At 72.3% G+C, this 55,735-nt stretch carries 55 protein-coding genes and 1 pseudogene (1 of these 56 cut by a window edge); 22 read left to right on the forward strand and 34 right to left on the reverse strand.

Annotation, left to right across the window (positions count from 1 at the left end):
* The first annotated feature begins 169 nt into the window (after positions 1–169).
* The 4 genes from FXF60_RS12320 to FXF60_RS12335 are packed head-to-tail and all read left to right on the forward strand — an operon-like array spanning position 170 to position 5,539.
* Entirely contained in the window at positions 170–649 is a 480-nt protein-coding gene (locus tag FXF60_RS12320) for an NADH-quinone oxidoreductase subunit NuoE family protein (RefSeq protein WP_151526276.1), read from the forward strand.
* Complete coding sequence (locus FXF60_RS12325; protein ID WP_151526277.1) at positions 646–2,184, forward strand: formate dehydrogenase beta subunit; 1,539 nt, start codon at positions 646–648, stop codon at positions 2,182–2,184. Before FXF60_RS12320 ends, FXF60_RS12325 begins: the two co-directional genes overlap by 4 nt.
* Entirely contained in the window at positions 2,181–5,198 is a 3,018-nt protein-coding gene (gene fdhF / locus FXF60_RS12330) for a formate dehydrogenase subunit alpha (RefSeq protein ID WP_151526278.1), read from the forward strand. The genes FXF60_RS12325 and fdhF overlap by 4 nt, the downstream gene beginning before the upstream one ends.
* Positions 5,195–5,539 (forward strand): formate dehydrogenase subunit delta, encoded by a 345-nt coding sequence (locus FXF60_RS12335; RefSeq protein ID WP_151526279.1) that lies wholly within the window; start codon positions 5,195–5,197, stop codon positions 5,537–5,539. Before fdhF ends, FXF60_RS12335 begins: the two co-directional genes overlap by 4 nt.
* A gap of 117 nt (positions 5,540–5,656) precedes the next feature.
* On the opposite strand, the gene FXF60_RS12340 is transcribed toward FXF60_RS12335, so the two are convergent.
* Complete coding sequence (locus FXF60_RS12340; RefSeq protein ID WP_151526280.1) at positions 5,657–6,898, reverse strand: multidrug effflux MFS transporter; 1,242 nt, start codon at positions 6,896–6,898, stop codon at positions 5,657–5,659.
* Between the two features lie 99 nt (positions 6,899–6,997).
* On the opposite strand from FXF60_RS12340, the gene FXF60_RS12345 reads away from it, so the two are divergent.
* Positions 6,998–7,786 (forward strand): VOC family protein, encoded by a 789-nt coding sequence (locus FXF60_RS12345; protein WP_151526281.1) that lies wholly within the window; start codon positions 6,998–7,000, stop codon positions 7,784–7,786.
* Positions 7,787–7,885: 99 nt separating this feature from the next.
* A complete protein-coding gene (locus FXF60_RS12350) occupies positions 7,886–9,625 on the forward strand; it encodes an alpha-amylase family glycosyl hydrolase (protein ID WP_238335844.1) in 1,740 nt (579 codons plus the stop codon).
* Between the two features lie 13 nt (positions 9,626–9,638).
* Here FXF60_RS12350 and FXF60_RS12355 read toward each other — a convergent pair whose 3' ends face one another.
* Positions 9,639–10,304, reverse strand: coding sequence for a response regulator transcription factor (locus FXF60_RS12355; RefSeq protein ID WP_151526282.1), 666 nt, complete (start codon positions 10,302–10,304; stop codon positions 9,639–9,641).
* A gap of 133 nt (positions 10,305–10,437) precedes the next feature.
* On the opposite strand from FXF60_RS12355, the gene FXF60_RS12360 reads away from it, so the two are divergent.
* The 7 genes from FXF60_RS12360 to FXF60_RS12390 all read left to right on the forward strand — a co-directional run bounded on the left by FXF60_RS12360 (position 10,438) and on the right by FXF60_RS12390 (position 17,468).
* The gene (locus FXF60_RS12360; RefSeq protein WP_151526283.1) at positions 10,438–11,304 is read left to right on the forward strand and encodes a glycosyltransferase family 2 protein; all 867 of its coding nucleotides are present in this window, start codon (positions 10,438–10,440) and stop codon (positions 11,302–11,304) included.
* A 50-nt stretch (positions 11,305–11,354) separates the two neighbouring features.
* Positions 11,355–12,554 carry a ThiF family adenylyltransferase gene (locus tag FXF60_RS12365; RefSeq protein ID WP_151526284.1) on the forward strand — a complete coding sequence of 400 codons (1,200 nt, stop codon included), beginning with the start codon at positions 11,355–11,357 and terminating at the stop codon, positions 12,552–12,554.
* Positions 12,554–13,186, forward strand: coding sequence for a molybdenum cofactor guanylyltransferase (mobA, locus tag FXF60_RS12370; protein WP_151526285.1), 633 nt, complete (start codon positions 12,554–12,556; stop codon positions 13,184–13,186). Before FXF60_RS12365 ends, mobA begins: the two co-directional genes overlap by 1 nt.
* A 105-nt stretch (positions 13,187–13,291) precedes the next feature.
* On the forward strand, positions 13,292–13,816 hold the full coding sequence (locus FXF60_RS12375) for a GNAT family N-acetyltransferase (protein ID WP_151526286.1): 525 nt from the start codon (positions 13,292–13,294) through the stop codon (positions 13,814–13,816).
* Positions 13,817–13,820: 4 nt separating this feature from the next.
* Positions 13,821–14,060, forward strand: a complete 240-nt coding sequence (locus tag FXF60_RS12380) for a MoaD/ThiS family protein (RefSeq protein WP_151526287.1) — start codon at positions 13,821–13,823, stop codon at positions 14,058–14,060.
* A 194-nt stretch (positions 14,061–14,254) separates the two neighbouring features.
* Positions 14,255–15,649, forward strand: coding sequence for an ABC transporter substrate-binding protein (locus FXF60_RS12385; protein WP_151526288.1), 1,395 nt, complete (start codon positions 14,255–14,257; stop codon positions 15,647–15,649).
* A 13-nt stretch (positions 15,650–15,662) separates the two neighbouring features.
* Positions 15,663–17,468: a purine-cytosine permease family protein gene (locus tag FXF60_RS12390; RefSeq protein ID WP_202879629.1), complete on the forward strand. Its 1,806-nt coding sequence runs from the start codon at positions 15,663–15,665 to the stop codon at positions 17,466–17,468.
* 151 nt (positions 17,469–17,619) lie between these two features.
* Here FXF60_RS12390 and moaA read toward each other — a convergent pair whose 3' ends face one another.
* From moaA to FXF60_RS12405, 3 genes are read right to left on the reverse strand one after another with little or no spacing between them, the layout of a single operon-like run.
* On the reverse strand, positions 17,620–18,627 hold the full coding sequence (gene moaA / locus FXF60_RS12395) for a GTP 3',8-cyclase MoaA (protein WP_151526289.1): 1,008 nt from the start codon (positions 18,625–18,627) through the stop codon (positions 17,620–17,622).
* On the reverse strand, positions 18,624–19,148 hold the full coding sequence (locus FXF60_RS12400; protein ID WP_151526290.1) for a MogA/MoaB family molybdenum cofactor biosynthesis protein: 525 nt from the start codon (positions 19,146–19,148) through the stop codon (positions 18,624–18,626). The genes moaA and FXF60_RS12400 overlap by 4 nt, the downstream gene beginning before the upstream one ends.
* Positions 19,149–19,168: 20 nt before the next feature.
* Entirely contained in the window at positions 19,169–19,657 is a 489-nt protein-coding gene (locus FXF60_RS12405; RefSeq protein WP_238335845.1) for a MarR family winged helix-turn-helix transcriptional regulator, read from the reverse strand.
* Between the two features lie 59 nt (positions 19,658–19,716).
* Here FXF60_RS12405 and FXF60_RS12410 point away from each other — a divergent pair, with 59 nt between their 5' ends.
* A complete protein-coding gene (locus FXF60_RS12410; RefSeq protein WP_151526291.1) occupies positions 19,717–21,801 on the forward strand; it encodes an MMPL family transporter in 2,085 nt (694 codons plus the stop codon).
* On the opposite strand, the gene FXF60_RS12415 is transcribed toward FXF60_RS12410, so the two are convergent.
* The 6 genes from FXF60_RS12415 to FXF60_RS12440 all read right to left on the reverse strand — a co-directional run bounded on the left by FXF60_RS12415 (position 21,798) and on the right by FXF60_RS12440 (position 27,860).
* Positions 21,798–23,345 carry a fused MFS/spermidine synthase gene (locus FXF60_RS12415; protein ID WP_202879630.1) on the reverse strand — a complete coding sequence of 516 codons (1,548 nt, stop codon included), beginning with the start codon at positions 23,343–23,345 and terminating at the stop codon, positions 21,798–21,800. The two genes, FXF60_RS12410 and FXF60_RS12415, sit on opposite strands and share 4 nt — an antisense overlap.
* 42 nt (positions 23,346–23,387) lie before the next feature.
* Positions 23,388–23,780, reverse strand: coding sequence for a PH domain-containing protein (locus FXF60_RS12420; RefSeq protein WP_192796730.1), 393 nt, complete (start codon positions 23,778–23,780; stop codon positions 23,388–23,390).
* Between the two features lie 126 nt (positions 23,781–23,906).
* Positions 23,907–24,725 carry an ABC transporter ATP-binding protein gene (locus FXF60_RS12425; protein ID WP_151526293.1) on the reverse strand — a complete coding sequence of 273 codons (819 nt, stop codon included), beginning with the start codon at positions 24,723–24,725 and terminating at the stop codon, positions 23,907–23,909.
* Positions 24,722–25,771, reverse strand: a complete 1,050-nt coding sequence (locus tag FXF60_RS12430) for a FecCD family ABC transporter permease (RefSeq protein WP_151526294.1) — start codon at positions 25,769–25,771, stop codon at positions 24,722–24,724. Before FXF60_RS12430 ends, FXF60_RS12425 begins: the two co-directional genes overlap by 4 nt.
* The gene (locus tag FXF60_RS12435) at positions 25,768–26,757 is read right to left on the reverse strand and encodes a FecCD family ABC transporter permease (protein WP_437440868.1); all 990 of its coding nucleotides are present in this window, start codon (positions 26,755–26,757) and stop codon (positions 25,768–25,770) included. The genes FXF60_RS12430 and FXF60_RS12435 overlap by 4 nt, the downstream gene beginning before the upstream one ends.
* 65 nt (positions 26,758–26,822) lie before the next feature.
* On the reverse strand, positions 26,823–27,860 hold the full coding sequence (locus FXF60_RS12440) for an iron-siderophore ABC transporter substrate-binding protein (protein WP_151526295.1): 1,038 nt from the start codon (positions 27,858–27,860) through the stop codon (positions 26,823–26,825).
* Positions 27,861–27,983: 123 nt separating this feature from the next.
* On the opposite strand from FXF60_RS12440, the gene FXF60_RS12445 reads away from it, so the two are divergent.
* Positions 27,984–28,814, forward strand: a complete 831-nt coding sequence (locus FXF60_RS12445; RefSeq protein ID WP_151526296.1) for a siderophore-interacting protein — start codon at positions 27,984–27,986, stop codon at positions 28,812–28,814.
* Positions 28,815–28,865: 51 nt separating this feature from the next.
* Here FXF60_RS12445 and ilvA read toward each other — a convergent pair whose 3' ends face one another.
* Positions 28,866–30,143 (reverse strand): threonine ammonia-lyase IlvA, encoded by a 1,278-nt coding sequence (ilvA, locus tag FXF60_RS12450; RefSeq protein ID WP_151526297.1) that lies wholly within the window; start codon positions 30,141–30,143, stop codon positions 28,866–28,868.
* A gap of 56 nt (positions 30,144–30,199) precedes the next feature.
* Positions 30,200–31,219, reverse strand: a complete 1,020-nt coding sequence (locus tag FXF60_RS12455; protein ID WP_151526298.1) for a 6-phosphofructokinase — start codon at positions 31,217–31,219, stop codon at positions 30,200–30,202.
* A gap of 176 nt (positions 31,220–31,395) precedes the next feature.
* Here FXF60_RS12455 and FXF60_RS12460 point away from each other — a divergent pair, with 176 nt between their 5' ends.
* Positions 31,396–32,004: a biotin transporter BioY gene (locus FXF60_RS12460; RefSeq protein WP_151526299.1), complete on the forward strand. Its 609-nt coding sequence runs from the start codon at positions 31,396–31,398 to the stop codon at positions 32,002–32,004.
* Between the two features lie 14 nt (positions 32,005–32,018).
* On the opposite strand, the gene FXF60_RS12465 is transcribed toward FXF60_RS12460, so the two are convergent.
* Positions 32,019–32,942 (reverse strand): hypothetical protein, encoded by a 924-nt coding sequence (locus tag FXF60_RS12465; protein ID WP_151526300.1) that lies wholly within the window; start codon positions 32,940–32,942, stop codon positions 32,019–32,021.
* Between the two features lie 115 nt (positions 32,943–33,057).
* A complete protein-coding gene (locus FXF60_RS12470) occupies positions 33,058–33,471 on the reverse strand; it encodes an SAM-dependent methyltransferase (RefSeq protein WP_151526301.1) in 414 nt (137 codons plus the stop codon).
* A gap of 79 nt (positions 33,472–33,550) precedes the next feature.
* Between FXF60_RS12470 and FXF60_RS12475 the strand changes: the two genes are divergently transcribed.
* The 6 genes and pseudogenes from FXF60_RS12475 to FXF60_RS17015 all read left to right on the forward strand — a co-directional run.
* Positions 33,551–35,467, forward strand: a complete 1,917-nt coding sequence (locus FXF60_RS12475; RefSeq protein ID WP_151526302.1) for a cation:proton antiporter — start codon at positions 33,551–33,553, stop codon at positions 35,465–35,467.
* 165 nt (positions 35,468–35,632) lie between these two features.
* Positions 35,633–36,229, forward strand: coding sequence for a hypothetical protein (locus FXF60_RS12480; RefSeq protein WP_151526303.1), 597 nt, complete (start codon positions 35,633–35,635; stop codon positions 36,227–36,229).
* 10 nt (positions 36,230–36,239) lie between these two features.
* On the forward strand, positions 36,240–36,821 hold the full coding sequence (locus FXF60_RS12485; protein WP_192796731.1) for a class F sortase: 582 nt from the start codon (positions 36,240–36,242) through the stop codon (positions 36,819–36,821).
* 68 nt (positions 36,822–36,889) lie between these two features.
* Positions 36,890–38,140: an MFS transporter gene (locus FXF60_RS12490; RefSeq protein WP_238335846.1), complete on the forward strand. Its 1,251-nt coding sequence runs from the start codon at positions 36,890–36,892 to the stop codon at positions 38,138–38,140.
* 52 nt (positions 38,141–38,192) lie between these two features.
* Entirely contained in the window at positions 38,193–39,560 is a 1,368-nt protein-coding gene (locus tag FXF60_RS12495) for a glucose-6-phosphate dehydrogenase (protein ID WP_151526306.1), read from the forward strand.
* 147 nt (positions 39,561–39,707) lie between these two features.
* Positions 39,708–39,986, forward strand: a pseudogene (locus tag FXF60_RS17015) (ferritin); the annotation flags it as partial.
* 143 nt (positions 39,987–40,129) lie between these two features.
* Here FXF60_RS17015 and FXF60_RS12505 read toward each other — a convergent pair.
* The 19 genes from FXF60_RS12505 to FXF60_RS12595 form a co-directional block, all read right to left on the reverse strand.
* On the reverse strand, positions 40,130–40,771 hold the full coding sequence (locus tag FXF60_RS12505) for a prepilin peptidase (protein WP_151526307.1): 642 nt from the start codon (positions 40,769–40,771) through the stop codon (positions 40,130–40,132).
* A gap of 1 nt (position 40,772) precedes the next feature.
* Positions 40,773–41,240, reverse strand: coding sequence for a hypothetical protein (locus FXF60_RS12510; protein ID WP_192796732.1), 468 nt, complete (start codon positions 41,238–41,240; stop codon positions 40,773–40,775).
* Positions 41,224–41,946: a hypothetical protein gene (locus FXF60_RS12515; protein WP_151526309.1), complete on the reverse strand. Its 723-nt coding sequence runs from the start codon at positions 41,944–41,946 to the stop codon at positions 41,224–41,226. The genes FXF60_RS12510 and FXF60_RS12515 overlap by 17 nt, the downstream gene beginning before the upstream one ends.
* Before the next feature lie 13 nt (positions 41,947–41,959).
* The gene (locus FXF60_RS12520; RefSeq protein WP_151526310.1) at positions 41,960–43,522 is read right to left on the reverse strand and encodes a hypothetical protein; all 1,563 of its coding nucleotides are present in this window, start codon (positions 43,520–43,522) and stop codon (positions 41,960–41,962) included.
* Between the two features lie 108 nt (positions 43,523–43,630).
* On the reverse strand, positions 43,631–44,083 hold the full coding sequence (locus FXF60_RS12525; protein ID WP_151526311.1) for a DUF3592 domain-containing protein: 453 nt from the start codon (positions 44,081–44,083) through the stop codon (positions 43,631–43,633).
* A gap of 19 nt (positions 44,084–44,102) precedes the next feature.
* Positions 44,103–45,551, reverse strand: a complete 1,449-nt coding sequence (locus tag FXF60_RS12530; protein WP_151526312.1) for an OmpA family protein — start codon at positions 45,549–45,551, stop codon at positions 44,103–44,105.
* Positions 45,552–45,659: 108 nt separating this feature from the next.
* Positions 45,660–46,358 (reverse strand): pilus assembly protein TadG-related protein, encoded by a 699-nt coding sequence (locus FXF60_RS12535; protein WP_151526313.1) that lies wholly within the window; start codon positions 46,356–46,358, stop codon positions 45,660–45,662.
* Between the two features lie 101 nt (positions 46,359–46,459).
* A complete protein-coding gene (locus FXF60_RS12540) occupies positions 46,460–46,693 on the reverse strand; it encodes a hypothetical protein (protein ID WP_151526314.1) in 234 nt (77 codons plus the stop codon).
* 160 nt (positions 46,694–46,853) lie between these two features.
* Positions 46,854–47,468, reverse strand: coding sequence for a response regulator (locus FXF60_RS12545; protein WP_151526315.1), 615 nt, complete (start codon positions 47,466–47,468; stop codon positions 46,854–46,856).
* Positions 47,465–48,655, reverse strand: coding sequence for a sensor histidine kinase (locus tag FXF60_RS12550; RefSeq protein WP_151526316.1), 1,191 nt, complete (start codon positions 48,653–48,655; stop codon positions 47,465–47,467). Before FXF60_RS12550 ends, FXF60_RS12545 begins: the two co-directional genes overlap by 4 nt.
* Before the next feature lie 4 nt (positions 48,656–48,659).
* Complete coding sequence (locus tag FXF60_RS12555; RefSeq protein WP_151526317.1) at positions 48,660–49,568, reverse strand: type II secretion system F family protein; 909 nt, start codon at positions 49,566–49,568, stop codon at positions 48,660–48,662.
* Positions 49,568–50,494 (reverse strand): type II secretion system F family protein, encoded by a 927-nt coding sequence (locus tag FXF60_RS12560; protein WP_151526318.1) that lies wholly within the window; start codon positions 50,492–50,494, stop codon positions 49,568–49,570. The genes FXF60_RS12555 and FXF60_RS12560 overlap by 1 nt, the downstream gene beginning before the upstream one ends.
* A complete protein-coding gene (locus tag FXF60_RS12565; RefSeq protein ID WP_151526319.1) occupies positions 50,491–51,801 on the reverse strand; it encodes a TadA family conjugal transfer-associated ATPase in 1,311 nt (436 codons plus the stop codon). The genes FXF60_RS12560 and FXF60_RS12565 overlap by 4 nt, the downstream gene beginning before the upstream one ends.
* Positions 51,801–52,178, reverse strand: coding sequence for a TadE/TadG family type IV pilus assembly protein (locus tag FXF60_RS12570; RefSeq protein ID WP_151526320.1), 378 nt, complete (start codon positions 52,176–52,178; stop codon positions 51,801–51,803). The genes FXF60_RS12565 and FXF60_RS12570 overlap by 1 nt, the downstream gene beginning before the upstream one ends.
* Positions 52,175–53,677 (reverse strand): CpaE/TadZ family protein, encoded by a 1,503-nt coding sequence (locus FXF60_RS12575; protein ID WP_151526321.1) that lies wholly within the window; start codon positions 53,675–53,677, stop codon positions 52,175–52,177. Before FXF60_RS12575 ends, FXF60_RS12570 begins: the two co-directional genes overlap by 4 nt.
* A 2-nt stretch (positions 53,678–53,679) precedes the next feature.
* Positions 53,680–54,396, reverse strand: coding sequence for a Flp pilus assembly protein CpaB (gene cpaB, locus FXF60_RS12580; RefSeq protein WP_151526322.1), 717 nt, complete (start codon positions 54,394–54,396; stop codon positions 53,680–53,682).
* The gene (locus tag FXF60_RS12585) at positions 54,393–55,163 is read right to left on the reverse strand and encodes a hypothetical protein (protein WP_151526323.1); all 771 of its coding nucleotides are present in this window, start codon (positions 55,161–55,163) and stop codon (positions 54,393–54,395) included. Before FXF60_RS12585 ends, cpaB begins: the two co-directional genes overlap by 4 nt.
* A 122-nt stretch (positions 55,164–55,285) precedes the next feature.
* Complete coding sequence (locus FXF60_RS12590) at positions 55,286–55,645, reverse strand: DUF192 domain-containing protein (RefSeq protein WP_151526324.1); 360 nt, start codon at positions 55,643–55,645, stop codon at positions 55,286–55,288.
* A protein-coding gene (locus FXF60_RS12595; RefSeq protein WP_151526325.1) for a hypothetical protein crosses the window boundary here: on the reverse strand, positions 55,642–55,735 show its 3' end. It continues 467 nt past the right edge of the window; 94 of the gene's 561 nt are visible here — the last part of the coding sequence; its start codon lies beyond the right edge, outside the window; the stop codon is at positions 55,642–55,644. The genes FXF60_RS12590 and FXF60_RS12595 overlap by 4 nt, the downstream gene beginning before the upstream one ends.

Consider the following 55,735-nt stretch of genomic DNA (forward strand, 5'->3'; position numbering starts at 1 on the left):
CTACGACGAACACACCGCCTGGGCCCACCGCCAAGCACCCGCCGCTTGACTTCTTAGCCGCCAGGGGTATCTAGAGGCATCGGGCGCGGTGCGGGGTCGCTGGCACGTCTCCATGCTCAGGCCGGGCCGCCGACGTAGAGTGGTGTCACCCAAGGACGGGAGGCGCGAGGTGGCACGTGCTGGTCGGCAGACGGAGGAGCTGACCCCCAGGTCGGCGCGGGCGGAGTCGGTCCGGGAGATCGCGGGTCGGTATGCCGGAGAGCGAGGGCCGCTGCTGGTGATCCTGCACGCGGTCCAGGCGGAGCACGGCTTCCTCTCCGACGAGGACGTGGTCGAGATCGCCGACGTGCTGAACCTCTCGGTGGCCGAGGTGCACGGGACGGTGAGCTTCTACCACGACTTCCGCCGCACCCCACCTCCCGAGCACACCGTCCAGGTATGCCGTGCCGAGGCCTGCCAGGCGGTCGGCGCCGCGGGCGTCTTCGCGGCGGCGGAGGAGCAGTTCGCGGACCGCGCGGACATCGAGGTCCGCGAGGTGTTCTGCTTCGGCAACTGCGCGCTGGGCCCCAGCGTCTCCTTCGACGGCCGCCTCCAGGGTCGGGTCACCGTCGACGACATCGCCGCGGCGGAGGCAGGGTGGTCCCGATGAGCACGTGCATCGCGTGGGTGCCGATGGACTCCTCGGCCCGCGCCGTCGGGGCCGACGAGGTCGCTGCCGCCCTGGCCGAGGTCGAGGGGGTGACGGTCCGCCGCAACGGCACGCGCGGGATGCTCTGGCGCGAGCCGCTGGTCGAGATCGAGACCGAGCGCGGACGGGTCGGCTACGCCAACGTGACGGCAGCGGGCATACCGGACCTGGTCGAGGCGGGCATGCTGGCCGGCGCCGACCACGAGACCTGCATCGGTGTCGTCGACGACGACCCGTGGCTGACCGGGCAGGACCGGGTGAGCCTGGCCCGCATCGGGCTGGCCGAGCCGACCGACATCACCGCCTACGAGTCGCAGGGCGGCTGGGCCGGGCTGCGCCGCGCCCTCGACCTCGACCCGGCCGACGTGGTCGAGGAGGTGGTCACCTCGGGCCTGCGCGGGCGGGGCGGTGCGGGCTTCCCGACCGGCATCAAGTGGCGCACCGTGCTCGAGGCGGAGAGCGACCTGAAGTTCGTCGCCTGCAACCTCGACGAGGGCGACTCCGGCACCTTCGCCGACCGGATCCTGGCCGAGGCCGACCCCTTCACCCTCATCGAGGGCATGACCATCGCGGCGGTCACGGTCGGCGCCACCGAGGGCTACATCTACTGCCGCAGCGAGTATCCCGACGCCATCGCCCGGCTCCGCGACGCGATCGCCGTCGCCGGCGAGCACGGCTACCTCGGCGACGACGTCGCCGGCAGCGGCAAGGCCTTCCGCCTCCAGGTGCGCGTGGGCGCCGGCGCCTACATCTGCGGCGAGGAGACCTCCATGCTGGAGTCCCTCGAGGGCCGCCGCGGCGAGGTCCGCGCCAAGCCGCCGATCCCCGCGCTGCACGGTCTGTGGGCCAGCCCCACGATCGTCAACAACCTGCTCTCCTTCGCCGCGGTCCCGATGATCCTGGCGGACGGCGGCGAGGCGTATGCCGCCCGCGGGGTGGGCAGGTCCCGCGGCACCCAGATCTTCCAGCTGGCCGGCAACATCGCCCACGGCGGCGTCTACGAGGCGCCGCTGGGCATCACCCTGCGCGAGCTCGTCGACGACGTCGGCGGCGGCACCCGCACCGGCCGGGCCGTGCGCGCGGTGCAGGTCGGCGGGCCGCTCGGCGCCTACCTCCCGGCCGACCGGCTGGACGTGCCGATGGGCTACGAGGAGCTCGCCGAGGCCGGCGGCATGCTCGGGCACGGCGGCGTCGTCGTCTTCGACACCGAGGTGGACATGGCCCGGATGGCGCGCTTCGCGATGGAGTTCTGCTCCGTCGAGTCGTGCGGCAAGTGCACCCCGTGCCGGATCGGCTCCACCCGCGGCGTGGAGACCATCGACAAGCTCGTCGGCGCCACCGACCCGGGGGAGCGGACGCAGCTGCGCGTGCTGCTCGACGATCTCTGCGAGACGATGACCACAGGCTCGCTCTGCGCCATGGGCGGGCTCACCCCGGTGCCGGTGCGCAGCGCGCTCACCCACTTCCCGGAGGACTTCGAACGGAGCACATCATGACGCTCACCCCAGAGGCGCTCACCCCCGAGCAGGTCGCGAGCCGGCTCGGGTCCGTCAGTCGCGACGGACAGGATGTGGGTCGTCCGCCCGACCCGCGCGGCGCGGCATACCAGCCCGAGCCCGACTTCGGCACACCGCAGGTGAGCAGCGACCAGACCGTCACCCTGACCATCGACGGCCGTGAGGTCACCGTGCCCGAGGGGACGTCGGTGATGCGCGCCGCCCGTGAGGCGGGGGTGGAGATCCCCAGCCTCTGCGCGACCGACTCGCTCAAGGCCTTCGGGTCCTGCCGGCTGTGCCTCGTCGACATCGAGGACGGCAAGGGCAAGCCGGCGTCGTGCACTACTCCTTGTGCAGACGGTGCCGTCGTCCGCACCGACACCGACGAGGTGCGCTCGCTCCGGCAGGGGGTGATGGAGCTCTACCTCTCCGACCACCCCGCGGACTGCCCCGGCTGCGCTCGCGGGTCCTGCGAGATCGCCGCCCTCGCCCGCCAGACCGGTGTCGCCGAGGTGCGCTACGGCCTGCCCGCCCCCTCCCGACCCGAGAAGGGCCCGGGGGCGGCGCCGTCCCCCGGCGGCCTGCTCGACCGGGGGGAGCGCGACGCCTCCAACCCCTACTTCGACTACGAGCCGGACGCCTGCATCGCGTGCTCTCGCTGCGTGCGGGCGTGCTCCGACATCCAGGGCACCTTCGCCCTCACCGTCGAGGGCCGCGGACCGGACTCGCGGATCGTCCCCGGACCGACCGACTTCTTCGGCTCCGAGTGCGTCTCCTGCGGCGCCTGCGTCCAGGCCTGCCCGACCGACGCCCTGACCGAGAAGTCGGTGGTCTCCCTCGGTATGCCCAAGCGCACCGTGGAGACCACCTGCGCCTACTGCGGGGTCGGCTGCTCCTTCCGCGCGGAGGTCACCGACACCACGGACCAGCAGACCGGGCAGACCCGCACCGAGGTCGTCCGGATGATGCCGCTCAAGGCGGGCAAGGCCAACGAGGGGCACTCGTGCGTCAAGGGCCGCTTCGCCTACGGCTACACCAACCACGAGGACCGGCAGATGTCGCCGATGGTCCGCGACTCCATCGACGACGAGTGGCGGCAGGTCTCGTGGTCAGAGGCGATCCAGCGCGTCGCCGACGGGTTCCGTGGCATCCAGGACCGGCACGGCGTCGGCTCCATCGGCGGGATCTCCTCCTCCCGCTGCACCAACGAGGAGGTCTACGTCGTCCAGAAGATGGTGCGCGCCGCCTTCGGCAACAACAACGTCGACACCTGCGCCCGGGTCTGCCACAGCCCCACCGGCTACGGCCTCAACCAGACCTTCGGGACCTCCGCCGGCACCCAGGACTTCGCCTCGGTCGAGGACACCGACGTCATCCTGCTCATCGGTGCCAACCCCACCGACGCGCACCCCGTCTTCGCCTCCCGGATGAAGCAGCGGCTGCGCCAGGGCGCCCGGATCATCGTCGCCGACCCGCGCCAGATCGACCTGGTGCGCACCCCGCACGTCGAGGCCTCCGCGCACCTGCCGCTGCGCCCCGGCTCCAACGTCGCCTTCGTCAACGCGATGGCGCACACCATCGTCACCGAGGGGCTGCACGACAAGGGCTTCCTGGAGGAGCGCTGCGAGGACGTCGAGGCATACCTCGACTTCATCCGGGCGCCGGAGAACTCCCCGGAGGCGACCGCCGACGCGACCGGGCTGGAGCCCGAGCAGGTCCGCGAGGCGGCCCGGCTCTACGCCGACGCGGGCAACGGCTCGATCTACTACGGCCTCGGCGTCACCGAGCACAGCCAGGGCTCGACGATGGTCATGGGCATGGCCAACCTCGCGATGGTCACCGGCAACATCGGCCGGCCCGGCGTCGGGGTCAACCCGCTGCGCGGGCAGAACAACGTCCAGGGGTCCTGCGACATGGGTTCCTTCCCGCACGAGCTGCCCGGCTACAGGCACATCTCGCTGCCCGACGTGCGCTCGATCTACGAGGACCTGTGGGGCGTCACCCTCGACCCCGAGCCGGGGCTGCGGATCCCCAACATGTTCGACGCCGCGATCGGCGGCAGCTTCAGGGGGCTCTTCGTCCACGGCGAGGACATCGCCCAGTCCGACCCCAACCTGCAGCACGTCCGCGCCGCGCTGACCTCGATGGAGATGGTGGTCGTCCAGGACCTCTTCCTCAACGAGACGGCGCGCTACGCCCACGTCTTCCTGCCCGGCAGTAGCTTCCTCGAGAAGGACGGCACCTTCACCAACGCCGAGCGACGGCTCGGCCGGGTGCGTCCGGTCATGTCGAGCCGGGTCGGCAAGGACGAGTGGCAGGTCGTGTGCGAGATCGCGACGGCGATGGGCTACCCAATGGAGTATGCCTCTGCCGCCGAGATCATGGACGAGATCGCGGCGACGACGCCCACCTTCGCCGGGGTCAGCTTCGCCCGCCTCGACGCCGAGGGGTCGATGCAGTGGCCGGTCAACGACAAGGCGCCGCAGGGGACCCCGACGATGCACGTCGATGCCTTCGTGCGGGGCAAGGGCAAGCTCGTCCCCACGGTCTTCGTGCCCACCACCGAGACCACCAACCGGCGCTTCCCGCTGATCCTCACGACGGGGCGGATCCTGACGCAGTACAACGTCGGGGCGCAGACCCGCCGCACCGCCAACTCCTCCTGGCACCCGGAGGACGTGCTCGAGGTGCACCCGGCGGACGCCGAGATGCGGGGCATCCGGACCGGTGACCGGGTGGAGCTGGCCAGCCGGGTCGGGGTCACCACGCTGACGGCACTCGTGTCGGAGCGGATGCAGCCGGGCGTGGTCTACACGACCTTCCACCACCCGGTCACGGGCGCCAACGTCGTCACGACGGAGAACTCCGACTGGGCCACCAACTGCCCGGAGTACAAGGTGACCGCCGTCCAGGTCGGCGTCGCCAACGCGCGCCGGGAGCAGGAGGAGGCCGAGGTCAGCGACGGGCACGAGCCGGTCGACCCGGCGATCGACGTCGTGGGCGCGCGCCGATGAGCGACGGGCCGGACCTGAACGCACCCACCGACGCCGACCCGAGTCCCGACCAGGGTCCGCCCACCGGAGCGGGCGTCGACGCCCAGACCCGTCAGCGCCTGCCCGCCGAGGTGCGGATGGGCGAGGACATCGCCCGGGCGATGGCGCACCACCCTCCGGAGCGTGCCGCCGAGGAGATCGCCACCCACATCCGCAAGTTCTGGGACCCCCGCATGCGGGCCTCGATCATCGGGCGGATGGAGCGGGGTGAGTCGATGGACGAGCTGCTGCGCGCGGGCGTCGAGCTCTACCGCCAGGGCGAGATCGATCGGGGCGAGGTCGCCGAGCCCTCGGGCGGCTGACAGCCACCTCGTCAACTGACAGCCTCGATGTCACTCGACAGCCTGCTCGAGGGGGCTGTCAGATGACGAACCGGCTCGAAGACGGTACGGGAGGGCCTCGCCAACGGTCGGCGCCCCTCAGCCGGGTGGCGCGTCTCCCGCCGTGGCGCGGCGGTGCCAGGCCCAGAGTCCGGCACCGGCCAGGGCGAGGCAGGCGCTGCTCCCGGCCGCGGTGAGCAGGCTGCCGGTGACCAGCGGCGCGATCGCTCCGGCCAGCAGCGCGTTGAAGACCAGCGCGGCGAACGACGCCATCGACGCGGCCGCCCCCCGCTGCTCCGGGAAGAGGTCGAGCATCGCCAGCTGCTGCACGGGGAAGGCCACGCCGATCGCGATGCCCATGGCGGCGGGGCCGAGCACCGCCCACGGCAGCACGGGTGCCACGGCGCAGAGCAGGACGTTGAGCCCGACCGCGGTCAGCAGACCGGCCATGGTGGCGTCGACCATCCGCCCGCTGTCTACCCGGCCGGCGAGCCGGTTGGTCAGCATCGACCCGGTGACCATGCCCCCGATCATCGGCACGAAGAGCATCCAGAAGTCCTGCTCACCCCGGCCGAGCAGGTCCACCACCACGATCGGGGCGGCGACGACATACAGGAAGTAGGACGCGAAGACGAAGGCGGAGGAGAAGGCCACCCGCTGGAACCGGCCGGACCGAGCGACCTGCCACAGCGACCCGAGGACCGACCCCACCCGCAGCGGGCTGCGCCGCTCCCTCGGGTGCGTCTCGGGCAGCACCACCGCGGTGAGCACGGCCGCGGCGATGCCGTAGGCCGCGACGAACCAGAAGATCCAGTGCCACGGCCCGAAGCGGAGGATCTCGCCGCCGATCACCGGGGCGATCGCCGGCGCGATCGCGAAGATCATCATCACCCGCGCCATCAGCCGCTGCGCCTCGGCACCGGAGAAGAGGTCCCGGATCACGGCCCGGCTGACGATGGTCGCGGCGCCGGCGAAGAGACCCTGGAAGACGCGCGCCACGAGCAGCACCCCCAGGGTCGGGGCCAGCGCGCAGACGACGGAGGCCAGGACATACCCCAGCAGCCCGCCGACCATCACCGGCTTGCGGCCGAGCGCGTCCGAGATGGGGCCGTGGAAGATGCTCATGACGGCGAAGCTGAGCAGGTAGATGCTGGTGATCTGCTGCAGCGCCGCGGCGTCCGCGTCGAAGTCCCTGCCGATCGCCTCGAAGCCGGGGAAGATCGTGTCGATGGTGAACGGCCCGATCATCGCCAGCGCCGCGAGGGTGGTCGTGACCAGCAGCGTCGCCCGCCGAGGGTATGCCGCCGCGCCGGTCTGCGGCTGCGGCGGGCTGGACGTCACGCCCCCACGGTATCCGGGCATCCGTAGACGTGCGTCGGTGCCCAGCCCTAGGTTGACCAGTGTCCGCCCCGGACGCCGACACGCTGCGAAGGAGCACCCATGTCCACCCGTGAGTCCTATGAGGCCGGCACCCCCTGCTGGGTCGACCTGATGACGCCCGACGTCGATGCCGCCACGACGTTCTACACCTCGCTCTTCGGCTGGACCGCTGAGGACAGCCACGACGAGTCCGGCACCCGGATCTACACCAACTTCCTGCTCGAGGGGCAGCTGGTCGCCGGCATGGGTGCCCAGCCGGACGACATGACGGGCATGCCGCCCTTCTGGAGCTCCTACGTGGCCACCGACGACGTCGATGCGACCACCGCCACGGTCGAGCAGGCGGGTGGGACGGTGATGATGCCGCCGATGGACGTCATGGACCAGGGCCGGATGGCGATCTACGGCGACCCGGCGGGGGCGGCGATCAGCGTCTGGCAGGCGGGCGCGCACCACGGTGCCGCCGTGTGCAACGAACCCGGCACCTGGGCGTGGAACGAGCTGATGTCGCGCGACATCGAGGCGTCCACCGCCTTCTACACCGCGGTGTTCGGGTGGGAGTACGACGGCATGGAGATGCCGTTCGGCACCTACCACGTCATCCGGGGCGGCGACGAGGGCGGGCTCGGTGGGCTGATGGCCATGCCGCCGGACGTCCCGGCCGAGGTGCCGAGCTACTGGACCGTCTACTTCCTCGTCGAGGACGCGGACGCCGCGATCGACCGCGCCCGGGAGCTCGGTGGGCGGCTCGTGCACGGCCCGGACGACATGCCCGTCGGCCGCCTCGCCACGATCGAGGACCCGCAGGGCGGCGTCTTCATGGTGATGCAGCCGGCGTCGCAGGAGTAGTCGCGAGCCGCTGGTCCGGCGGTTAGCATCAGTGCGCGAGGGCGCGGCCAGGTCGGCTTCCGCGCCCTCTCGTCATGACCCCAGCAGCAAGGAGAGTCCATGAGTGTCGCCGGTATGGGTGCCATCCCGATCGAGGGCGGGTTCGCCTTCCGCGTGTGGGCGCCGAACGCCTCGTCCGTGAGCGTCATCGGCGACTTCAACGGCTGGGACCCGCAGGCCCACGGCATGGAGTCCGAGGGCAACGGCCACTGGTATGCCGAGGTGCCGGGCGCGCAGATGTGGCAGGAGTACCAGTACCTGCTCAGCGCCGGCGAGGCCAGCTTCCACCGGATCGACCCGCGGGCGCTCGCGGTCACCAACTCGGTCGGCAACGGGCTGCTCTACGACCATGGCGTCTTCGACTGGGAGGGTGACGACTTCACCCCGCCCCGCCAGCACGAGACGGTCATCTACGAGACGCACATCGGGTCCTTCGTGCAGACCGAGGACGGCCGCCCGGCCAACCTGCACGACCTCATGGGCAAGCTGGACTACCTCGTCGGGCTCGGGGTGAACGCCATCGAGCTGATGCCGCTCATGGAGTTCGCCGGTGACTACTCGTGGGGATACAACCCGGCGCACGTCTTCGCGGTCGAGTCCAGCTACGGCGGCCCGGAGGCGCTCAAGACCTTCGTCCGGGAGGCGCACAAGCGCGGTCTGGCGGTCTACGTCGACGTCGTCTACAACCACTTCGGCCCGTCCGACCTGCCCACCTGGCAGTTCGACGGCTGGTCCGAGAACGGCAAGGGCGGCATCTACTTCTACAACGACCACCGCTCCGCGACCCCCTGGGGTGACACGCGGCCCGACTACGGCCGCCAGGAGGTCCGCGACTTCATCCTGGACAACGCCCGGATGTGGCTCCGCGACTACCACGCGGACGGGCTGCGGCTGGACATGACGCCCTACATGCGCCGGGTCGACGGCACCCACGGCGACGAGATCCCGGAGGGCTGGGAGATGATGCGGCAGATCGGCGAGATGGTCCGCGCCGAGTTCCCCCGTCACCTCGTCATCGCCGAGGACCTGCACGGTGTGGCCGCGGTCACCTCCACCGAGGCCGGGGGCGCCAAGATGCACGCCCAGTGGGACAACCAGTTCGTGCACCCGGTGCGCGAGGCGCTGATCACCCTCGACGACGCGCACCGCTCGATCGCGAAGGTCGCCGCCGCGGTGACGCATACCTATCAGCACGCCTTCGACCGGGTGATCTACACCGAGTCGCACGACGAGGTGTCCAACGGCAAGGCGAGGGTCACCTCCGAGGTGCAGGGCGACAACCCCAGCGGCTGGAACGCCCAGAAGCGCGCCACCCTCGGTGCCGCACTGGTGCTGACGGCGCCGGGGCTGCCGATGCTCTTCCAGGGCCAGGAGTTCCTCGAGGACGAGTGGTTCCGCGACAACGTGCCGCTGGACTGGGAGCGCGCGTGGGCCTTCCGCGACATCACCCAGATGTTCCGCGACCTCATCCGGATGCGGCTCGACGCCGACGGAGGCACCGCCGGCCTGAGCGGCCCGCACACCAACGTGGTCGCCGCCGACGAGGACGCCAACCTGCTCGCCTACGTCCGCTCCACGGGGGACGGCCAGCACGTCCTCGTCGCGATCAACCTGTCGTCATCGGCGGTGCAGCGCCCCGTCGAGCTCCCGGGCGGCGTCTGGACGGTCCGCTTCAACAGCGACGCCCGCGCCTACAGCCAGCTCTTCGGTGACCACCAGACACCGGACGTCGACGCGCGGGACGGGCACGGCACGCTCGACCTCGGGCCCTACTCCGTGGTGGTCTACGCGCCGGCCTGAGCCGACCGCGCGCTCACTCGCGCTCCACCTCGCGGCGCATGGTGTCCGGCGTCATCCCGGCCTCCAGTCCCCAGCGGACCGCCTGCGAGCGCCGGGTCACCCCCATCTTGCGGTAGGCCGTGCGGATGTAGGTCTTGACCGAGTTGATCGAGAGGTAGGTCCGCAGCGCGATGTCGTTGTTGGTGAGGCCCTGGGTGATGAGGGACACGATCTCCGCCTCGCGGGCGGACAGCCCCTCCGCCCGTCCGGGCCAGTCACCCGGCGCGTGCGGCTGCGGGTCGAGCTGGTTGCTCGTGGCGGGCTCGACGACCACCTCGCCCGAGGCCACCCGCTCCAGCGCGGTGACGAGCTCGGCGCCGCTCACGGTCTTGCCGATGTATCCGCGGCACCCCTTGGACAGGGCGATCTCCACCAGCGCAGGGTCGACGTTCCAGGTGTAGACCACCACCGCACCCGGGTTGTCGCTCTCCAGCACGCTGTTGAACTCCTCGCCGTCGACCTGGGGCTCGGAGAAGGTGTCGTAGAGGGTCAGGTCGACCGGGCGCTTCACCTCGACCTGGGCGCCGATCTCGACGACGTTGATCCGGTCGCTGAAAGGCGCGAGCATCGCCTGCAGCCCCCGGACGACCACCTCGAAGTCGTTCACGAGGGCCACGCGGAGGGGCGGCGCGGCAACCATGCCCGGCACCTTACGCCGGTCCTCCTGGCCGGGCACGGCGAGCCGTCACGACGAGCCCGTCCGAGGTGGCCGATCCCTCGTCCCACCCTTTGGGATGTGGTGGCGGCCACCCGGACCTGCCTAGCATGCCGCCGTGCCACCGACCGTTGCCGTGCTCACCATGACGCGCGGGAATCACGACCATCTTCTCGCGCAGGTCGACGGGTTGTCGGTCGGCACCGAGCCACCCGACGTGCACGTCGTCATCTCCATGGGTGACCGTGACCTGACCCGCGGCCGGTTGCCGCTCGGCACCGACCGCTGGCAGACCATCGTGAAGCCGGTCCAGACCGACCGCCGCGCCCTGCCCTACGCCGCCGCCCGCAACCTGGCGGCGAGCCTGGCCACCGAGGCGGGCGCCGACGTCCTGGTCTTCCTGGACGCCGCGGTCATCCCGGGGCCCCACACGCTGGAGCGGTATGCCCAGGCCCTGGCCGACCGGGAGGACCTGGGCATACCCGAGGGTCCCGCCGTCTGGCGCTCGCCGGTGCTGCGGCTCCCACCGCCGCAGAACCGGGCGGTCGGGTATCCGCTGCGCAAGCTGGACGAGCTGAGCCGGCGGGCGGCTGGCGCGCCGGCGCTGGCGCCCGGTGAGGTCCGGGTGGAGGAGCGTCCGCACCTGTTCTCCCCGGCCAGCTTCGCGATGAGCGCTGCGGACTTCGCCGCGACCGGCGGCTTCTGCACCGACTACGCCGGCCCCGGGCTGGAGGCCGCCGACTTCGCGCAGGTCGTCGCCGACGCCGGTGGGTCGATGGTCTGGGTCGGAGGTGCCGAGGCCTACCGGCAGCCGGTCGAGCCGCTCACCGGTGAGCAGGAGGCGAGGTATGCCCGGCGGCACGCCGAGACCTGGCGGGAGCGGTGGGGCGCCGAGCCGGACCACCCCTGGCTGACCCGGCTGGAGGGTGAGGGGCTGATCCGTCGGGACACCGCCGGGCGGATCGCGGCCCCTCCACGCCGCTGAGTGGCAGGGCCGGCCCGGTCGGCCCGCCGCCACGGGGGCACACTGGTGCGATGACACCCGTGCCGCCGCTGCCGCCGCTGGTCGAACCCGGCGAGCCCGCGCTGACGCCCGAGCAGGTGTCGCGCTACTCCCGGCACCTGCTGGTGCCCGGGATGGGGATGGTGGCGCAACGGCGGCTGCTGGCGGCCCGTGTCGCGGTCGTCGGGGCGGGCGGTCTGGGCAGCCCGGTGCTGGCCTATCTCGCGGCGGCCGGGGTCGGCCATCTCACGATCATCGACGACGACGCCGTCGACGCCACCAACCTGCAGCGGCAGGTGATCCACCGTGCGGACGCGGTCGGGGTCCCCAAGGGCGAGTCCGCGGCCGCCTTCGTGCGCGGCCTGAACCCGGACGTGACGGTCTCCGTGCGGCACACCCGGATCGACGCGGGCAACGCGCGGTCCCTGCTGCGCGGGCACGACGTGGTGCTGGACGGCGCGGACAACTTCCCCACGCGGTATGCCGTCTCCGACGCCTGCGTGGCGCTCGGGACCCCGCTGGTGTGGGCGGCGGTGCTGCGCTTCGACGCGCAGCTGTCCACCTTCGTGCCCGGCGTGGCGGACGCCGTGTCCCTCCGGGACCTCTTCCCGGTGGCGCCGCGTCCCGAGGACGTGCCGAGCTGCTCCGAGGCCGGTGTGCTCGGTGCCCTCGTGGGGCAGGTCGGGTCGATCATGGCCTCCGAGGTGGTCAAGCTCATCTGCGGTTTCGGCGAACCGCTGGTCGGCCGGGTGCTGCTCGTGGACGCGCTCACCCAGCGCTCCCGGGAGATCCCGCTGCGCCCGGTCGGTGCGGTGGTGGAGCCGGTCGAGCGGGAGCAGGTCCGCGAGGTGGTCCCGCTGCCCGAGGTCTCGCCGCAGGAGGTCCACGACCTGCTCACCCCGAGCCCGGCGGGCGTCGCGCAGGGTGCCGCTCCGGCCGACCACGACCCGGACGCGTTGGCGCCGACGGTGCTGGACGTGCGTGAGCCCGCCGAGCACGAGCTGGGCACCGTGCCCGGCGCACTGCTGGTGCCGGTCGGTGAGGTGCTGAGCTGGGAGGATCTCGACCATCACCTCCCGGACGGGCCGGTCGTCGTCTACTGCAAGGCGGGGCCCAGGGCGCAGCGCGCGGCCGCCCACCTGGTCCGGCTGGGGAGGCAGGACGTGTCGGTGATGACCGGGGGCATCCTGGCCTGGATCGAGCAGGTCGACCCGAGCCTGCCGAGCTACTGATGGGGCCCGGCCCAGGCCTCCCGCCGGTGGACCTGGTCGTGCTGGCCGGCGGCCGCGCGACCCGGCTCGGCGGTCAGGACAAGGCGGCGCTCGTCGTCGGCGGGAGCACGCTGCTGGAGCGCGTCCTCGGGGCCGACCTGGGCGGTCGGACGGTGGTGGTGGGGGACACCCCGGTGCCCGCCGACGTCACCCGGACGACGGAGCAGCCACCCGGGGGCGGTCCGGTCGCCGGGATCGGCGCCGGGCTGGACGCCCTGGCCGGGATGCCCCGGCCCGGATCTCCCGCGAGGCCTCTCGGTCCGCCTGCCTGGGTCGCGGTCTGTGCCGTCGACCAGCCCGGTGCGGCGCGGGCGCTCGGCGCCTTGCGGGAGACCGTCGGCAGCCTGCCGGAGGAGGTCGAGGCGGTCTGCCCCCGGGTCGAAGGTAGGGCGCAGTGGCTGCTCGCGATCTATCGCCGCGCCGCTCTGGACGCCGCCCGCGAGAGCCTGCCGCAGCTGCACGGCGCCTCGGTCCGGTCGCTCGTCTCCGGGCTGCGGTGGCACGAGGTGGGGCTGGATCCGGCCGACCTGGGCGACGTCGACACCTGGGAGGACGTGCGGCGCTGGCGCGGTGGCGCACGCGGGAACTCGTGACCTGGTCACCACTCACAGCCGGTTCGTCAACTGTCAGCCTGCTCGAGGAGGCTGAAGGATGACAAACGGGCGCTCAGTCGTGCTCCGGCCTGGCAGGGTGGGCGCATGGAGATCACCGTGCGGCCGGCGACGCCGGAGGACGCCGAGGCGGTGGCCACCGTGCGCGTGTCCGGATGGTGGGGTGCCTACCCCGGGCTGGTGCCGTCGGCGCTGCTCCACGCCCTCGACGTGCCGGACGAGGCGCAGAAACGTCGCCGGCGCTGGGCGGAGTTCCACGACGACCCGCGGGTCGTCGACCTGGTCGCCGAGGCGGACGGGCTGGTCGCGGGGTGGGCGGTCGCCGGGCCGGCGCGGGACGACGGGAGACCGGACGAGGGCGAGCTCTACGGCCTCTACGTCATCCCGCGGCACTGGTCCACCGGCCTGGGCCACCGCCTCGTCGTGGCCGTCGAGGACCACCTGCGCAGCTGCGGGTATGCCTCCGCCCACCTCTGGGTGCTCGAGGGCAACGACCGGGCGGCCGGGTTCTACCAGCGGCACGGGTGGGTCGAGGACGGTGGGACCCAGCTGGACCGTCGCGGTGCGCATACCCTCCGGGAGCGGCGCCGGGTGCGCGATCTGCGACACTGAGGCGATGGCGACGGTGAGATTCTTCGCCGGGGCCGCCGAGGCCGCCGGCACCGAGAGCGAGCGCGTCGACGCCGACGACCTCGGCTCGCTGCTCGCCGACCTGCGCGCACGGCACGGGTCGGAGCTGGCCCGCGTCCTCGCCCTGAGCTCGGTGCTGCACGAGGGTCAGTACGTCTCCGACCCCGGTCTGCAGCTCGCCCACGACGCCGTCCTCGACGTGCTCCCGCCCTTCGCCGGCGGCTGAGGACCACCGCCCCGTCAGGGGCTGGAATCCGGCGCGCGGCCGCCTCCGCGCACCCCTGCCATCGATTGACGTTGGGTCATGCCCTTGACGAAGTGGGTCAGAAGGGTTTGACTGAGGCTCTCATATGTGCACTGACAAGCGCTCGTTTGTGCAGGCGACGAGGCCGGGGTGGTGCCATGACGAAGGAGTCACAGATGCGACGTCGAGTGCGTGCCACCCGATCGGCCTCCCGGCCAGCGGTGCGGGGCAGCACGAGGGCGCTGGCCCTCGTCAGTGCGGTCCCGCTGGTGCTGCTGGCGGCGTGCGGCGGCGGTGACGACACCGCCGGTGGCGGGGACAGACTGACCATCGCCGTCGTCGACAACGGTGACCTCGACGTGCTCCAGGACATGAGCGAGGCCTTCCTCGCCGAGCACCCCGACGTCGAGATCGAGTGGGTCCGGGAGGGGGAGAACGAGCTCCGCGAGACCGTCACCACCGACGTCGGCACGGGCGCCGGCCGGTTGGACGTCGCCACCGTGGGCACCTACGAGGCGCAGGTCTGGGCGGACCAGGAGCTGCTCACCCCGCTGACCGACATGCCCGAGGGCTTCGACTCCGGTGCCTTCATCCCCGAGGTGGCCGACGCGCTCAGCTACGAGGGCACGATGCAGGCGGCTCCCTTCTACGGCGAGTCGACCTTCACGATGTACCGCACCGACCTGCTCCAGGAGGCCGGCGTGGAGATGCCCGACCGACCGACGTGGGACGACGTGGTGGCGGCCGCCACCGCGATCGACGAGCAGACCGACACCGCCGGGGCGTGTGTCCGGGGGAAGGCCGGCTGGGGCGAGAACACCGCCTTCATCACCGCCATGGCGCACTCCTACGGCGCACGCTGGTACGACGAGGAGTGGAGCCCCGAGCTGGACAGCGACGCCTGGCGGCAGGCCAGCGAGACCTATCTGGCCCTCGCGGGGCTGGCGCCCGACGGGGTCGCCGAGGCCGGGTATGCCGAGAACCTCGCGCTCTTCCAGGACGGGGAGTGCGGGGTCTGGGTGGACGCCACCACCGCCGCGAGCTTCGTCACGAACCCTGACGCGTCGACGGTGGCGCAGGACGTCGGTTTCGCCTTCGCCCCGGGGACCGAGGGTGGCCGCGCGAGCAACTGGCTCTGGTCCTGGGCGCTGGCCATCCCCGCGAGCTCGGACCAGCCGGAGCTGGCCAAGGAGTTCATCACCTGGGCGACGTCGGCGGGGTATGCCGAGACCGTCGCGGGGGAGCTGGGCTGGGCCTCGGTGCCTGCGGGCAACCGCACCGACCTCTACGAGAACCCGGACTACACCGAGGCCGCGCCCTTCGCCGAGCTGGTCCTCGAGTCGATCCAGAGCTCGGAGATCACCCAGCCGACGACGCAGGCCGTTCCCTACACCGGGATGCAGTACGTCGACGTGCCGCCCTTCCAGAGTCTCGGCAACGCCGTCGGGCAGCAGTACTCCACCGCGATCCAGGGTGATCTGAGCCTGGACGAGGTGCTGGAGCGATCGCAGTGGGTCGCAGGCGAGACCATCGAGCAGACCCGTCTGCTCGCCGCGCAGGACCAGGACTGAAGGGACCACCGCCATGGCACGCAGCGTCGAGCAGATCGACAGTCAGATCGCCAGCACCGACCCCGAGCTCCTCCCGGTCGGTGAGCACGAGAGGCACGGGGCGAAGCACTTCGCCGGCCTCTACGCCGCGGAGAACGTCGCCGGCACGGAGTTCGTCTTCGGCGCCACCTTCGTCATCCTCGGAGCCGGCATCTGGGACGTCCTCATCGGCCTCCTCATCGGCAACGCCCTCGCGGTGCTCACCTTCTGGCTGATCACCACCCCGGTCGCGCGGGAGGTGGGGCTGAGCGTCTACACCTACCTGCTGCGGTTCGGCGGGAGCTCCATCTCCAAGATCTACAACCTCGCCAACGCGATCGTCTTCGCCGTCATCTCGGCGGCGATGCTGACCGTGTCGGCGACCGCGGTCCAACGGGTCATCGGCATCCCGACCCAGGCGGAGGCATACCCCACGCACATCGGCTTCATCATCCTCGTGGTGGCCTTCAGCATCGTGGCCGTGCTGGTCGCGGTCTTCGGCTTCAACGCGCTGGCCGAGTTCGCCACCATCTGCGGCCCGTGGCTCGCGGTGATGTTCACCGTCGGCGGGCTGGTGCTGCTGCCGGCGGTCGCCGAGTCGGTGACCGGCGTGACGCAGATCGGGAGCTTCCGCGAGTTCGTCGACATCGCCGGCGCCACCGTCTTCACCGGGATCACGCCCGGGGGCGAAGAGGGCATCGGGATGATCGAGGTCGCCGGTCTGGCCTGGGCGGCCAACAGCTTCGCCCACGCCGGGATGATCGACATGGCGCTGCTGCGCTACGCCAGGAAAGGCTGGCACGGCCTGATGACGTCGACCGGCATGCTCTTCGGCCACTACGTCGCCTGGTTCTCCGCCGGCCTCATGGGCGCCGCCACCGCCGCGCTCACGCTCACCAGCATCACCGTCCTGTCCCCCGGGGACGTGTCCTGGGTCGCCCTCGGCTGGGCCGGCTACGTCACCGTCGTGGTCGCCGGCTGGACGACCGCCAACGCGAACCTCTACCGCGCGGGCCTGGCCACGCAGGGTGTCTTCCCCTCGCTGTCCCGTGGTCGGGCCACCCTCATCGTGGGCGTGATCGTGGTGGTCGTGGCGTGCTTCCCGTTCGTCTACCGCAACTACGCACCACTGGTCACCTGGGCGGGAGTCCTCCTGGCCCCGGTCGGCGGGATCGTGTATGCCGAGCACAAGCTCTTCCCGCGCTTCGGGCTGACGGAGTACTGGGCCCGCTTCAAGGGAGTGACCAACACCCCCGCGATCATCGCCTGGGCCCTCGCCTTCGGCGTCGGGGTGGTGATCAACCTCACCCAGATCATCTCCCCCTACTTCGCCTTCGTCCCGGCGTGGATCGTCGCCAGCCTGCTCTACGTCCTCTTCGCCGGACGTGCCGGCGCCGCCGAGGACTTCACCGAGGAGAAGAAGGACCACGAGCTCTTCCTCGAACGGGTGCGCGTCTTCAAGCGGCAGCAGGCCGAGTCGCTGCCGGGGCACGTCAAGGACACGACGACGGTGACCCGGGTGCTGCGCGGGATCTGGATGCTGGCCCTGGCGGTCATCCTGGTCTACGCCTTCATCGTGTTCCTCGACAGCCCGGACATCTACACCTACCTCACGCAGCGCAACACCTTCTACACCATCGCCATCACCGGCACGGTGATCTACTTCGTCGCGGCCTACTGGGAGCTGCAGCGCGGCAAGATGGTCGACCGTCGGGCGCACGAGCAGGCCATGGCCGACGCCGGCAGCGAGGGCGATGACGGCGAGGGCGGCGAGAAGGAGAAGGTCGGCGCCCCCGCCTGAGACCCCGCCCACTCCTACGCAGAAGGTGCTCCTCTGAGGTCATGCATCACCGCATCGGAGCACCTTATGCGTAGGAGTCGGCTCCCGTCGGGTGAACGCGCGCAGCCACGGAGGGTCCTGGCAGGTGACCGTCGAGCCACGGGTCGGCGGCTCAGCCGCCGATGGCGCTCATCGGCCGCGGCGGCTGCAGGAAGGTCGGCTGGTTGATCCCGTGACCGGGCAGCTTCGCGGTGATCGAGGCGCGGAGCAGGGCGGCCAGGTCGTCGTCCGAGGCACCGTCCCGCAGCGGGGTGCGCAGGTCGGTCTCGCCCGCGGCGAAGAGGCAGTTGCGGATCATGCCGTCGGCGGTGAGCCGGACCCGGTCGCAGCTGCCGCAGAACGGCATGGTCACCGACGCGATCACCCCGACGGTGGCCGGTCCGCCGTCCACCTCGAAGAGCTCGGCGGGGGCAGACCCCCTGGCCTCGTCCGGCAGCGGCGTCAGCTCGTGCCCGCTGCGCAGCTTGTCCAGGATCTCCTCGCCGGAGATCATCTGCGAGCGGTCCCAGCCGTGCTGGGCGTCCAGCGGCATCTGCTCGATGAAGCGCAGCTCGTAGCCGTGCTCCAGCGCGAAGTCCAGCAGTCCGACGACGTCGGCCTCGGCGTCGTTGATGTCACGCATGAGGACGGTGTTGAGCTTGACCGGCACCAGCCCGGCGTCCGCGGCGGCCCGGATCCCGGCGAGCGTGTCGGCCAGCCGGTCCCGCTTGGCGAGGGTGATGAAGACGTCGCGTCGCAGCGTGTCCAGGCTGACGTTGACCCGGGTCATCCCGGCGTCGCGGAGCGCGGCGGCGTTCTTGGCCAGGCCCACGGCGTTGGTGGTCATGGAGATCTCCGGCGCGGGGTCCAGCCCCGCCAGCCCGCCCACGACGTCGACGAGGTCGCGCCGCAGCAGCGGCTCGCCGCCGGTCAGCCGGATCTCCTCGATGCCCATCGAGACGGCGACGTCCGCCAGCCGGACGATCTCCTCCGTGGTGAGCATGGTCGCCCGCGGCAGCCAGGGCACGCCGTCCTCGGGCATGCAGTAGGTGCAGCGCAGCGAGCAGCGGTCGGTCACCGAGATCCGCAGGTCCCGGTGCACCCGGCCGTAGCTGTCGACCAACGGCTCGCGTGTCCTCACGAGTGGTCACCTCCGACGATCTGGCTGAGCACGTGCGGCAGCAGCGGGCCGATGATGTCCATCCCCTCGGTCACCGCGGCGGGTCGTCCGGGCAGGTTGATCACGAGCGTCCCCCCGGTGCCCTGCTCGGCCGGCCAGTCCACGACGCCGACCACGCCCCGGGACACCGCGGCGAACGGGGTGTGCCGCGTCCCCTCCCGACGCAGGTGCTCGGCCATGCCGGGGTTCTCCCGGGTGATGACCTGACGGGTGCCCTCCGGGGTGAGGTCGCGCGGCCCCATCCCGGTGCCTCCCGTCGACACGATCAGCCGGGCACCGCCGGCGACCGCCTCGCGCAGCGCCTCGGCGACCGACTCCACGCCGTCGGGCACGATCGTGGAGGTGACGGCATACCCCTGGTCCTGCAGCGCGGCGACCAGCAGCCGTCCGGACTCGTCCTCCCGCCGACCGTCGGAGCTGCGGTCGGACACGGTGATGGCCACGGCGGGGCGCCGTGCGGGAGCGGGCTGGTTCTCGCTCATCCCCCGAGTCTACGGACCGCTCACAGCAGGCGCCCGACGGCCCGCTCCGCGGCGGTCAGGAAGCGCAGCACGACCTGACGGTCGCTCTCGCTGAGGGTGGCGTCGACCTGGGCCAGCTCGGCGAACATCGGCTTGAGGTGGCCCATCATCTCCTCCCGCCCTCCAGGGGTGGCGACCACGGCGGTGCGGCGCCGGTCGGTGGGGTGCGGCCGGCGCTCGGCGTGGCCGCGCGAGACCAGCCGGTCGACGATCCCGCTGGCCGCGGCCGTCGTGACCCCGAGCCGTTGGGCCAGCTCACTCGGCCCCACCGGCTCGTCCATGACGTGCTCGAGGACGGCCAGCTCGGTATGCGTGAGCCCGGCCCGGCGGGCGAGCGCGGGCGCCGCCCGGTGACTGGTGTCGAGCAGCTGGCGCAGCGTGGCGAGCACCGGGCCTGGCTCCCAGTCGTCGACCCACCGGCTCGGCGCGCCGGGCGGTTCCGTGCTATTTTCTCTCAAGAACTTGCTCACTTCATTAGGTATCTACCTGACGAGTGTACCCAGACTACGCCGGAGGTCCGTCTCCCACCATGTCTCGCCTCGTGACCGCGCTCACCGCCCCCCGGTCCTGGATCGTCGCCGTGATCGGGCTGCTGCTCGGCGTCGGCATCATCGCCGGGATCGGCCAGGCCGAGCGCGACCCGTCCGCCCTCGACACGCTCCCCGCGGGATTCGCCAGCACCGAGGGGCAGGCCCTGCTCGACGAGCTGCCGGACGAGGACCGGCAGGCCGCCATCGTGCTCTTCACCGTCGACGAGGGGATCGAGGCCTCGATCCCGGACCTGACCGCCCTGGTCCAGGACGTCGCGCCGGAGGGCTCCGGCGGGGCGGAGGATGTCGCCGTGATCCCGGCCGAGGACGGCACCGCCGCGATCAGCGTGCTCGAGCTGGAGACGCCGACCGCGACCGACGCGCAGCGCGTCGTCACCCAGCTGCGCTCCGACCTCGGCGAGGGGGCGCCGGACGGGATCGCCGCCCAGGTCACCGGCCCGGCGGCGGTCGAGGCGGACCTCGCCTCCGTCTTCGACGGGGCCAACGTCACCCTCCTGGCCGCGACCGCGACGGTCGTGGCGCTGCTGCTGATCATCACCTACCGCAGCCCGATCCTGTGGGTGGTCCCGCTGCTGGTCGTGGGCGTGGCCGACCAGACCGCGGCCAGCGCCGCCACCCACGTCCTCGCGGCCTTCGGCATCCCCTGGGACGAGTCGACCATCGGCATCCTGTCGGTCCTCGTCTTCGGTGCCGGCACCAACTACGCCCTGCTCCTCATCAGCCGCTACCGCGACGAGCTGCGCCGGCACGACTCCCGGCACCGGGCAATGGCGCTCGCGCTGCGCCGGGCGGCCGAGGCGATCATCGCCAGCGCGAGCACGGTCGTCGTCGGGGTGCTCTGCCTGCTGCTCTCGGTCTTCCCGACCACCCGGGGGCTGGGGCTGGCCTGCGCCGTGGGCGTCCTGGTCGCCATGGCCTTCGTCCTGCTCGTCCTCCCGGGCGCGCTCGTGCTCTTCGGGCGCTGGATCTTCTGGCCCCAGGTGCCGCGCGAGGGGCAGCCGGTGCTGGCCGAGTCGCGCTCGCTGTGGCGCCGCATCGGTGACCGGGTCGCGGCGGCCCCCACGGCATACATCGCCGGGACGCTGGTGCTGCTCGCCGGGCTCGCCTTCGGCCTCACCCAGCTGCGCAGCGGCCTGGCGCCCGAGGACCAGTTCCTCGACACGCCCGAGGCGATCAGCGCCGCCGAGCGGCTGGGCGAGTCCTTCCCCGCCGGGACGTCGGACCCGCTGGTCGTGGTGACCCGTGGTGACGCGGCCCAGGTCGAGGAGCTCGCCGGCGAGGTGGAGCAGGTCGACGGGGTGACCAGGGCGACCGCGGTGCCCCCCGCCGACGGCATCGGGCAGGTGCAGGTCGTGCTGGAGGCCGACCCCGGCAGCGACGAGGCGGAGGTCGCCGTGGGGGAGGTCCGCGCCGCCGTGGACGGGTATGCCGACACCTACGTGACCGGTGGGGACGCCTCCGCGCTGGACGAGAGCGAGGGCAACGCGCGCGACCGCTTCGTGGTCATGCCGCTGGTCCTGGGCCTGGTGCTGCTCACGCTGATGGGGCTGCTGCGCTCCCTGCTGGCCCCGGTCATCCTGGTGAGCTCGGTGGTCGCGACCTTCTGCGCCGCCCTGGGCGTGTCGTGGTGGCTGTTCACCGGGGTCCTGGGCTTCGGCGCGATCGACGCGAGCATGCCGCTGCTGGCCTTCCTCTTCCTGGTCGCGCTCGGCGTGGACTACAACATCTTCCTCATCACCCGCACGCTGGAGGAGGCGGGTGAGCACGGGACCCGCGACGGCGTGCTGCGGGCCCTGGGCGCCACCGGCGGCGTCATCACCAGCGCGGGCATCCTGCTGGCCGCCGTCTTCGCGGTGCTCGGCGTGCTGCCGCTGGTCGTGCTCGCCCAGATCGGCGTCGTCATCTGCATCGGCGTGCTGCTCGACACCCTGGTGGTGCGGACCGTCCTGGTGCCGGCGATCGTCCGGGTGCTCGGGGAGTCGTTCTGGTGGCCGCGGCGGGTCGACCACGCGGGGCGGCACCGTGCCGCCGACGCCGAGCCGGTGGAGGCGGTCGCGCCCTAGGAGCGGCCGTCGAAGAGCTGGTCCACCGGCGCGTGGTCGTCGGTGAGCACCACGGCGTCCGCGACCAGCTCGTCCACGCGGTCCTGCGGGACCGGGCGCATACCTCCACCGTGGGAGCGTGTCGCGGCCGTCACCGCGTCCAGGTCCAGCGGCTGGTGCGCGGCGAGGATGACGAAGTTGCCGCCCGGCACCGGCCGGTCGGAGTGCTCGAAGACCGCGACGTGGTCGAAGATCGTCCCCAGCGTCGCCGCCTCCGCCGCGAGGAAGCCCAGGTCGCCGTAGTCGATGACGTTGAGCGCCACCAGCCCGTCCGGGCGCAGCACCCGGTCGACGTCCGCGAACGTCTCGGTGGTCGCCAGGTGCCACGGCGCCGCGACGCCGCCGAAGGCGTCCCCGACGTAGACGTCGTAGCTGTCCGTCCCGAGGCCGGCGACCGCGACCCGGCCGTCCTGGACGTCGACGCCGAACCGGTCGGAGCGGGGCAGCGGCAGCTCCTCCCGGACGACGTCCACGACCCCGGGGTCGATCTCGACGACGGTGTTGGTGCCGCCGTCCCGGTGCGCGAGCTGGTAGCGCGGGAGCGTCATCGCGCCACCCCCGACGTGCAGCACGTCGAGCGACTCGTCGGGGGGCGCCTGGGCGTCCAGCGCGCCGGCGAGGGTGCGGACATACTCGAACTCGAGGTATGCCGGGTCCTCCAGGTCGACGTAGCTGTGCCGCAGCGTGTCGAGCACCAGGGTGTGTCCGCCCTCGCGGTCGGGGTCGGCGACGACGGACGCGCAGTGGTAGCGGGTCTCGACCTGGCACGGGTCGGGCGCGATCAGCCCCAGCCCGGCGGCGGCGACCGCGACGGTGAGCGCGCCGGCCGTCCCGATGCCCGGCTCGACGCCGCGGCGGCGCGTGCTGACCACCAGGGCGAGGCCGCCGGCGATGAGCAGGGCCCCGGTCGTCAGCAGGATGACGCTGGTGGGCAGCAGCGCCACCAGCACGAAGCCGGTGAGGAAGGTGGCGGCGATGGCGCCGAGGGTGCCGATCGCGGAGAGCCGGCCGACGACGGAGCCGGTCTCGGTGAGCGTGCTCAGCTGCAGCTTGACGACCATCGGGGGGATCGCGGAGAGCACGGCGGCCGGTGCGAAGACGGTGACGGCCGCCAGCAGCAGCGCCAGGCCCGCGGACTGCTCGGGAGGGGTGAAGGCGGTCACCCAGCGGATCGCCGGGCTGATGGTCAGGGTCAGCGCGCCGCCGAGGACGAGCAGCGGGCCGATGAGGCCACGGGGCGAGGTGCGGTCGGCGGTGGCGCCGCCGGCCCAGGCGCCGAAGGCGATGGCGGCCAGCGCGAGTCCGATGACCGCGGTGTTGGTCTCCATGGTGATGCCGACATAGGGCGCGATCAGCCGCAGCGCGGTGATCTCCAGCACCAGGACGGCCGCTGAGGAGAGGAAGGTGACGACGGCCGCGACCCACGGGGCCAGCCCGACGGAGGGCAGCGGCTCGCCGGAGGCTGCCGGAGCGTCGGCGTCGTCGGGAGGGGGGCCAGGGCTCACCTGCCCGAGCCTACGGGGCGACCGAGGTGCCAGGACGCTGTGTCACATCGGTTGCCCTGGCGACGGATGTGACGCACCGTTCTCGCTCAGGCGTGCGCGGTGCCAGGTATGCAGCTGGGCGACCTCGTCCGCACCGGGCATGCGACCCTCCACGAGCGTGCGCCTGTTCTCGCCGCGGATGACGAGGTGGGCGGGCTCCGCCGGGGCGGGCCGGATCTCGGTGACCTCGGTCCAGGGGATGCGGCGCCCGCGGTAGAGGCGATTGCGGTGCAGGCCCTCGGCGTCGGCGGTGACGTCGAGGCCGCCCGTCAGCACGACCAGCAGCGACGCGGACGAGAGCACCGCGAGCACGACGTCGAGGATCCTGCCGTAGCCGCCGTCCTGCCAGTCGCCCAGGAGCCGGAGCACGCAACCCGCGAGGATCAGGATCCACACGCTTGCCAGGAGCCTGAACTGGAGCCGGACGGGAGGAATCCGGACCGAGGGCATACCTGAGTCTGTCATCGCCGGGGCGGGTGCGCCGCAAAGCGTGCGGTCGGTGGGCGCAAACCGTGCGGTCGGTCAGGCCGGGGTGGCGGGGGAGACCGCGTGGTGGCGGCCGATGGGCAGCACCATGGGCTTGCCGGAGACGGGGTCGGAGACCACCTGGCTGCGCAGGCCGAAGACCTGCTCGACCGCGTCCGCGGTGAGCACCTCCTCGGGTGTCCCGCTGGCCAGCAGCCGACCGCCGCACATCGCGACGAGGTGGTCGGCATACCGTGCGGCGAGGTTGAGGTCGTGCAGCACCATGACGATCGTGGTGCCGCGGCTGCGGTTCAGGTCGGTCAGCAGGTCGAGCACCTCGATCTGGTGGCAGATGTCGAGATAGGTCGTGGGCTCGTCGAGGAGCAGGATGTCGGTCTGCTGGGCCAGCGCCATTGCGATCCAGACGCGCTGGCGCTGGCCGCCGGAGAGCTCGTCCACAGCACGGTCCACCAGGTCCGTGGTGCCGGTGAGCTCCAGCGCCTCCTCGACCGCACGCTCGTCGGCGACGGCCCACCGCGCCAGCATCCGCTGGTGCGGGCTGCGCCCACGGGCCACCAGGTCGGCGACGGCGATGCCCTCCGGCGCGATCGGGCTCTGCGGCAGCAGCCCCATCGTGCGGGCCACGGCCTTGGTGGGCTGCGTGTGCACCGCCTTGCCGTCCAGCACGACCTGGCCGCTGCTCGGCGCCAGCAGCCGGGACAACGCCCGCAGCAGGGTCGACTTGCCGCAGGCGTTGGCGCCCACGATCGTGGTGATGCGGCCCGGAGGGACGGCCAGGTCGAGGCCGTCGACGACCGTGCGGTCGCCGTAGCCGAGGCGGACGTGCTCGGCGACAAGGGTGTGCGAGTCGGTCACAGCGAACCTCCGGCGCGGTTGGTGCGGATGAGCAGGTAGACGAGGTAGGGCGCCCCGAGCACCCCGGTGATGACACCGACGGGGTAGCGGGTGCCGAAGAGGTGCTGCCCGGCGAGGTCCGCGGCGAGCACGAGCAGCGAGCCGGTCAGGGCGGCGGGCACCATGAGGGAACCCCCTGCCCCGACGATGCGCGCCGCGATGGGGCCGGCGAGGAAGGCGACGAAGGCGATGGGGCCGGCCGCGGCCGTCGCGAAGGCGATGAGCGCGACGGCGGCCACGATGACCGTCAGCCTCGTGCGCTCGACCCTCACGCCGAGCGCGCTGGCGGTGTCGTCACCGTGCTGCAGCAGCTCCAGCTGGCGCGCCTGCCCCAGCAGGGCGGGCATGAGCACGACCGCGGCGAGCACGAGGGGGAGCACGACCCCCCAGGTGGCGCCGTTGAGACTTCCGGTGAGCCAGCGCATCGCGACCTGCAGGTCCCAGGCCGCGGCGCGCACGATGACATAGGCCACGACCGAGTCCAGCATGGCCGCGATGCCGATGCCGATGAGGATCAGCCTGGTGCCGAGGACCCCGTCGCGGTAGGCGAGCAGGTAGATGACGAGGGCCGTCGCGAGCGCTGCCACGATCGCCAGCCCCGACACCAGGGCCTCGTCCACCCGGAGCACGACGATGCCGACGACGGCGGCCGCGCTGGCCCCGGCGCTGATCCCGATGATGTCGGGCGAGGCCAGCGGGTTGCGCAGCATGGTCTGGAAGGTGACGCCGGCCATCCCGAGCGCGGCACCGGCGACCAGGCCCAGCACGGCGCGCGGCAGGCGGAGCGTGCCCACCGTGAAGGATGCCCCGGGCACCTCCTGCCCGAGGATCACGCGCCACACCTCGCCCGGGCCGTAGAACGTCTGCCCCACCATGAGACTGACCGCGAACAGCGCGAGCACGAGCAGCCCCAGGACCGCTGCGGCGCGACGACGGCTCGCGGCACGGCGCCGACGGCCGAGGCGCAGCGCGGACGGGGCGGGGCGGGTCGTGGGGGAGGCGCTCACAGTGCCCTCGCCCGCATCCGGCGCACGATGACGATGAAGACCGGAGCCCCGATGAGGGCGGTGATGATGCCCACGTCGACCTCCGAGGGGCGCGCCACCACCCGGCCCACCACGTCGGCCAGGGTCAGCAGGACCGCCCCGACCACCATCGACAGCGGCAGCAGCCACCGGTGGTCGGTGCCGACGACGAGGCGGCAGGCGTGCGGCACGACCAGTCCCACGAAGGCGATGGGCCCGGCCACCGCGGTCGCGGCACCGCACAAGGTCACCGCGCCCACGGCGGCGACCCCGCGGGTCAGCGCCACGCGCTCGCCCAGCCCCGCGGCCAGGTCGTCGCCGAGGGCCAGCGAGTTCAGGCCGCGGGCCACGGCGATCGACATGAGCGTCCCCACCAGGAGGAACGGCAGGGCGGTGAGGATCTTCTCCGGGGTGGCCCCACCCACGCCCCCGATCTGCCAGAAGCGGAAGGAGTCCATGACCTGGATCCGGGGCAGCAGGATGGCGCTGACCAGCGAGGAGAAGGCGGCCGACATGGCCGCACCGGCCAGGGCGAGCTTGAGCGGGGTGGCGCCGCCCCGGCCCATCGAGCCGACGGCGTAGACGATCGCGGCCGCCAGCGCCGCCCCCACGATCGCCACCCAGATGTAGCCCCCGGGTGTGCTGAGACCGAAGAAGGCGATGCCCATCACCACCGCCAACGAGGCACCGGAGGTCACGCCCAGGATGCCCGGGTCGGCGAGCGGGTTGCGGGTCACCCCCTGCATCACGGCACCGGCGAGGCCGAGCGCGGCGCCGACCAGCATGGCGAGGAAGGTGCGGGGGATGCGCTGCGCGACGGCGGCCTGGGAGATGTTGTCCTGGGCACCGCCGAGCGCGGCGACGAGATCGGCATACCCGATCTCGCGGGCACCGAAGGTGACCGACAGGATGCCGGCGAGCACCAGGGCGCCGAGCGCCACGAGCATGGTCGTGGCGCGGTAGGTCACCGTGCCCTTCCGCCGCCGTGCACCGGGTGCAGCGGCGGCGGAAGGAGCTCGGGTGAGGGTATCCGTCACCGGCTCTTCTCGGCGGCGGCCTGCACCAGGTCGAGGAAGTCGGTCAGGCCCCACTCGAGCGCGAGCGGCGAGGGGTTGGCGGCGGCGGCGAGCGGCGTGTCGTTCTCCAGCATGACGACGGCGCCGTCCTCCACCGCGGGGATGGCCGACACCAGCGGGTTGTCCTGCAGCTGCGACAGCAGGCTGTCGTCGCCGTAGGTCACCAGCACGTCGACGTCCGCCAGCAGGTCGGCGTTCTCCGCGCTGACCGTCTCGTAGAAGGCCTCGCTCTCCGCGGAGCGCTCGCTGACCAGCTCCGGCGTGGTCATGCCCAGCTCCTCGAAGAACAGCGCCCTCGGGTCGTGGGTGGTGTAGAAGCCCACCTGGCTCAGGTCGTCGGTGCTGTGCGAGCTGAACATCGCGCTCTTGCCCTCCAGCGCCGGGTAGTCGGCGACGGTGTCCGCGACGTAGCCCTCCAGCTCGGTGACGAGGGCGTCACCCTCCTCCGCGAGGCCCAGGGCCTGGCTGTTGAGCTCGACCATCTGCTGCCAGGTGGTGCCCCACGCCAGCTCGGGGTAGGCGACGACCGGCGCGATCTGGCTCAGCGTGTCGTACTCTTCCTGGGTCAGGCCGGAGTAGGCGGCGAGGATGACGTCGGGCTCGGTGTCGGCCACCGCCTCGAAGTCGATGCCGTCCGTCTCGTCGAAGAGCACCGGGGTCTCGGCGTCCATCTCGGTCAGGGCGTCCTCGACCCAGGGCAGCACGCCGTCCTTGTCGTCGTCGCCCCACGTGGCCTCGCTCATGCCCACGGGCACGACGCCCAGGGCCAGCGGCACCTCGTGGTTGGCCCAGGCGACGCTGGCGACGCGCTCCGGCTGCTCCTCGATGGTGGTCTCGCCGAAGGCGTGCTCGATGGTGACCGGGAAGTCGCCCGAGCTGGCGTCCTGCTCGGAGTCCGTCGAGCCTTCGCCGGCTGAGCCGCTGCCGCCGCAGGCGCTCAGGGCCAGGGCCGCGGTGAGGGAAGCAGCGGTCCCCAGGGCGCGAAGCGTGTGCATGATGCTCCTTAGTAGAGTTAGGTAAGGCGTGCCTAATGTATATCCTGTCGGGTCGTGTGTCCGAATGCCCCGTCCTCGGCACCCGCCCGTGCACCAGACCACCGCGAGGAGCAACGTTCGATCATGGCCAAGAGCAACGTCCAGGCGACCCGGCGCAAGCCCACCGACGCCCGCCCGCTGCGCCTGCAGGTGCGCGGCGCCCACCGCCCGACCCCGACCTTCGCCCGGATCACGCTGGGAGGACCGGAGCTCGCCGAGTTCGGCCCGATGGGTGACGACCAGTGGTTCCGCCTCTTCCTGCCCACCGGCGGGGTCGAGTCGCTGCGCCACGTGCCGGACAAGCTGACCACCGCGTCGTATGCCCGCTTCCTGCTGGTGCCCGCGGCGCAGCGGCCGGTCATCCGCAACTACACGGTCCGCGCCTACCGCGCCGAGGGTGCCGACGGCCCGGAGATCGACGTCGACTTCGTCGTCCACGGCAGCGAGGAGGCCGGGGACGCCGGCCCGGCCTCGCTCTGGGCACAGAGCTGCGCCGAGGGTGACGAGGTCGCGATCATCGACGAGGGGGCGATCTACAACGCCCCGACCGGCTGCTCGCTGCTGCTGGCCGCGGACGAGTCCGCCCTGCCGGCGGTCGCCGGCATCCTGCGCGACGCGCCCCGCGACGTGACCGGCACCGCCGTGATCGAGGTGCCCGACGCCGAGGACCGACAGGTGCTGGACGAGCCCGTCGGGGTCGAGGTGCGCTGGGTGGTGCGCGAGTCCGGAGCCTGTCCGGGTGCGGCGGCCCTGGAGGCGATGACGTCGGTGCCGGTGCCCGACGGTGAGGTGTATGCCTGGGTCGCCGGGGAGTCCGACCTCGCCACGGGCCTACGGCGGCACTGGGTGAGGCAGGGGGTCGCGAAGAAGCAGATCAGCTTCTGCGGCTACTGGAAGGCGGACGCCGGCCACTGAGCCGGGGTCGTCGACCTCGTCCGCGCCGCCCGCCCGAACGGATCCCGCGGGTCAGAGGATGAACCGGAAGAGCGGGCTGTCCGGCTGGATCGGCTCGATCTGCATCGAGGAGCTGTCCATCCGGTGCAGCAACGGCTGCAGGTCCTCGCGCGCGCCGAGCTCGATGCCGACCAGCGCCGGACCGGTCTCGCGGTTGTTCCGCTTGACGTACTCGAACAGCGCGATGTCGTCGTCCGGCCCGAGCACCTCGTTGAGGAACTGGCGCAGCATGCCCGGCTCCTGCGGGAAGTCGACGAGGAAGTAGTGCTTGAGACCCTCGTGGATGAGCGAGCGCTCCATCACCTCGGGGTAGCGCAGCAGGTCGTTGTTGCCGCCGGAGACGACCACCACCACGGTGAGCCCGGAGAGGTCGCCGAGCGCGTCGAGGGCCGCGGCCGCGAGAGCACCCGCGGGCTCGGCGATGATCCCGTCGCTCTGGTAGAGCCGGATCATCTCGGTGCAGATCCGACCCTCGGGCACGGCCACCAGCTCAGGGGTATGCCGTCGCACCACGCCGAAGGTGTGGGCACCGACCTTCTGCACCGCGGCGCCGTCGACGAAGCGGTCGATCTCCTCCAGCGCGACCGGCTCGCCGGCGTGCGTGGCGGCCATCATGCTGGCCGCGCCCGCGGGCTCCGCCCCCACGACCCGCACCTGGGGGCAGTGCTCGCCGAACCAGGTCAGGCAGCCCGCGAGCAGCCCCCCGCCCCCGCACGGCACGACCACCACGTCGGGTGGCCCGGGAAGGTCCTCGCTGATCTCGCGTGCGATGGTGCCCTGGCCGGCGATGGTGTCCGGGTGGTCGAAGGCCGGCACCAGGGTGGCGCCGGTCCGCTCGACGTCGGCCAGCGCGGCCGCGGCGGCCTCGTCGTAGGTCCGGCCCTGCACCACGACCTCGACCCAGTCCCCACCGATGGTGGCGACGCGGTCGCGCTTCTGCCGCGGGGTGTTGGCGGGCAGGTAGATCCGCGCGTTCACCCCCAGCGTCGCGCAGGCATACGCGACACCCTGGGCATGGTTGCCGGCGCTCGCGCAGACCACCCCGGCCCAGATCTGCTCGCTGTCCAGCTGGGCGATGAGGTTGGCGGCGCCGCGACCCTTGTAGGAGCGCACCGGCTGCTGGTCCTCCCGCTTGAGCCAGACCCGTGCCCCGGTCTGCTCCGACAGGCGGGTGCTGCGCTCCAGAGGGGTGCGCCGGACCCGGCCGGCGATCCGCTCCGCCGCCGCGTCGATGTCGGACGCGGTGGGCGCGGCCGGTGAGGACGTCGTAGGGGAGTGGGCCGATGACATGGGTCGATCCTACGTCTGCGGCACGCCCGACTTGACGCAGCGTCAGCCAGTCCGGCTCAGCCGAACATGATGGCGGCTTCGTCCCACTGGTCGCGTGGGACCGTCTTGATCTCGCTGGTCGCCTCGCTGAGCTTGACGTTGACGATGTCCATGCCCTGCAGGGCGACCATCGTGCCCCACTTCTTGGCGCTGACGGAGTCGATCGCCGCCGTGCCGAAACGGGTGGCGAGGACGCGGTCGTAGGAGCTCGGCACACCGCCGCGCTGCAGGTGACCCAGCGTGGTGTTGCGGGTCTCGATGCCGGTGCGCTCCTCGACCATCCGGGTCACCGTCTCCCCGATGCCGCCGAGGAGCGGGCGGCCGAAGCCGTCCACGCGGTCGCTCGCGACCTGGTCCGCGCCGGCGAGGGTGAAGCCCTCCGCGACCACGATGGTCGGCGCGCGCCCGCGGTCCATGGCGTTCTGCACCCACTGGCACAGCTGCTCGGGAGCCACCGGCACCTCCGGGATGAGGATGGCGTGCGCGCCGCTGGCGATCCCGGCGTGCAGGGCGATCCAGCCGACGTGCCGCCCCATGACCTCGACCACCATGCACCGCGAGTGGGCCTCCCCGGTCGTGCGCAGCCGGTCGATGGACTCGGTCGCGATCGAGACGGCCGTGTCGAAGCCGAAGGTCCGGTCGGTGGCCGACAGGTCGTTGTCGATCGTCTTCGGCACCCCCACCACGTTGATGCCCTCGTCGTCGAACATCCGGGCCACGGTGAGCGTGCCCTCGCCGCCGATGGCGACCAGCGCGTCGATCTCGTGCTTGTCCATGACCTCCTTGACCCGGTCGATGCCGCCGGTCCGGATCGGGCTGACCCGTGAGGTGCCCAGGATGGTGCCGCCGACCTTGGACAACCCCCGCACCTTCTTGCGCGGGAGGGGCACGATGTCGTCCTCGACCAACCCCCGGAAGCCGTCCTTGATGCCGACGAACTCGTGCTCGTAGATCCGGTCGCCCTTGAGCACGACGCCGCGGATGACGGCGTTGAGTCCGGGGCAGTCTCCGCCCGAGGTGAGCAGGCCGATCTTCATGAAGTGTCCTTCGCAGGGCTGACAACGACACTGCGCCGGTCACCCAGGGGGCAGTGACCGGCGCCGATGCGAGACCCAGGGTATGACGTCACCTCACCGCGGTGCCAGTCACGGCGGGCCACGGTGGGTCGCGGGGTGAGCGACGGGCAGCCCCGCGCTGTGGCATCCTGTGCGCCATGTCGACCGCCGCAGCGACCCCGTCCCGCGTAGCCCCCGTCCTCGCCGATCGCCTCGTGCCCCGGCGTGGCGTCCTCACCGATGTCGGCCTGGTCGCCGGCGGGGTCGTCGTGGTCTCGCTGCTCGCGCTGGTGCAGTTCCGCATCGGACCGGTGCCGATCACCGGGCAGACCCTGGGCGTCATCCTCGTGGGCTCGGCCCTGGGTATGCGTCGGGGCGCCGCGGCGCTGACCACCTACCTGCTCGCCGGCCTGGCCGGGGCGCCGGTCTTCGCCGGCGGGGGTGGGCCGGCCTACGTGATGCAGCCGTCGTTCGGCTACATCATCGGCTTCGTCGCCGCAGCGGCGATCGCGGGGTGGGCGGCCGAGCGGGCGTGGGACCGGCACGTGGGCCTGGCGATGGTCGGCTTCCTGCTCGCCACCGCGGCGCCCTTCGTCGTGGGGGTGCCCTGGCTGGCGGCCGTGCTGCAGACGGCCGACCCGGCCACCGTCGCGGCGGCGGGGATCATCCCCTTCATCGTCCCGGGCGTCATCAAGGCCGGCATCGCTGCCGCGGTCTTCCCGCTGGTGTGGGCGCTGGTGCGACGCCTCGAAGCCGACCGCCGCTGACCGGGGGCAGCCGCTCAGCCGTCCTCGGCCTCCTCGAGCCTGGTGCGCGCGGCATCCCTCGCCTCGCGCGCCCGGGCCAGCGCGGCGTCCGCCTGGTCGGCCGCGTCCTTGGCCCCGGCGGCAGCGGCCCTCGCCTGCTCGGCGTGCCGCTCCGCCTGGGCCAGCAGCCGACGGGCCTGCTCCACCCCTGAGCCGGCCACGGTGACCTTGTCCTCGGCGCTCTCGAGCTCCCCGGCCGCGACCTTGCGGCGGTCCCGCGCGGCCGTCACCTCGCCCTCCGCCGCCTCCAGCGCCGCCCGCAGCCCCTCGACGTCATCGGCCGGTGGGTCATCCGGGCTCGTCCCCTGGTCCGGGCCGGTCGGGCCCTCGACCGCCCCGCCCGGAGCCGCACCCCCGTCGATCCGGGTGAGCACGACGCCCGTGCTCGTGCGGGCCACCGCGTCCGCCACGTCCACCTCGCCGAAGCCGCTGTAGGACAGGCACCGGGTCAGGGCGCCGCTGAGCACGACCTCGGTGGCGTCGGCGTCGGCGAGCGCGGCCACGGCGGTGTCCCGGACCTCGCCCTCCACGGCGGAGGTCAGGGGGGCGCCCGCGTGGGTCCGCACCGCGGCCACCCAGGCCGCGAGCAGCGCGTCCCGGTCGGCGCGGAGCCCGGCCAGGCTCGCCGCGTCCATGGCGGACTGCGCGTGCCGCAGCCGGGCGCCGACGTCGCGCAGCGCTCCGGCCACGGGGTCGTCGGCGCGGACGAGGCTGTTGACGGCCGCGGCGGAGACGCTGGGCTTGCGCAATGCCCCGACCTCGGTGGCGACCTCCTTGCGCCCCTCGGACCGCAGCCGGGCGACCCACTCCTTGCGGGTGGCGACGAAGTCCGCCGGGGCGACGGCATACACCGCGGAGACGGCGGCGCGCAGCGCCTCGTCGTCAGCCTGCTCCGCCATGGACCCCAGGCTAGCCGCGGAGACCCTCGGCCCTCCGGTCCACCGACGCACCTCCCCGTCCGCGCAGCGCCCCCTCGGACCGGCTGAGGGTTGACGAGTCGGCTGCCGGACGCGGTCACCGGAGGTCCACCTCGCGGAGCGGGTCACCACCGTCGACGAAGAACCTGCCGCCCGGGGCCAGGGCCGCCGCGACCCGCCGTCGTGCCTCGGCACCGGGGTGGCGGCCGTCGAACACCCCGACCCGGCAGGCGAAGGCGAGGTCGAAGGGCTGCTCGTCCTCCAGGTCGAAGTCGTCGACGTCCACGCACCGCACCGAGAGCCTGCCCGCGCCGATCTCCGACGCGCAGGACCGCTCCACGAGCCGGACACCGCGGGCGGACCGGTCGATGACGAGCACGTGGCCGTCACCGATGCGCCGCGACACCTCACGCGCCGCGGCGCCCGGAGCCCCGCCGATCTCGAGCACCCGCATGCCCGGGCGCAGCGGGAGCGCGTCCACGACGGCCGAGAGTCGCGCCGAGAGCGTCATGCCCGCAGCGTAGGCCCGACTCCTCGCCGACGCGCCGGAGAGGAGTCCTCGGGACGGGGTTGCTGGCAGACTGGCGCGGGTGACGCCGGCCCCGTATCTCGCCCTGGTGCTCGGGGTCGCGATCCTGTGCCAGCTCGCGGCATACCGGCTGCGGGTGCCCTCGATCCTGCTGCTGCTCGTCGCCGGGTTCGGTCTGGGGCAGTGGGTCTCCCCGGAGAGCGTGCTGGGGCGGGACCTGCTCTTCGCCGGCGTCAACCTCTGCGTCGGCATCATCCTCTTCGAGGGGTCGCTGTCGCTGCGCTTCCGCGAGCTGCGCGGACTGAGCAGCGCCGTGATCCGGCTGTGCTCGGTGACGGTGCTGCTCGCCTGGGGACTGACCACGGCGGCCGGGATCACCGCCGGCGTCGAGTGGCAGCTGGCGCTGCTGATCGGGGCGGTGCTGGTCGTCACCGGGCCGACCGTCATCGCACCGATCATCCGGCAGCTGCGCCCCACCCGACGGGTCTCCTCCATGCTCCGCTGGGAGGGCATCGTCGTGGACCCGATCGGGGCCATCCTCGCGGTCCTCGTCTTCCAGGCGCTCATCGTGGGCGGCCCCGACGGTGCCCTGGAGACCGCTGCGCTGACCCTGGGCCGGACGCTGCTCATCTCCACCGTGCTGGCGCTCGCCTTCGGCGTGCTGCTGGAGGTGGCGATGCGGCGCCACGTCATCCCGGACTTCCTCGAGGGGGTCACCTTCCTGGCCGTCGCGGTGGGGTCGCTGGTCATCTCGAACGAGCTGCAGTCCGAGAGCGGGCTGCTCACCGTCACCATGCTGGGGATCTACCTCGCCAACCGGCCCGGTCTGCGGCTGGAGCACGTGCGCGCCTTCAAGGAGCACCTCCAGGTGCTCATCGTCGGCGCCCTCTTCGTGCTGCTCGCGGGCCGGGTCAGTCCCGCCGAGGTGGTGGCGGTCGCGCCGACCGCGGCGATCTTCGTCGTGCTCCTCGTCCTGGTCGTCCGGCCCGCCTCGGTCGTGCTCGGCCTGCTGGGCACCGAGGCGACCAGGCAGGAGCGGACCCTGCTGGCGTTCATGGCGCCGCGCGGCATCGTCGCGGCCGCCGTGACCAGCATCTTCGCCCTGGAGATCGAGCACGCCGCCGACGAGGCGCGCGAGCTGGCGGCTCTCGGCGGCGAGACCGCCCAGGAGACCCTGGCCCTGGAGGCCTCGGCGGAGCGGCTGGAGCAGCTGGTGGTCGAGTCGGCCGGCCTCGTCCCCCTCGTCTTCGTCACGATCGTGGTGACCGTCGCGCTCTACGGGCTGGGGGTCGGCCGGCTGGCGGAGCGGCTCGGGCTGGCCACCACGACGCCCAACGGCGTGCTCTTCGCCGGCGCCCCGGTCTGGGCCCGGCAGGCGGCGGGCGTGCTCAGCGAGCTCAAGGTGCCGACCCTGCTGGTGTCGCTCGCCCCGGGGGAGGTGACCCAGTCGCGGATGGCCGGGCTCAAGGTGGAGCGGACGCACATCCTCTCGGAGTATGCCGTCGAGGACATGGAGCTCGCCGGGCTCGGGTCCCTGGTCGCGGCGACCCACGACGACGACACGAACTCCACGGCGGCGCGGGAGTTCGGTCACGCCCTGGGGCAGTCGAACACCTATCAGCTGCGCCGTCAGGGGGAGGCGCTGCCGAGACGCACGACCTCCGGCCGGAGGGGCGGCGGGGAGGACACGGAGCGGTCCGAGGCGAGCGCGAAGGAGCAGACGGCGAGCAAGCTCACCGCCCGGGTGGCCTTCTCCCCGCCGATGTCGGCTCCTGAGCTGGACGCCGCGACCCGGGAGGGGATGCAGGTGCGTCGGACCACCCTCACCGATCAGCACACGCTCGACGACTTCCGGGACCGGGAGCCGGACGCCGTGCTGATGTTCCTCGTGACCGACGGGGTGGCGACCGTGGTGACACCGCGGACCCAGCTGCCCCAGGAGGGGGCCACCCTGGTCGCGCTGGTCCGCGCCCGGTGAGGCGTGCGCGACACGCCGCGCGAGCGACCTGACGCGTCCCGGCACGGACGCTATGGTGCAGGTGCGCCCAATGTGACAGATGTGATTTGTGAGGTTGTGGTCTCACGTGCGACGGGACGGCCGGTCGCGACGCGGGACCACGTCGCCGCAGGAGAGGATTCGCCGATGACTTCCAGGACGCTGCGGACGCTGGCCATCGCCGGCGCCACCGGTGCCGCCGTCGTGCTCGCCAGTCCGGCCACGGCGGTGGACGAGAGCCAGCTGGACGGCTACGACAACGTGAGCTGCGACGTGATGGCGATGCCGGGCACGGCCACCGCGACCTACATCGACGAGAGCGTGCACGGCCCCTACCTCGACGGGGACAACGAGTGGGTCGCCCTGACCCTCACCTCGGACGACGGTGCGGTCGAGGTGGAGATGCCGGAGTACGGCCAGACCTACGACAGCGACGGCGGCGCGGTCATCCGGGAGATCACCCTCTGCCAGGGCACGGCCGTCGAGGCCGCTGACGACGATGCCGCGGCGCAGGACGACGAGGACGCCGAGCAGGCACCGGCCGAGGAGCCCTCGGACGCCGGTGCGGAGGCCGCCGACGACGAGGCGGCGGAGGACGAGGCTGCCGGTCCGGCGGTCGAGACCGGTGGACCGGTGCGGGAGGCCGGTGTGTCGCCCCTGCTGATCGGTGGTGCGGTGCTGGCCGCGGCCGGTGCGGGTGCGGCCGCGATCGGGGTCCGGCGCCGGGACCTCCAGCGCCGCTGACCGAGCAGTCGTGAGCACGCGCCTGCTCGTGCCGACCGGGCTGCTGGTGGGGGCGCTTGGCGTCAGCGCCCTCGGGGTGCAGGCGGTCAGCGCGATCCAGGGCACGGACGGCCGTCCCGTCCACGCCGAGGGTGACGGGGCACCCACCTGGGTGACGGTCCCCGGTGCCGGCCTGGACCGAGAGCCCATCGCACCCGAGGGACTGACCCCGCAGGGCACCATCAACCCGGACCAGGGCGAGGCGATCTGGTATGCCGGGTCGGAGCGGGTGGTCCCCGGACAGGTCGGGACCGCGGTGATCGCGGCGCACGTGACCTACTACGACGAGCCGGACGTCTTCTACGACCTGGCCGAGGTCAGCGACGGCGAGGTCATCACCGTCGGCTACGGCCACGGCGGCACCCGCGACTTCGTGGTGACCTCCACCCAGCAGGTGTCCAAGGAAGGCCTGCAGCGCAGCGACGCGGTGTGGGACGACCAGCAGGAGGTCGCCCGGATCGCGCTGATCACCTGCGACCCCTCTCTGGGGCAGCGCAGCGACGGCGGGCAGAGGGCCAACTTCGTCGCGATCGCCGAGGCCGTCGACGGCTGACCCTCCGGGATCGGCGTACCCTGGAGACCTCCCCACCGTCGTGACCCTTGTTGAACCGAGGTCTGTCTTTGTCGACCCTGAACGCCGCGTCGAGCTCCACCACCCCCGCGGACACCCACGCCGGACCGCGGCACACCCGCGCCTTCGTCGCCCTGATCCTCGGCGGCGTCGGGATCGGCGTGGCCGAGTTCGTCACCATGGGCGTGCTGCCGCAGATCGCCACCGGGCTGGACATCAGCATCCCGACGGCCGGGTATGCCATCTCGGCCTACGCCCTCGGGGTGGTCGTCGGCGCCCCGGTCGCCGCCGTCGGTGCCGCGAGGGCTCCTCGCCGCGCGGTGCTGGTGGGGTTCATGCTGCTCTTCGCCGTGGCCAACGCCGCCGCCGCCCTGGCCCCGTCGTTGGAGGCGCTGGTGCTGGCCCGCTTCGCGGCGGGCCTGCCGCATGCCGGCTTCTTCGGACTCGCCTCGCTGGTCGCCGTCTCGTTGGCCGCACCGGGTCGCGGCGGTCGGGCCGTGGGCAGGGTGATGCTGGGGATCCCGATCGCCCTGCTGCTGGGCGTGCCCCTGGGGACCTGGGCGGGTCAGGTCTTCGGCTGGCGGGTCAGCTACTGGGCCGTCGCCGTCATCGGGCTGCTGGCGGCGGTGCTGGTGCACGTCTGGGTGCCGAGCACGCCTCGGGACCCGACCCAGTCCCGTCGGGTGGAGCTGCGCGCCTTCGGCAGCAGGCAGTTCTGGCTGACCCTGGCGATCGGGGCGATCGGCTTCGGCGGGATGTTCGCCACCTACTCCTACATCGCGCCCACCGTCACCGAGGTCACCGGGCTGGCGCAGGGGTGGGTGCCGGTCTTCCTGCTCACCTACGGTGTCGTGTCGATCGTCGGGACCTGGCTCGGTGGGCGGCTGGGTGACTGGTCCGTGCTGCGGACCCTCGTCCTCACCGGAGTCGGGTCGGCCGCGTCGCTGCTCGTCTTCTACTGGAGCTCGGGGTCGACGGTCCCGGCCCTGCTCACGGTCGCGGCGATCGGCCTGACCAGCTCGGCCTGGGTGATCGGGCTGCAGCTGCGGCTGATGCAGGTCGCGGGTTCCGCGCGCACGATCGGGGCCGCGATGAACCACGCCTCGCTCAACGTGGCCAACGCCCTCGGGGCCTGGGTCGGCGGGCTGGTGATCGCGGCCGGCTACGGCTTCCGCGCCCCGGCGCTGGTCGGCGCCGCCCTGTCCGTGGGCGGTCTGCTCGTGCTGGGCATCTCCCTCCTGGTGCACCGGCACGACGTGGGTCGCGGCCCGGCCGGCATGTCCTCCCGGCACCACTCCTGACCTGCCAGACTGGCGGCGACCCGTCGAACCGCAGGGGAAGAGGACCAGCACCATGACCGACCCGACCACCACACTGCTCATCCTGGGCGCCTCCGGCGACCTGACCCGTCGGCTCCTGCTTCCCGGCCTGGGCACGCTGCTGCGGGCCGAGCCCGACCGCACGGTCCGGGTCCTGGGTGCCGACCGGGTCGAGTTGGGCGAGCAGGACTGGCAGGGCATGGTGCGCGAGAGCCTCGCGGAGGCCGAGGTGCCCGAGCAGGTCGCGGACACGGTCGCGGGGGACGCGGCATACCGGCAGACCGACCTGCTGGAGCGGGACCAGCTGCAGGCGCTGCTGGCGGCCGTGGAGTCTCCCGTCGTGCTCTACTTCGCGCTGCCCCCCGCGGTCACCGTGAAGGTCTGCGCGCTGCTGGAGGAGCTCGGTGTGCCCGCCGGCACGAGGCTGGCGCTGGAGAAGCCGTTCGGGGACAGCCTGGAGTCGGCGCAGGAGCTGAACCGACAGCTGCTGCGGGTCGTGCCGGAGGGAGACATCTTCCGGATCGACCACTTCCTGGGTGTCAACACCATCCTCAACCTCATCGGCATCCGCTTCGCCAACCGGCTGCTGCAGCCGATCTGGTCGGCGGAGCACATCGAGCGGGTGGAGATCTCCTACGACGAGACGCTGGCGCTGGAGGGGCGGGCGGGCTACTACGACCATGCCGGGGCGCTGATGGACATGATCCAGAGCCACCTGCTCGAGATCCTGGCCTTCTTCGCGATGGAGGCACCGGCGACGATGCACGCCGAGGAGATCCGCGGGCTCAAGGCGCAGGCGCTGCGCGCGACGCGGGCCTGGAAGCACGACCCCGTGCAGGCCTCCAGGCGTGCCCGCTACACCGCGGGGGAGATCGAGGGTCGGCAGATCCCGGACTACGCGGCGGAGGAGGGGGTCGACCCCGAGCGGGCGACCGAGACCCTGGCGGCCCTGACCGTCCAGCTGGACAACGCCCGGTGGGCGGGTGTGCCCTTCGTGCTGCGCTCCGGCAAGGCCCTGGGCGAGGCCGCCAAGCGCGTGGTCGTCACCTTCCGCGCCCCGGCGCACGTCCCGGCGGGGCTCAAGGACACCCCCGCACCCGACCGGCTGGTGCTCGAGCTCAAGCCGGGCAGCGTCGGGCTGGAGCTGTCCATGAACGCCGAGGGGGACCCCTTCGAGCTGGAGCAGAAGTCGCTGCACGCCGAGCTGGGCAAGCCCCGGATGCTGCCCTACGGCGAGATCCTCGGGGCCATCCTCGACGGCAACCCGCTGCTGACCATCCGCGGGGACGAGGCCGAGGAGCTGTGGCGGATCGTCGAGCCGGTCCTGGCCGCGTGGCGCGCCGACGACGTGCCGCTGGAGGAGTATGCCGCCGGCTCGGACGGCCCCGACGGCTGGGAGTGAGGTTCGGCTGTCCTCGGCTGACCGGGTGGGCCGGCGGCGAGTACGGTCTGGAGCATGCAGATCCACGACACGCTGAAGCCCGCGTTCGACGACCAGATCACGCTGGAGATGGCCGCCTCGACGGTCTACCGCCAGCTCGCCATCGAGATGGACGTGCAGGACCTGCCCGGGATGGCCGGCTGGCTCCGGCGCCAGGCGGACGAGGAGCTCGTGCACGCCAACCGGTTCATCGACCACGTGGTGGACCGTGGCGGCCACCCGAGGGTCGGGACGATCCAGGCCCCCGCGGTGGACACGCCCACCCCGCTGGCCGTCTTCGAGGCGGCGCTGGCGCACGAGGAGAAGGTCTCCCAGTCCATCCGGGACCTCTACCTCGCCTGCGAGAAGCAGGGCGACCTGGACTCGCGGCCGCTGCTCAACTGGTTCCTCGAGGAGCAGATCGAGGAGGAGGCCACGGTCGGCGAGATCGTCGCCCAGGTGCGTCTGGTCGGCGAGGACGGTGCCGGTCTGCTCCGGTGGACCGGGAGCTGGGCGGGCGCACCGAGAGCTCCACCGAGCCCGCCTGAGACTCAGGCGGGGAAGCCCAGGAGCAGCAGGGTCGCCGCGATCATGTGCGGCCCGAAGGCCACCATCGAGGTGCGCCCGGCCCGGCGCAGCAGCACCAGCGCCACGCCGAAGGCGGAGGCGCCCAGGAAGGTCGCGACCGTCCCCAGGATGACGTGCGCCCACGAGGCATACCCCAGGAGCATGCCGAGCGAGGGGGCCAGCTTGACGTCCCCTCCGCCCATCGCCCCGCGCCCCACGAGGACGAGCAGGCCGTAGAACGCGCCGAGGGCCAGGCCCGCGAGCAGCGCCCTGCCGATGTCACCGGCGCCGCCCTCGACCAGGCCGACCAGGGTGATCGCGGCGGCCACGACCAGCAGCAGCGGCAGCGTGACCCGGTCCGGGAGCCGCTCGACGTCCGCGTCGACGGCGGCGAGCCACAGCAGCGGAAGGGTCAGGAGCAGCAGCGCGCCCAGGAGCCAGGGGTTCTCCGGCCACCAGGCGCTGGTGATCCAGGCCCAGGAGAGGGCCGTGCCGGGCACGAGCAGCCAGGCCGACCGTCGCGGCAGGTCCTGCTCCTCCTCGAGCCGGTGAGCACCGCGGACGACGACCCGGCGCAGGATCTCGCCGACCACGGCGCCCAGCAGCGCCGCCGCGGCGAGGACCACCTCAGCGCTGCCCGACCAGGCTGCGCGTCCGGAAGCGCAGCGGGGCAGGGGGGTCGACGCTGACGAGCAGGGTGCCCAGGGCGACCTCGGCCATCCACCGCGGCAGCTCGATCCACCCGCGCGCGCTGGTGAACATCTGGGCGTCACCCAGGGCCAGCACCAGACCGCTCCAGAGCAGCCAGCCCAGCGCGCCGGCGAGCAGGCCGGTGAGGAGGTAGTTGGTGCGTTCGGTGACGACGCGTCGCGCCCGGAACGCCCGCCCGGCGAAGATGCCGGCCATGGCGCGGAAGAGGGAGGAGAGGACGGACAGCGCCCCGAGCACCACGATGCTGTCCAGGTAGATCAGCGCGCTGGCGAAGAACGGCGCGACGAACAGCGAGGTGGCGGTGTTGATGATGAGCACCGCGACGGCCCCCACCAGGACACCGACCCAGGACACCTGCGGGAGACGATCAGCCCTCGACGGCATCGTCGGTCACCTCCTCCTCGGCGGCCTCGCGCAGCTCGTCCTGGCGGACCTGGATCGAGTCACGGATGCGCTCCCACGTCTGCTCGTCGAAGTCCGCCGTGGGCGCGGAGTAGCGGAAGCCCAGCTTGGGCGTCCCCTCGGTCTCGATGAGGAGCTCCACCTGCCGGAAGGTCGTGCCCTGCAGCTCGGTGTCCAGGTAGGACGTGCTGTCCTCCGTGGTGTAGGTGGACTCGAACTCCACGGCGTCGTCGGCACCGTCGACCTCGACGGTGGTGCTCTCGCCCAGGGTCGCGTCAGCCGGCAGCTGCGACTCCAGCATGGCCCGCAGCAGGGACTCACGGGTGGCGAGGTCGCCGACCGCCCCACGCTCGAGGAAGCCGAGCAGTCGGGGCGGGGGAGTGGGCTGCCCGGTGAACGGGAACTCCACCTGCAGCACCGGCCCCTGGAGGCGGTACTGCTCCTCCGGCACGTGCCAGTCCTCCGGGGTGGAGAGGGTGAAGCCGGCGCTCTGCCGGGTGATCCAGCCGTCAGGTCCGGCCTGGCCGCTCGCGGCAGCCTCGTCGTCGGACACGGTGGCCGAGGGCAGCTCCTGGGTCTCCTCGCCGGGTCCGACGTCCGGCGAGCAGCCGGCGAGGAGCAGCGCCGTGAGGGCCAACGGCGCCATCAGTCCAGGTGTCAGCGCGCGGTGCGCGCGGGGGTGCGACATGGTCATTCCTTGATCAACCGCAGCTCGCGAGCTCGGAGTTGGCCTCCCCGGTCCGGGCGTCCCGTCCGGTCGCGGAGGTGAGGGTCAGGGTCTGGTCCGTGCTCGAGATGCCGCCGCCGGCCACCCGGGCACCGACCGAGTTCTCGTTCTCGTACTCGCCGCCGAGCCCGGTGCCGAACGAGTCGTACTCGAAGTTGTAGAAGACGGCATCCTGCTCGGTCCGGTCCCACAGGGCGGACGCGGAGCGGACGAACTCGGGGAGCTGGGTGGTCGAGACGTTCTTCGGCACCGAGATCCCGGCCCCGTGGCCGTCGACGTCCACCTCCGCGGTGGCGAAGACGTCGTCGAAGGCGGATCGGTTCGCCGGGTCGGTCAGGTCCAGCACCCGCACCTCCTGCGAGACGGTCCCGTCCTGCAGGTTCCCGCCGGCGGAGGCCGGACCGACCTTGGGCTCGATGCCGGCGCCGAGGGCCTTGCGGGTCTCGCCGGTGAAGGTCACCTGGACCGGCTCGCCGTCCTCGTAGGTCACCTCGTAGTCCCAGGTCTGGCCGAAGCTGCCCGAGCCGTTGAGGAAGGGTGGGAGCCCGGTGAGGTCGCCGTTGCCGTCCCTGCCCTGCAGACCGACGGTGACCTCCCCGTTCAGGTCGTACCGGAGCTCACCCTTGAACTTGTTGTCCCCGGCCTGGTCGCCCTCGGTGGTGAGGGCGGTGGTGACCTTGCCGGTGAGCGAGCCGCTGGCGTCGGCAGAGCCGCGCACCACGTCCTTGTCGCGGTAGCCGGCGCTGCCGCTGACCCCCACCAGGCCCTGCACGCTGAAGGCCGCCGAGACCGTGTCGGCCTGGCTCAGGTGCTGCTCGCTGGCGCGCTCGGCCTTCTCCTCGTCGCTCAGCTCGTTGCGGGTGACCCACCGGAACCCGTCCTCGATCCCGTTGGACACGCCGTCCTTGAGCCGGGTGCCACCCTCCCGGACGGTCTGGGCGCCGGGCATGGCGGTGTCCACGATGCGGTCGCCCACGCCACGACGGCCGTCGACGAAGTCCTCGGCCCTCTCGGTGCCACCCTGGTCGGCGGGGAAGTTGTAGCCGTACTCCAGCTCGCCCATGGCCATCGCGTAGGCGGTCAGGTCCGCCTCGCCGCCGACGCCGCTGTCGGAGCTGCCCTTCTTGCCCTTGGTGGGCGCGGCCACGCCCACGCCGGAGTTGGCGCGGAGCTGGACCGAGGCACTGCCGTCGGCGTTCTCGGTGACCGTGTCGCCGCTGCCGTTCTCGGCCCGGACGACCTTGACCTGCACGTTGACCGAGTCGGTGCGGTCGGTGCGCCGCACGACGCAGTCGTCCAGCATCTCCTCGGCCCGCGACTCCGGGTGCCGGGGTGCCTCGCAGCCGCCTCCACCCCCGGGCAGCTTGTCGAAGGCCTGGCAGATGGAGTAGGCGACGCGCGGCGCGATGACGTCGGCGGACGGCGCGGCGATGGCGGCGGCGAGCAGCGAGGACACGATGAGGATGATCCCGGCGTACTCGACACCGCCGGCACCGCTGTCGGCACGCCGACGGCGCGGCGCTGTGACCTCGTTCATGGTTCTCCCCTGCTTGATCGTCTGTCTGTCACGGTATCCGAGGCGGACGGCCCGGCACGAGGTGCGAACGTCCCGAATGTGCCCGTCCGGGTGGGTCTTTGGGCCCTGCTACCCGCCCAGCAGCGGGCGGAGGTAGGGCCAGGCGCTCCAGATCATCAGCCCGGCGAGCAGGACGACCAGGCCGAGGCCCTTCGCCGAGGCGAGGACCGGGGCCGACCTCGGACCGAGGTCGACCAGCCCCGGGTTGTCCGGGTCGTAGGAGCACTCGATCGTCGTGCCGACCAGGTCGCGCCGATCACCGGTGAGCCGGTCGACCGACTCGGCCGGGACGTCGCGGCCGTCGGCGTGCAGCGTCCCGTGAGCCTGGTAGATGCCCTTCCCCTGGGTGTCCACGCCGACGCTCGTGCGGCTGACCTGGCGGAGCTCGGCGACGGTGAACCGGCCGTCCCGCCAGCGTCGCCGGCGCTGCTCCGGCAGGACGAGGGCGAACCACGCCGCCTGCAGGGCGCCGATCCACACGATGGCGGTGATGATCCAGCGCTGGTCGCCGAAGAGATCCATAGGTATGCCGCGGCGGCCCTCAGCCGCCGATGGTGATCTCGACCCGACGGTTGCGCGCCTGCGCCTCCTCGACCTCCTCGGGGGTGCCCTGCTCCTCCACGAGCAGCTGCTCCTCGCCGTAGCCGTTGACGGTGAAGCTCCACCCGTCGCCCAGCTCGTCGGCCAGGGCGTCGCGGACGGCCTCGGCGCGGTCGATCGACAGCTGCATGTTGAAGTCCTCCTCGCCCTGGGTGTCGGTGTGCCCGTCGATGGTCAGCGAACGCCCCTGCTCCTGCTGCTGCAACGCCTCGACCGCCACCGAGAGGGTCTCCTCGGCCTCACTCGTCAGGGTGGACTCGCCGAAGTCGAAGAGGACCGACGTGTCCAGGCTGACGGTCATCTCCTCGCCCTGCGCGACGGTGGCACCCTCGGTCCTGGTCCGCGCGGTGTAGTCGACGAGGTTGTCCCCGGACCCCTGCTCGGCGGTGCCGCTGGCCTCGAAGGAGACCGGGTAGCCGTTCCACGGCAGCAGCACCAGCTCGTCGGTGCCCGGGTCGGGCATCGTCACCTCGAGGTCGACCGCCTCGCCCGCGGGCGGCAGCATGCCGCGCACGCACGCGTCACCCTCGGCCGCCGGCTTGCCGGCCAGCGTCGTGCCACCCGTCGCGTTGAGACCGGCGAAGCACAGCTGCTCCTGCCCGAAGTTGTAGACGCCGTAGCCGTAGCCGGAGGCCTCGTCCGGCATACCCACGGTCACGCGCGCGGTCACGGTCCCGCCCTCGCGCGTCGCGGAGCGGACCACCAGGGCCTCGCGCTTGCCCCACGCCTGGCTGGCGGCGTCGGGCATCGGGGACACCGGGACGTCGGCGAAGTCGCCGAAGCCGGGCATCTCGAGGTTGACGCTCTCGGCCTCGGCCGGGGCGGACATCACGGTCATCACCGCCAGCTCCGCACCACCCTCCTGGAACCCGGGCCGCAGCACGCTGCACAGGCAGGCGTCGTCCTCGGCGCGCACCGGGAGGTAGGTGGCCTCGTCGCCCTCCACGGTCAGGCTGAACGGCGCGAACTCGAAGCCGCGGGCCAGCGAGAGCTCCGGGTAGCCGGCCTCGCGCCACTCGTGCGGGTCGACCGTGTCCGAGCTGCCGTCCTCGAGCGTGATCACGCCGCTGACCACCACGCGGTCCTCACCCAGCCGGTGCACGGCGGTGAGGTCGAAGGTCTGGCCGGACTCGCTCTGCGCCGAGCCGATGGACTCGGGGAGCTCACGGGCCAGGTCGGCCGGCGCCGGGTAGTTCTCCCCCAACGGGATCTCGTCCTCGGTCTCCTGCCCCGTCTCCTCCTCGGTGGAGGTGCTGGTCTCGGGCGGCTCGGTGGTGCCACTGGTGCCGGTGGGGTCCTCGGGGTCGTCACCCCCGGTGCAGGCGCTGGTCAGTCCGAGCACGGCGGCGAGGACCGGCACGAGCATGGCTGTGCGGCGAGTCCGGATCATGGTGCATCCCCTCCACAAGGTGCGTCTGGTGCGGTGGTCCCCGCGGGGACACCGTCGTCTATGGTCGCACAAGCGGGCCCGGGCGCCTATTTCGTCCGGGCCCCGCGATCACTCGGTGAGCGCGGTGTGCCAGTCGAGTCCGCCCCGGAGGCTGGCCAGCAGCTCGCTGGTGCCGGGTCCGTCGAAGACCCACGGCTCGTCCGGCGGTTCGGCCGGCGGCTCCTCGGGGTCCTCCGGGTCCGGAGGCGGCAGGGTCGGGTCGACGAGGTGGATGTCGTCGCCGGAGACGCAGCTGCCGCCGAGGAAGAGTCCGATGCCCCCGCCCCGGAAGCAGAGCAGCCCGCTGCTGATGCGGACCTCGGCGGTCGCGTCGGAGGTGGGCCGGCGGCTGCTCGACTCGGTGCTCGTCGTCTTCGACTGCACGCTGGCCTGCACGTCGAAGCCGTGCAGGGTCGGGGTCACCGTCATCCCGGTGAGGTTGGACCCGTTCTGCGAGGCGATCGAGGCGGCCTCGGCGCGGGCGGTGGAGGTGAGCACGGCGGGGTCGAGCGCGAGCAGCTGCCCCAGGAAGAGGAAGGCGAGCCCGTCGTCGGACGGGACGGCGCCGAGGCGCGAGTCCAGCTGGTCGGCGATGGCGTCGGCGCCGGCGAGCGCGGCGGCGTCGGCCGCGGTCCGGGTCTCGGTCTGCACCGTCATGCCCCGGCCGACCATGGTGATCAGCGTGGTGGCGATGACCAGCAGGGTCGCCGTGAGGAAGACGAGGAGCAGGGAGGACTGACCGCGCTCGTCGGATCGTCGTCGTGCCATGGTCGCTCGGCTCACTTTCGGCAGGTGGTCGGAGAATGCGCGGATGCACGGCGGGCCCACGCGGGCCCGCCGTGCATCCGGCTGTGCAGGTGCTGCTTCACTCAGCCACCCAGCGAGTCGAACGCGTCGCCGATCTTCTCCTTGATCGGGCCGGTCATCACGTCGGAGCCGGCAGCCGCGATGGCGGCCGCGACGAGGGCCGCGACGATGAGGACGATGCCCGCGTACTCCACGGCGCCCTGACCGCGCTCGTTCTGGAAGCGCTCGAAGGCGCCGGCGATGTAGGCGGTGGCGACGGTGTGGGCGGCGATGGCCTTGCGCTGCATGGTGTCCATGGGACTTCCTTTCGTTGGTGCAGGCGGGTGAGGCCTGCGCTGTGGTCCTGCTGTGGTCTGCGGTCCCCCGCTGACACCCCTGACATTACGGAGCTTGGGGGTGCCCTCCTAGGCGCAAAGGGCCCTATTCAGGTCCCCACCTGGAGTGGGACCTTGGTCCCTAGCGTTCGAGCCACGAGACGATGGCACCTCCCCGGTTGGCGACGCCCAGCTTGGCGTAGATCCGGCCCAGATGGTTCTTCACCGTCTTCTCCGACAGGAAGAGCCGGCGGGCGATGTCACCGTTGGACAGGCCCTCGGCCAGGGCGTCCATGAGCTCCACCTCGCGGGCCGTCAGGCCGAGCGTCGGCCGCGCGGCCGACGGCGCCGCGGCCGGCTCGGAGCCGGACAGCGCGGTCTGCGCCGCGGCCGGGCTGAGGACGGCACCACCGCGCTGGGCGGTGCGCAGAGCCGCCAGCAGGTCCTCGGCGTCGAAGTTGCCGTGGATGAGGTAGCCCCGGGCGCCCAGGGCCAGGCAGTCCCGGATGATGCTGGGCTCGTCGCTGTGCGTGAGCATCACCACCGGGGTGTCGTCCGTCCGCCGGCGCAGCACCTCGATCCCGTCCAGGCCGGGCATCCGCACGTCCAGGAACGCGACGTCCGCCTGGCCCAGGGCGTCCAGCGCCTCGTGGCCGTCGGACGCCTCCAGCACGGCGTCGACGCCGTCGAGCTGGCTCAACGTCATGGACAGGCCTGCCCGCACGATCGGGTTGTCGTCCACGATCAGGATCTTCATACCGCCGCCTCCTCGACCCGGCTGGGACCGGTGAGACTCACCGGTCCGGTGAGCACGACCTCGGTGCCCTTCCCCGCTGCTGGTCGGACCTCGGCATGGCCACCGACCCGCCGCATCCGTCGGTGCAGGCCGTCCAGCCCGAAGTGACCGATCTCCACCAGGTGGTCCAGGTCCGGGGCGTCCATGCCCCGCCCGTCGTCGGTCAGCCGCAGGGTGGCGACACCGTCGGTCACGGTCCCGTCGACCGAGACCGTGCTCGCCCCCGCGTGACGCGCGACGTTCTCCAGGGCCTCGCCGACGGCGTTGAGCCACTCGTGCGCGGCCCCGGGCCCGAGCGCGATGGCGGGGACGGAGCGGTGCACCTCGACCTCCGGGTGCGTGGACGACCACTCGTCCAGGAGCTCGGTGAGACGCTGCTCGAAGCTGGCCTCGTGCGCCTGCTCCCGGTAGTCGGTCACCAGGGTGCGTGCCTCGGTGCGGGCCTGCGCGACGCTGGCCGCGAGGATCTGCGCCCGCTGCGCCAGCTGCGGCTCCCGGTCGGCCAGCGCCTGGTGCAGGTGCTCGGCCATGAAGTGGATGCCGTGGAGGGACTTGGCGACCGAGTCGTGCATCTCGATCGAGAGTCGGGCGCGCTCCTCGGCCTGCGCGGCGCGCACCCGGCTGGCGCTGGCCTCGTCGAGCAGCGCGACGTGCCGCTCCTGGATGCGCCGGGCGCGGCGCGCGGTGAGGACCGCGAGCCAGATCATCACGATGCAGACCAGCGTGCCCGCATAGCCGCGCCAGTCGCCGTCCTGGAGCCGGTCGGCGAGCCGGATGCCCAGCACCAGGAAGGCGGGGCCGACGGCGATGGCGGTCGGCCAGGTCCGGTTCGTCAGGGCCCAGAGGAAGCCGGACGCCGCGACGTAGAAGCTGGTCGTCAACGCCCCCGGGGTCAGGAGCAGCAGGCTCAGGCTGATGACCGCGTCGATGACCGGCGGCGCCCAGCCGGCGGCCAGGTGCGGCTCGGCCCTGCGGATGAAACGCATGGGCAGGTAGCAGGCCGCGATGGCCAGGGCCGCGCACACGAGCGGGAAGGGGCGGATCGGCATGTTGCCTGCGAGGAAGATCACCACGATGCTCGCCAGGCGCACGTTGAGGGTCACCTGGAGCAGCATCCGCAGCGACCCCCGGGTCAGCAGGTCCGACATCCGCTCACCCCCCGAAGACGTTCGCGAAGGTGTCCGCCTGGGCGATGACCAGGCTGGCCACGATGAGGACGAGTGCGCCCGGGACGATGAGCGTCGTCACCACCAGACTGATCTTCGGCATCGCCTTGGCGGCGACCCGGCGCACCTCTGCTCCGCGCGCACGCCGCACCTCCTCGGCGATGTCCCGCAGCGTGTCGCTCAGCGGGGCACCCAGCTCCTCCGCCTGGAGCATGGCTCCGACCCAGGAGTCGATGGCCTCGACCTCGTTCCGCTCGCGCAGGTGGACGAGCGCCTCGCGGCGGGACATGCCGAGCTGCAGGTCGTCCAGCACCCGCTGGATCTCCTGCTGCAGCGCGGACTTGCTGTTGCCGGCGACCCGGCTGAGGGCGGCCCGCAGCGACAGGCCGGCGCTCACCGTGACGGCGAGCACGTCGAGGAAGTCCGGCAGCTCGCTGGCGATCGCCTGCTGGCGTCGGCGTGCCTCGCCCCGGATCCAGATGTCCATCCAGATGGTGAGCAGGACCACGGTGGTGACCCCGATGATCCACTGCCCGCTCAGCGCGAAGAAGATGAAGGCCACCACACCGAGGGCGGTCATGCCCGCCTGACGGCGGATGAAGTCCCGGGTGGACAGGCCCAGGGGATGGCCCGCGCGGTCCAGCAGCTGCTCCAGCGAGTCGATCCGCCGCCGCCCGCTCAGCTGCAGCAGCGTCCGCTGGAAGCGCGTGCCGAGGAAGTCGATGAGCCGCAGCATGATGCCGGGCTTGTTGGCGTCCGACTCCTCCGGGAGATAGGTCGCCTCGACGGCCTCGAGCCCGGTGGTCCGCATCATCCGCCAGCCACGGACGGCCAGTAGCAGCACCGCGAGGACACCGACCGGGTAGGCCAGCAGCAGCAGTTCGCGAGAGCTCATCAGACGGTCACCCTCGTGATGCGTCGGATGAGGATGAACCCGAGGACGAACATCACGCCGGCGACCGCGAGCACGATCTGCCCGATGAGGTTCTGCGTCAGCGCGTCCAGCGAGCCGGGGCTGACGAGGTTCATCAGGAAGACCGATCCGACACCGATCATGAGCACCATGTAGCCGCTGAAGATGGCGCCGGACATGGTGGTGCGCAGCTCGCGCTCCAGGTCGCGGCGGTCCTCGAGGGTGCCGGCGATGCCGTTGAGCGCGGTGGTGAGCCGACCACCCGCCTGGCTCTGGATGAGCAGCGTCCGGACCAGCACGTCCAGCTCCCGCGAGGGCAGGCGGTCGTTGAGGTCGGCGAGCGTGTCGTTGAGGCTCTGGCCCAGGCTCATCTGGCGCTGGATCTCGAGGAACTCCGTGTGCGCGGGGTCGGGCAGCTCCTGGACGACGAGGTCGACCCCGCGACGCAGCGCCAGCCCGGCGGAGGTGGCGTTCGACAGGAGCCGCGCGAGGTCGGGGAGCTGCTCGATGAAGGCGGCGATCCGCTTCTGCCGACGGACCTCGAGCCACCGCAGGGCGGAGGCCACGATCGCCACGACGACCAGGGCGGAGCCCACGTTGCCCATGAACCCGTGCAGGAGGTAGCCCACGACCAGGCTCGTGGCGCCCACGATGACGACGAAGTCCGCCGGTCCTGCGGGCAGGTGGGCACCGGTGAGCCGCAGGTCCAGGGCACGGCCCCAGCGGGTCCGGCGCGCCCGCGCGTTGAGCCGCCCGCGCCACTCCCGCAGGACCTCCGGGCGGTCGTCGCCGCGCGCCGACGCGGTGAGCTCGGCCGAGCGTCGAGCCGTCTCCCGGACGGCGACGACGCCGAGCACCGCGGCGATGAGGGTGGCGGCGAGCAGCGCGCTGATGATGGCGGGGGTCACAGCTGCCCCTGCCCCTGGAACGCCGGGGGCACGGTGCCCCCGTTGAACCTGATCATGCGGTCGAGGTGCTCGGTCACCGGACCGGTGGCGAAGTGACCGAGGACCGGCTGGCCGGGCTCCGGCGGCTGGTGCTGGTACTGCGCCAGCAGCTGCGTGTTGTAGGTCTCGCGCCGCGACGAGGTGAGCGCCGCGATCTCCACCACCTTGCGGGTGCGGTCCGGCATACGGGTCAGCTGGACGACGACGTCGACCGCGGAGTTGATCTGGTCGCGCAGCACGTCGACCGGCAGCTGCAGCTCGTCCATCGAGGCGAGCGTCTCCATCCGGCCGAGGGCGTCGGCGGAGGAGTTCGCGTGCACCGTGGCGAGCGATCCGGCGTGACCGGTGCTCATCGCCTGGAGCATGTCGAGCGTCTCGCCGCCACGGACCTCTCCGACGACGATCCGGTCCGGCCTCATCCGCAGGCTGTTGCGCACCAGGTCGCGGATGCTGACCCGGCCCTCACCCTCGACGTTGGCGGGCCGCGACTCCAGCCGCACGACGTGCGGCTGCTGCAGGCTCAGCTCGGCCGCGTCCTCGATGGTGATGATCCGCTCGTCGTCCGGGATCACGCCGGAGAGGGCGTTGAGGAAGGTCGTCTTCCCGGTGCCCGTCCCGCCGGAGATGATGATGTTGGCCTTGGCCCGGACGAGGGCGGCGAGCAGCTCCGCCATCTCGGTGGAGAGGGTGCCGTTGGACACGAGCTCCTCCAGCCGGAACGGCTGGGGGAAGCGCCGGATGGTCAGGGTCGGGCCGTCGAGCGCCAGCGGAGGGATGATGACGTTGACCCGCTCGCCGCTCTCCAGCCGGGCGTCGACCATCGGGCTGGACTCGTCGATGCGGCGGTTGACCTTGGACACGATGCGGTCGATGGTCTGCATGAGCTGGTCGTGCGAGGAGAAGACCGTGGGGTAGCGCTCGACCCGGCCGCGCCGCTCCACGAAGACGGAGTCGGGGCCGTTGACCATGATCTCGGTGATGGAGTCGTCCGCCAGCAACGGCTCCAGCACACCGAGGCCCAGGGCCTCGTCGACCACCCGGCGGATGAAGCTGCCGCGCTCGCGGTTGCTGAGGACCGGGCCCTCGACGCTGATGAGGTCCGACAGCCGCCGCTCCAGCCGGGCGCGGCGCTGGACGTCGGTCAGGCCGCGCAGCTCCTCCCGGTCGAGGTCGACCAGGAGCCGGTCCAGGTAGTCCTTGACCAGCGATCCCTGGGCGTTGCCCTCCTGCTGGCGGTCCTCGGCGGAGAGCCGGTCGCGCAGCGCCATCAGTTGGTCCTGGGGAAGACGGCGTCGCGGGTGATGTCGACCCGGGTGAGCGTGAAGACGTTCGGGACGCCCACCGGCACGCTCGCGGTGACCTCGACGCACTGCTCGCTGCACCCGCCGGTGTTCACCGACTTCAGCTGGGCCCAGCTCGGCAGCGCCTGCGCCGCGGCGGCCTGGGGGGACTGCTGCATGCTCGCCGCACGTGCCGCGTTGCGTGCCGCCTGGTTGGTCGCGTCGACCGCGGAGACCATCGCGACGGCGTTGACGATGACGAAGACGAGGATGGCGAAGATCGGCAGGAAGCCCGCGACCTCGACGGCCACGGATCCCCGGTCCCTGCCGGACCTCGCCGACCGGGACGCGGTGTGAGCTGTCATGAGTTCGGCTCCCTCTGGACGGCGGCGCTCTGCGAGACGGTGAATGGGTCACCGATCGGGAAGACCCGGGGCACCGTGACCCGGACCGTGACCGAGTCACCGGCGGGCTGGAAGGAGAAGCCGTGCTCGAACATGTCCGGCATGGCGTCGCGAGCGGCCTGGGCGGAGACGCTGGTGTTGTCGGTCACCCCGAGCTCGCGGGCGCCGGCGTTGGCGCTGTGCCGGGTGAACGCGAGGGCGGTGGCGGCGAGGATCGCCTGGACGCCGACGAAGAAGACGGCGAGGAAGACCAGGACGGCGATCGGCAGCTCGACCGCCGACTGCCCGGCCTCGCGGTGGCGCCGCCGACCCTGCTCCTTGCGCTCGGCGGACAGCCCGAGGCTGACCGCCAGGGCCCGGACCGACGACCGGACGCTGCCGTCGCGCACCGTCGAGAGGTCCCCGATGTTGTGCGCGGCCTCGAGCTGGGCGAATCCGCTCGGGACGGTCACCGCGGCAGGCCGGCCGAGGAGTCGCCCGGCCATGTCCGGCTGCACCTCGCGGCGCCGGTCGGCGCCGTTGAAGACGAAGTCCACCTCGGCCCTGGTGCGCATCCCCAGCCGCTCCCAGTCCGAGAGCATGCTGCGGGCCGCGTTGATGGAGGCGATGTCCGCACCGACCACGATCGCGGCGGTGTCGGCGAGCTCGACCATGGCGGCCTGGGCGTCCTCCACGTGCGTGCCCAGGTCGATGAGGATGACGTCGTAGAGGTAGCGCAGCTGCTGGATCACCTGGCGGGCGGCGGCACCGGTGACGTCGTCGGCCTTCTCCACCTCGGTGGGTCCGGCCAGGACGGAGTAGCCGGCGGGGGAGTCCACGACGACCTCACGGATGGTCCGGCCGGTGAGCTCGGCCGCCACGTCCGCGATCTCGGCGAAGGTCCGACGGGGCTTGACGTTGGCGAAGTAGGGGACCGAGCCGCGCCGGAAGTTGCCGTCGACCAGGCAGACCGTCTTGCCGGTCTTGGCGACCTCCTCGGCCAGCAGCACGCTGAGGGTCGAGGTGCCGACGCCACCCTTGGAGCCGGCCAGGGCGATGACCCGTCCGCGCTCCTCCCGGCCCTCGCCACCGGAGTAGACGCGCAGGCTCTTGCTCCAGGTGGCGGCGTTCTCGATCCGCGACTGGAGCTCGCTGAGCGAGGGCGGGGAGCTGATGACACCCCGCGCACCCAGCTCCATGACCGACTGCAGCAACGCGGCGTCCGGCTCCGGCGCGATGACCAGGACCGCGAGGAAGGGGCGGGCGTTCTGGATGTCGCGGACGATGGACCGGTAGTCCTCGCGCAGCTCGCTGGAGAGCAGGACGACGTCGAGCTCGGGGTCGTCGAGCAGCGGGCCGAGCTCCCGTCCGGTGCGGGCGATGCCGAGCAGCTCGGTGTCGGGCATCTCGCCGAGCAGCGACTGCAGCGAGGACTGCAGGCCCTGGTCGTTGACGACGGCGGCAGCCAGGATGCGGCTCATGGTCAGTTGTCCCCTGTCGGCGTGAGGTTGGCAGGAGCGAAGATCTGACCCTCGTCGAGCGTGCTGTCGTCGTTGCGGGCGCGCAGCGCCAGACGCAGCTTCACGCTGAAGCTCTCACCGTAGGCGACCCGCAGGGCCTCCTCCGTGGGCAGCGCGAAGGTGATCGGGACACCCTGACCCGTCGTGAAGCCGCCACGTCCGTCCTCCTCGGTGATCTCCTCCGGGAGGCCCACGTCGATGACGAGTGCCCCCTGGGCCCAGAGCTGGCTGGACGGCGGCTCCTCCTCCTCGCCGGGGAAGGTGGCGATGATGTCGACCCGGTCCCCCGAGTTGACCTTGCCGGCGACGCCGGTCTCGGCATCGACCATGATCGCGATCTCCCGGTTGCCGGGCTCGATCCCGGGTCGGTCGATGAACATCCCCTCGGAGGCGAAGGTCCCGGCGCCCATGTCGTTGAGCGGGACCAGACCGACGATGTCGCGCGCGTCCCGGATGGACTGCTCGGAGGCCCAGCGCTCGGGGACCTCGCGCAGCTCCAGGTCCTCGGCGGTGACCGGCTGGTATGCCTCGACGTCACGGGCCAGGGAGACCACGGTGATGAAGTTGCCGGCCCGCGCGTTCACGTCGGCGATGAAGGACAGCACCGAGAAGAAGACGGCGATCGCACCGACCGCGGACAGGATCAGCAGCAGCAGACCGCGGCGCTGACGTGGGTTCATGAGGTCCTCCGGTGGACGACAGCGCCGCAGAAGGCGCAGATGGTGTCGCGGCACTCGAGCCGGCAGTTGGGGCAGGTGGTCGTGGGCGCCTCCACCGCGGAGGCGACGATCTCTTCGGGCGACCGCAGGAGGTAGGACCGCTCACGGAGCCGGTCGGTTCCCCACGGGCTGCTGATCGCCACCTCGGTCAGCTGGCCGAGGTCGGTGCCCGAGGTCGGCAGCGGCGGGATCTTCTCCGGCAGCTTCCCCCGGTCCAGGCTGACGAAGGCGTGCGCCTCGAACGGCTCGGGGGCAGAGGCCGCGGACGTCACCGTCTGCGCCTCGGGGTCGACGAGGAAGCAGGAGCCCGGCCACAGGCTCAGCAGGTGCTGCCCGAAGCTGGGTCGCGGGTCCTCGAGCTTGGCGACGCTCGCCAGCTGGGCGAGGGAACGGATCGCGCCACGGGTGGCCTGCGCCAGCGCGAGGTGCTGCGGCGCGGTGAGCCCGGACGCCGCCGGCGCGGAGGTGACGTGCTGGACCAGGGCCAGCGCGGTCGGCGGCCCGGGCACCCGGAGCAGGGCCATCCCGGGGTGGTGCATGACGGCCCGGGCCAGCTCGCTGGTCCGCGCGGCCACCTCCGGCACCAGGATGAGGACCGCCTCGGGCCCGGGGCCGGGCGCGGCCAGCAGCTGTTCGGCGGTGTCCACGACATCGGCCACCTCGGACTCGACGCTCATGGCCCCCGGGTGTCCGTCCGAGCCGGGCATGCCGACAGAGATCACGGACATGACGACGGAACCTTCCCCTGCAGAAAAGACGATTGACTGCCCGCCTCACCCGCAGGCGCGAGCATCATAGCGCACAAAAAGCGCAGGATCATACCCCAGCGCCAGCCGGGCGACCGAACGGGTCAGTGCAGGCTCAGGGTGCGCCCGCGGGTGATGCCCCAGTCCCGCAGGCTGCCGACCGGCATCTCGACGGTCGCGCTCGCCCGCCACCGGGGCATCGTCATCCCCCACCAGGGGCGCAGGGTCGCCGTGTGCAGGACCGTCCCCTCCCGGTCCACCACGGCCACGTCGATGGGGTACCGCATGCCGACCATGTGCACGGTCGGGCACCTTGTGATCCAGAGGGCACCCTCCAGCCGGTCCGTGCCGAGCAGCCCCTTGCGACGCGTGGCCGGCGTGTCCGCGACGGTGGCCGCGGCGACGTCGGTCCCGTCCACCCGGAGGCGTGCGGGACCGGGGCCGCACACGGCTCCGGTCCTCATGCGTCGCGCGTGGTGCCGAGGATCTGGCGGGCCAGCTCCGGTTCGTCGCCGACGATGCTGGCCACGTAGACGCGGTCGGACTGCTCGAAG

Origin of the sequence: Serinicoccus kebangsaanensis (assembly GCF_008919445.1) — a bacterium.
GTDB classification, from domain to species: domain Bacteria; phylum Actinomycetota; class Actinomycetes; order Actinomycetales; family Dermatophilaceae; genus Ornithinicoccus; species Ornithinicoccus kebangsaanensis.

Coding starts and splice junctions, on each gene's coding strand:
- FXF60_RS12325 (WP_151526277.1), top strand. CDS start 646: ATGAGCACGTGCATCGCGTGGGTGCCGATGGACTCCTCGGCCCGCGCC.
- fdhF (WP_151526278.1), top strand. CDS start 2,181: ATGACGCTCACCCCAGAGGCGCTCACCCCCGAGCAGGTCGCGAGCCGG.
- FXF60_RS12335 (WP_151526279.1), top strand. CDS start 5,195: ATGAGCGACGGGCCGGACCTGAACGCACCCACCGACGCCGACCCGAGT.
- FXF60_RS12345 (WP_151526281.1), top strand. CDS start 6,998: ATGTCCACCCGTGAGTCCTATGAGGCCGGCACCCCCTGCTGGGTCGAC.
- FXF60_RS12350 (WP_238335844.1), top strand. CDS start 7,886: ATGAGTGTCGCCGGTATGGGTGCCATCCCGATCGAGGGCGGGTTCGCC.
- FXF60_RS12355 (WP_151526282.1), bottom strand. CDS start 10,304: ATGGTTGCCGCGCCGCCCCTCCGCGTGGCCCTCGTGAACGACTTCGAG.
- FXF60_RS12365 (WP_151526284.1), top strand. CDS start 11,355: ATGACACCCGTGCCGCCGCTGCCGCCGCTGGTCGAACCCGGCGAGCCC.
- mobA (WP_151526285.1), top strand. CDS start 12,554: ATGGGGCCCGGCCCAGGCCTCCCGCCGGTGGACCTGGTCGTGCTGGCC.
- FXF60_RS12375 (WP_151526286.1), top strand. CDS start 13,292: ATGGAGATCACCGTGCGGCCGGCGACGCCGGAGGACGCCGAGGCGGTG.
- FXF60_RS12380 (WP_151526287.1), top strand. CDS start 13,821: ATGGCGACGGTGAGATTCTTCGCCGGGGCCGCCGAGGCCGCCGGCACC.
- FXF60_RS12385 (WP_151526288.1), top strand. CDS start 14,255: ATGCGACGTCGAGTGCGTGCCACCCGATCGGCCTCCCGGCCAGCGGTG.
- FXF60_RS12390 (WP_202879629.1), top strand. CDS start 15,663: ATGGCACGCAGCGTCGAGCAGATCGACAGTCAGATCGCCAGCACCGAC.
- FXF60_RS12400 (WP_151526290.1), bottom strand. CDS start 19,148: ATGAGCGAGAACCAGCCCGCTCCCGCACGGCGCCCCGCCGTGGCCATC.
- FXF60_RS12410 (WP_151526291.1), top strand. CDS start 19,717: ATGTCTCGCCTCGTGACCGCGCTCACCGCCCCCCGGTCCTGGATCGTC.
- FXF60_RS12440 (WP_151526295.1), bottom strand. CDS start 27,860: ATGCACACGCTTCGCGCCCTGGGGACCGCTGCTTCCCTCACCGCGGCC.
- FXF60_RS12445 (WP_151526296.1), top strand. CDS start 27,984: ATGGCCAAGAGCAACGTCCAGGCGACCCGGCGCAAGCCCACCGACGCC.
- ilvA (WP_151526297.1), bottom strand. CDS start 30,143: ATGTCATCGGCCCACTCCCCTACGACGTCCTCACCGGCCGCGCCCACC.
- FXF60_RS12455 (WP_151526298.1), bottom strand. CDS start 31,219: ATGAAGATCGGCCTGCTCACCTCGGGCGGAGACTGCCCCGGACTCAAC.
- FXF60_RS12460 (WP_151526299.1), top strand. CDS start 31,396: ATGTCGACCGCCGCAGCGACCCCGTCCCGCGTAGCCCCCGTCCTCGCC.
- FXF60_RS12465 (WP_151526300.1), bottom strand. CDS start 32,942: ATGGCGGAGCAGGCTGACGACGAGGCGCTGCGCGCCGCCGTCTCCGCG.
- FXF60_RS12470 (WP_151526301.1), bottom strand. CDS start 33,471: ATGACGCTCTCGGCGCGACTCTCGGCCGTCGTGGACGCGCTCCCGCTG.
- FXF60_RS12480 (WP_151526303.1), top strand. CDS start 35,633: ATGACTTCCAGGACGCTGCGGACGCTGGCCATCGCCGGCGCCACCGGT.
- FXF60_RS12495 (WP_151526306.1), top strand. CDS start 38,193: ATGACCGACCCGACCACCACACTGCTCATCCTGGGCGCCTCCGGCGAC.
- FXF60_RS12510 (WP_192796732.1), bottom strand. CDS start 41,240: ATGCCGTCGAGGGCTGATCGTCTCCCGCAGGTGTCCTGGGTCGGTGTC.
- FXF60_RS12515 (WP_151526309.1), bottom strand. CDS start 41,946: ATGTCGCACCCCCGCGCGCACCGCGCGCTGACACCTGGACTGATGGCG.
- FXF60_RS12520 (WP_151526310.1), bottom strand. CDS start 43,522: ATGAACGAGGTCACAGCGCCGCGCCGTCGGCGTGCCGACAGCGGTGCC.
- FXF60_RS12525 (WP_151526311.1), bottom strand. CDS start 44,083: ATGGATCTCTTCGGCGACCAGCGCTGGATCATCACCGCCATCGTGTGG.
- FXF60_RS12530 (WP_151526312.1), bottom strand. CDS start 45,551: ATGATCCGGACTCGCCGCACAGCCATGCTCGTGCCGGTCCTCGCCGCC.
- FXF60_RS12535 (WP_151526313.1), bottom strand. CDS start 46,358: ATGGCACGACGACGATCCGACGAGCGCGGTCAGTCCTCCCTGCTCCTC.
- FXF60_RS12540 (WP_151526314.1), bottom strand. CDS start 46,693: ATGGACACCATGCAGCGCAAGGCCATCGCCGCCCACACCGTCGCCACC.
- FXF60_RS12545 (WP_151526315.1), bottom strand. CDS start 47,468: ATGAAGATCCTGATCGTGGACGACAACCCGATCGTGCGGGCAGGCCTG.
- FXF60_RS12550 (WP_151526316.1), bottom strand. CDS start 48,655: ATGTCGGACCTGCTGACCCGGGGGTCGCTGCGGATGCTGCTCCAGGTG.
- FXF60_RS12555 (WP_151526317.1), bottom strand. CDS start 49,568: ATGAGCTCTCGCGAACTGCTGCTGCTGGCCTACCCGGTCGGTGTCCTC.
- FXF60_RS12565 (WP_151526319.1), bottom strand. CDS start 51,801: ATGGCGCTGCGCGACCGGCTCTCCGCCGAGGACCGCCAGCAGGAGGGC.
- FXF60_RS12570 (WP_151526320.1), bottom strand. CDS start 52,178: ATGACAGCTCACACCGCGTCCCGGTCGGCGAGGTCCGGCAGGGACCGG.
- FXF60_RS12575 (WP_151526321.1), bottom strand. CDS start 53,677: ATGAGCCGCATCCTGGCTGCCGCCGTCGTCAACGACCAGGGCCTGCAG.
- cpaB (WP_151526322.1), bottom strand. CDS start 54,396: ATGAACCCACGTCAGCGCCGCGGTCTGCTGCTGCTGATCCTGTCCGCG.
- FXF60_RS12585 (WP_151526323.1), bottom strand. CDS start 55,163: ATGTCCGTGATCTCTGTCGGCATGCCCGGCTCGGACGGACACCCGGGG.
- FXF60_RS12590 (WP_151526324.1), bottom strand. CDS start 55,645: ATGAGGACCGGAGCCGTGTGCGGCCCCGGTCCCGCACGCCTCCGGGTG.